At 71.0% G+C, this 51,071-nt stretch carries 52 protein-coding genes and 2 pseudogenes; 28 read left to right on the forward strand and 26 right to left on the reverse strand.

Going from position 1 to position 51,071, the window contains the following annotated elements:
- From ABZ297_RS24430 to ABZ297_RS24450, 5 genes are all read right to left on the reverse strand, one after another.
- Positions 1-1,993, reverse strand: a 1,993-nt coding sequence (locus tag ABZ297_RS24430; RefSeq protein ID WP_355350345.1) for an amino acid adenylation domain-containing protein, incomplete at its 3' end; no start/stop codon positions are given.
- A 356-nt stretch (positions 1,994-2,349) separates the two neighbouring features.
- The gene (locus ABZ297_RS24435; RefSeq protein ID WP_355350348.1) at positions 2,350-3,582 is read right to left on the reverse strand and encodes a cytochrome P450; all 1,233 of its coding nucleotides are present in this window, start codon (positions 3,580-3,582) and stop codon (positions 2,350-2,352) included.
- A 15-nt stretch (positions 3,583-3,597) separates the two neighbouring features.
- A complete protein-coding gene (locus ABZ297_RS24440) occupies positions 3,598-4,983 on the reverse strand; it encodes an FAD-dependent oxidoreductase (protein WP_355350351.1) in 1,386 nt (461 codons plus the stop codon).
- Positions 4,973-5,206, reverse strand: a complete 234-nt coding sequence (locus tag ABZ297_RS24445) for a ferredoxin (RefSeq protein ID WP_355350354.1) — start codon at positions 5,204-5,206, stop codon at positions 4,973-4,975. The genes ABZ297_RS24440 and ABZ297_RS24445 overlap by 11 nt, the downstream gene beginning before the upstream one ends.
- Positions 5,207-5,390: 184 nt before the next feature.
- Positions 5,391-5,645, reverse strand: a complete 255-nt coding sequence (locus tag ABZ297_RS24450) for a hypothetical protein (RefSeq protein WP_355350357.1) — start codon at positions 5,643-5,645, stop codon at positions 5,391-5,393.
- Between ABZ297_RS24450 and ABZ297_RS24455 the strand changes: the two genes are divergently transcribed.
- Together ABZ297_RS24455 and ABZ297_RS24460 are read left to right on the forward strand one after the other, a co-directional pair.
- On the forward strand, positions 5,644-6,912 hold the full coding sequence (locus tag ABZ297_RS24455; RefSeq protein ID WP_355350360.1) for a sensor histidine kinase: 1,269 nt from the start codon (positions 5,644-5,646) through the stop codon (positions 6,910-6,912). The two genes, ABZ297_RS24450 and ABZ297_RS24455, sit on opposite strands and share 2 nt — an antisense overlap.
- Complete coding sequence (locus tag ABZ297_RS24460) at positions 6,909-7,544, forward strand: response regulator transcription factor (RefSeq protein WP_355350363.1); 636 nt, start codon at positions 6,909-6,911, stop codon at positions 7,542-7,544. The genes ABZ297_RS24455 and ABZ297_RS24460 overlap by 4 nt, the downstream gene beginning before the upstream one ends.
- Here ABZ297_RS24460 and ABZ297_RS24465 read toward each other — a convergent pair.
- Both ABZ297_RS24465 and ABZ297_RS24470 read right to left on the reverse strand, forming a co-directional pair.
- Positions 7,534-7,815: an ATP-binding protein gene (locus ABZ297_RS24465; protein WP_355350448.1), complete on the reverse strand. Its 282-nt coding sequence runs from the start codon at positions 7,813-7,815 to the stop codon at positions 7,534-7,536. The two genes, ABZ297_RS24460 and ABZ297_RS24465, sit on opposite strands and share 11 nt — an antisense overlap.
- Positions 7,816-7,875: 60 nt before the next feature.
- Positions 7,876-8,445, reverse strand: coding sequence for a hypothetical protein (locus tag ABZ297_RS24470; protein WP_355350365.1), 570 nt, complete (start codon positions 8,443-8,445; stop codon positions 7,876-7,878).
- A 764-nt stretch (positions 8,446-9,209) separates the two neighbouring features.
- On the opposite strand from ABZ297_RS24470, the gene ABZ297_RS24475 reads away from it, so the two are divergent.
- Together ABZ297_RS24475 and ABZ297_RS24480 are read left to right on the forward strand one after the other, a co-directional pair.
- Positions 9,210-10,076 (forward strand): universal stress protein, encoded by an 867-nt coding sequence (locus tag ABZ297_RS24475; RefSeq protein ID WP_355350367.1) that lies wholly within the window; start codon positions 9,210-9,212, stop codon positions 10,074-10,076.
- A complete protein-coding gene (locus ABZ297_RS24480; RefSeq protein ID WP_355350369.1) occupies positions 10,073-10,654 on the forward strand; it encodes a CBS domain-containing protein in 582 nt (193 codons plus the stop codon). Before ABZ297_RS24475 ends, ABZ297_RS24480 begins: the two co-directional genes overlap by 4 nt.
- 71 nt (positions 10,655-10,725) lie before the next feature.
- On the opposite strand, the gene ABZ297_RS24485 is transcribed toward ABZ297_RS24480, so the two are convergent.
- Genes ABZ297_RS24485 through ABZ297_RS24495 form a run of 3 tightly spaced genes read right to left on the reverse strand, consistent with a single transcriptional unit; the run spans position 10,726 to position 14,344 of the window.
- Positions 10,726-11,373, reverse strand: coding sequence for a pyridoxamine 5'-phosphate oxidase family protein (locus ABZ297_RS24485; RefSeq protein ID WP_355350371.1), 648 nt, complete (start codon positions 11,371-11,373; stop codon positions 10,726-10,728).
- Positions 11,370-13,598: a glycosyl hydrolase family 65 protein gene (locus tag ABZ297_RS24490; RefSeq protein ID WP_355350373.1), complete on the reverse strand. Its 2,229-nt coding sequence runs from the start codon at positions 13,596-13,598 to the stop codon at positions 11,370-11,372. The genes ABZ297_RS24485 and ABZ297_RS24490 overlap by 4 nt, the downstream gene beginning before the upstream one ends.
- Complete coding sequence (locus ABZ297_RS24495; protein ID WP_355350375.1) at positions 13,595-14,344, reverse strand: beta-phosphoglucomutase family hydrolase; 750 nt, start codon at positions 14,342-14,344, stop codon at positions 13,595-13,597. Before ABZ297_RS24495 ends, ABZ297_RS24490 begins: the two co-directional genes overlap by 4 nt.
- A gap of 220 nt (positions 14,345-14,564) precedes the next feature.
- Here ABZ297_RS24495 and ABZ297_RS24500 point away from each other — a divergent pair, with 220 nt between their 5' ends.
- Positions 14,565-14,897, forward strand: coding sequence for a putative quinol monooxygenase (locus ABZ297_RS24500; RefSeq protein ID WP_355350377.1), 333 nt, complete (start codon positions 14,565-14,567; stop codon positions 14,895-14,897).
- 4 nt (positions 14,898-14,901) lie between these two features.
- Here ABZ297_RS24500 and ABZ297_RS24505 read toward each other — a convergent pair whose 3' ends face one another.
- Positions 14,902-15,732 carry a class I SAM-dependent methyltransferase gene (locus tag ABZ297_RS24505; protein WP_355350379.1) on the reverse strand — a complete coding sequence of 277 codons (831 nt, stop codon included), beginning with the start codon at positions 15,730-15,732 and terminating at the stop codon, positions 14,902-14,904.
- Between the two features lie 238 nt (positions 15,733-15,970).
- On the opposite strand from ABZ297_RS24505, the pseudogene ABZ297_RS24510 reads away from it, so the two are divergent.
- Positions 15,971-16,750: pseudogene (locus ABZ297_RS24510) on the forward strand (SDR family NAD(P)-dependent oxidoreductase); the annotation flags it as partial.
- Between the two features lie 18 nt (positions 16,751-16,768).
- Here the strand turns inward: ABZ297_RS24510 and ABZ297_RS24515 are convergent.
- Entirely contained in the window at positions 16,769-17,083 is a 315-nt protein-coding gene (locus ABZ297_RS24515; RefSeq protein WP_355350381.1) for a TrkA C-terminal domain-containing protein, read from the reverse strand.
- 104 nt (positions 17,084-17,187) lie between these two features.
- Here ABZ297_RS24515 and ABZ297_RS24520 point away from each other — a divergent pair.
- Positions 17,188-18,122, forward strand: a pseudogene (locus tag ABZ297_RS24520) (aldo/keto reductase).
- 169 nt (positions 18,123-18,291) lie between these two features.
- Here the strand turns inward: ABZ297_RS24520 and ABZ297_RS24525 are convergent.
- Both ABZ297_RS24525 and ABZ297_RS24530 read right to left on the reverse strand, forming a co-directional pair.
- Positions 18,292-18,537, reverse strand: coding sequence for a hypothetical protein (locus tag ABZ297_RS24525; RefSeq protein WP_355350383.1), 246 nt, complete (start codon positions 18,535-18,537; stop codon positions 18,292-18,294).
- 594 nt (positions 18,538-19,131) lie between these two features.
- Complete coding sequence (locus tag ABZ297_RS24530; RefSeq protein ID WP_355350385.1) at positions 19,132-19,632, reverse strand: DUF1269 domain-containing protein; 501 nt, start codon at positions 19,630-19,632, stop codon at positions 19,132-19,134.
- Positions 19,633-19,819: 187 nt separating this feature from the next.
- Here ABZ297_RS24530 and ABZ297_RS24535 point away from each other — a divergent pair, with 187 nt between their 5' ends.
- Positions 19,820-21,085 (forward strand): FAD-dependent oxidoreductase, encoded by a 1,266-nt coding sequence (locus tag ABZ297_RS24535; protein ID WP_355350387.1) that lies wholly within the window; start codon positions 19,820-19,822, stop codon positions 21,083-21,085.
- A 45-nt stretch (positions 21,086-21,130) separates the two neighbouring features.
- Here ABZ297_RS24535 and ABZ297_RS24540 read toward each other — a convergent pair whose 3' ends face one another.
- From ABZ297_RS24540 to ABZ297_RS24550, 3 genes are all read right to left on the reverse strand, one after another.
- Positions 21,131-21,958 carry an SAM-dependent methyltransferase gene (locus tag ABZ297_RS24540; protein ID WP_355350389.1) on the reverse strand — a complete coding sequence of 276 codons (828 nt, stop codon included), beginning with the start codon at positions 21,956-21,958 and terminating at the stop codon, positions 21,131-21,133.
- Between the two features lie 131 nt (positions 21,959-22,089).
- Entirely contained in the window at positions 22,090-23,250 is a 1,161-nt protein-coding gene (locus tag ABZ297_RS24545) for a phosphatidylinositol-specific phospholipase C1-like protein (protein WP_355350391.1), read from the reverse strand.
- A gap of 328 nt (positions 23,251-23,578) precedes the next feature.
- Entirely contained in the window at positions 23,579-24,565 is a 987-nt protein-coding gene (locus ABZ297_RS24550; RefSeq protein ID WP_355350393.1) for a pirin family protein, read from the reverse strand.
- A gap of 343 nt (positions 24,566-24,908) precedes the next feature.
- On the opposite strand from ABZ297_RS24550, the gene ABZ297_RS24555 reads away from it, so the two are divergent.
- The 4 genes from ABZ297_RS24555 (at position 24,909) to ABZ297_RS24570 (ending at position 29,123) form a co-directional block, all read left to right on the forward strand.
- Entirely contained in the window at positions 24,909-25,586 is a 678-nt protein-coding gene (locus ABZ297_RS24555) for a VWA domain-containing protein (protein ID WP_355350395.1), read from the forward strand.
- A gap of 29 nt (positions 25,587-25,615) precedes the next feature.
- Positions 25,616-26,515, forward strand: a complete 900-nt coding sequence (locus tag ABZ297_RS24560; RefSeq protein ID WP_355350397.1) for a protein phosphatase 2C domain-containing protein — start codon at positions 25,616-25,618, stop codon at positions 26,513-26,515.
- A complete protein-coding gene (locus tag ABZ297_RS24565) occupies positions 26,512-28,212 on the forward strand; it encodes a hypothetical protein (RefSeq protein WP_355350399.1) in 1,701 nt (566 codons plus the stop codon). Before ABZ297_RS24560 ends, ABZ297_RS24565 begins: the two co-directional genes overlap by 4 nt.
- 254 nt (positions 28,213-28,466) lie before the next feature.
- Positions 28,467-29,123, forward strand: coding sequence for a CBS domain-containing protein (locus ABZ297_RS24570; protein WP_355350401.1), 657 nt, complete (start codon positions 28,467-28,469; stop codon positions 29,121-29,123).
- A gap of 4 nt (positions 29,124-29,127) precedes the next feature.
- Here the strand turns inward: ABZ297_RS24570 and sulP are convergent, their stop codons facing one another.
- Entirely contained in the window at positions 29,128-30,780 is a 1,653-nt protein-coding gene (gene sulP / locus ABZ297_RS24575; RefSeq protein ID WP_355350403.1) for a sulfate permease, read from the reverse strand.
- 304 nt (positions 30,781-31,084) lie between these two features.
- Between sulP and ABZ297_RS24580 the strand changes: the two genes are divergently transcribed.
- Both ABZ297_RS24580 and ABZ297_RS24585 read left to right on the forward strand, forming a co-directional pair.
- On the forward strand, positions 31,085-32,068 hold the full coding sequence (locus ABZ297_RS24580; protein ID WP_355350405.1) for a hypothetical protein: 984 nt from the start codon (positions 31,085-31,087) through the stop codon (positions 32,066-32,068).
- Between the two features lie 135 nt (positions 32,069-32,203).
- Positions 32,204-33,883, forward strand: coding sequence for a GAF domain-containing protein (locus ABZ297_RS24585; protein WP_355350407.1), 1,680 nt, complete (start codon positions 32,204-32,206; stop codon positions 33,881-33,883).
- On the opposite strand, the gene ABZ297_RS24590 is transcribed toward ABZ297_RS24585, so the two are convergent.
- Positions 33,831-34,280: a pyridoxamine 5'-phosphate oxidase family protein gene (locus ABZ297_RS24590; protein WP_355350409.1), complete on the reverse strand. Its 450-nt coding sequence runs from the start codon at positions 34,278-34,280 to the stop codon at positions 33,831-33,833. The two genes, ABZ297_RS24585 and ABZ297_RS24590, sit on opposite strands and share 53 nt — an antisense overlap.
- A 208-nt stretch (positions 34,281-34,488) precedes the next feature.
- Between ABZ297_RS24590 and ABZ297_RS24595 the strand changes: the two genes are divergently transcribed.
- The 4 genes from ABZ297_RS24595 to ABZ297_RS24610 all read left to right on the forward strand — a co-directional run bounded on the left by ABZ297_RS24595 (position 34,489) and on the right by ABZ297_RS24610 (position 37,825).
- On the forward strand, positions 34,489-35,346 hold the full coding sequence (locus ABZ297_RS24595; RefSeq protein ID WP_355350411.1) for a universal stress protein: 858 nt from the start codon (positions 34,489-34,491) through the stop codon (positions 35,344-35,346).
- Positions 35,347-35,720: 374 nt separating this feature from the next.
- Positions 35,721-35,927 carry a DUF1918 domain-containing protein gene (locus ABZ297_RS24600; RefSeq protein ID WP_350811651.1) on the forward strand — a complete coding sequence of 69 codons (207 nt, stop codon included), beginning with the start codon at positions 35,721-35,723 and terminating at the stop codon, positions 35,925-35,927.
- A gap of 92 nt (positions 35,928-36,019) precedes the next feature.
- Positions 36,020-36,271 carry a dsRBD fold-containing protein gene (locus ABZ297_RS24605; protein WP_350811650.1) on the forward strand — a complete coding sequence of 84 codons (252 nt, stop codon included), beginning with the start codon at positions 36,020-36,022 and terminating at the stop codon, positions 36,269-36,271.
- 60 nt (positions 36,272-36,331) lie between these two features.
- Positions 36,332-37,825: an AAA family ATPase gene (locus ABZ297_RS24610; protein WP_355350414.1), complete on the forward strand. Its 1,494-nt coding sequence runs from the start codon at positions 36,332-36,334 to the stop codon at positions 37,823-37,825.
- Positions 37,826-37,877: 52 nt separating this feature from the next.
- Here the strand turns inward: ABZ297_RS24610 and ABZ297_RS24615 are convergent, their stop codons facing one another.
- The 3 genes from ABZ297_RS24615 to ABZ297_RS24625 form a co-directional block, all read right to left on the reverse strand.
- Positions 37,878-38,744, reverse strand: coding sequence for a universal stress protein (locus tag ABZ297_RS24615; protein WP_355350416.1), 867 nt, complete (start codon positions 38,742-38,744; stop codon positions 37,878-37,880).
- 303 nt (positions 38,745-39,047) lie between these two features.
- The gene (locus ABZ297_RS24620; protein ID WP_355350418.1) at positions 39,048-39,608 is read right to left on the reverse strand and encodes an ATP-binding protein; all 561 of its coding nucleotides are present in this window, start codon (positions 39,606-39,608) and stop codon (positions 39,048-39,050) included.
- Entirely contained in the window at positions 39,605-39,799 is a 195-nt protein-coding gene (locus ABZ297_RS24625; protein ID WP_355350420.1) for a DUF5999 family protein, read from the reverse strand. The genes ABZ297_RS24620 and ABZ297_RS24625 overlap by 4 nt, the downstream gene beginning before the upstream one ends.
- A gap of 135 nt (positions 39,800-39,934) precedes the next feature.
- Between ABZ297_RS24625 and ABZ297_RS24630 the strand changes: the two genes are divergently transcribed.
- On the forward strand, positions 39,935-40,165 hold the full coding sequence (locus ABZ297_RS24630) for a hypothetical protein (RefSeq protein ID WP_355350422.1): 231 nt from the start codon (positions 39,935-39,937) through the stop codon (positions 40,163-40,165).
- Between the two features lie 640 nt (positions 40,166-40,805).
- Here the strand turns inward: ABZ297_RS24630 and ABZ297_RS24635 are convergent.
- Together ABZ297_RS24635 and ABZ297_RS24640 are read right to left on the reverse strand one after the other, a co-directional pair.
- Positions 40,806-41,537 (reverse strand): HAD family hydrolase, encoded by a 732-nt coding sequence (locus tag ABZ297_RS24635; protein ID WP_355350424.1) that lies wholly within the window; start codon positions 41,535-41,537, stop codon positions 40,806-40,808.
- Positions 41,538-41,738: 201 nt separating this feature from the next.
- Positions 41,739-42,413 (reverse strand): TetR/AcrR family transcriptional regulator, encoded by a 675-nt coding sequence (locus ABZ297_RS24640; RefSeq protein ID WP_355350426.1) that lies wholly within the window; start codon positions 42,411-42,413, stop codon positions 41,739-41,741.
- Here ABZ297_RS24640 and ABZ297_RS24645 point away from each other — a divergent pair.
- Entirely contained in the window at positions 42,353-42,742 is a 390-nt protein-coding gene (locus ABZ297_RS24645) for an SDR family oxidoreductase (RefSeq protein WP_355350450.1), read from the forward strand. The two genes, ABZ297_RS24640 and ABZ297_RS24645, sit on opposite strands and share 61 nt — an antisense overlap.
- Positions 42,743-43,954: 1,212 nt before the next feature.
- Here the strand turns inward: ABZ297_RS24645 and ABZ297_RS24650 are convergent.
- Complete coding sequence (locus ABZ297_RS24650; protein WP_355350428.1) at positions 43,955-44,362, reverse strand: MerR family transcriptional regulator; 408 nt, start codon at positions 44,360-44,362, stop codon at positions 43,955-43,957.
- A gap of 49 nt (positions 44,363-44,411) precedes the next feature.
- Here ABZ297_RS24650 and ABZ297_RS24655 point away from each other — a divergent pair, with 49 nt between their 5' ends.
- The 6 genes from ABZ297_RS24655 to ABZ297_RS24680 all read left to right on the forward strand — a co-directional run bounded on the left by ABZ297_RS24655 (position 44,412) and on the right by ABZ297_RS24680 (position 49,636).
- Positions 44,412-45,296, forward strand: coding sequence for an NAD(P)-binding domain-containing protein (locus ABZ297_RS24655; protein WP_355350430.1), 885 nt, complete (start codon positions 44,412-44,414; stop codon positions 45,294-45,296).
- Positions 45,297-45,452: 156 nt separating this feature from the next.
- A complete protein-coding gene (locus ABZ297_RS24660; RefSeq protein WP_355350432.1) occupies positions 45,453-45,845 on the forward strand; it encodes an NUDIX domain-containing protein in 393 nt (130 codons plus the stop codon).
- Between the two features lie 9 nt (positions 45,846-45,854).
- Positions 45,855-46,457: a TetR family transcriptional regulator gene (locus ABZ297_RS24665; protein WP_355350434.1), complete on the forward strand. Its 603-nt coding sequence runs from the start codon at positions 45,855-45,857 to the stop codon at positions 46,455-46,457.
- A gap of 82 nt (positions 46,458-46,539) precedes the next feature.
- Complete coding sequence (locus ABZ297_RS24670; RefSeq protein WP_355350436.1) at positions 46,540-48,036, forward strand: FAD-dependent monooxygenase; 1,497 nt, start codon at positions 46,540-46,542, stop codon at positions 48,034-48,036.
- 509 nt (positions 48,037-48,545) lie between these two features.
- Entirely contained in the window at positions 48,546-49,154 is a 609-nt protein-coding gene (locus tag ABZ297_RS24675) for a hypothetical protein (protein ID WP_355350438.1), read from the forward strand.
- Between the two features lie 86 nt (positions 49,155-49,240).
- Complete coding sequence (locus ABZ297_RS24680; RefSeq protein WP_355350440.1) at positions 49,241-49,636, forward strand: hypothetical protein; 396 nt, start codon at positions 49,241-49,243, stop codon at positions 49,634-49,636.
- Here the strand turns inward: ABZ297_RS24680 and ABZ297_RS24685 are convergent.
- A complete protein-coding gene (locus tag ABZ297_RS24685) occupies positions 49,620-49,751 on the reverse strand; it encodes a hypothetical protein (protein ID WP_355350442.1) in 132 nt (43 codons plus the stop codon). The two genes, ABZ297_RS24680 and ABZ297_RS24685, sit on opposite strands and share 17 nt — an antisense overlap.
- Before the next feature lie 62 nt (positions 49,752-49,813).
- Here ABZ297_RS24685 and ABZ297_RS24690 point away from each other — a divergent pair, with 62 nt between their 5' ends.
- Together ABZ297_RS24690 and ABZ297_RS24695 are read left to right on the forward strand one after the other, a co-directional pair.
- A complete protein-coding gene (locus ABZ297_RS24690) occupies positions 49,814-50,131 on the forward strand; it encodes a hypothetical protein (protein WP_355350444.1) in 318 nt (105 codons plus the stop codon).
- Positions 50,132-50,277: 146 nt separating this feature from the next.
- Positions 50,278-51,071 (forward strand): hypothetical protein (locus ABZ297_RS24695; RefSeq protein ID WP_355350446.1); only part of this gene is annotated, 794 nt, incomplete at its 3' end.

The following is a 51,071-nucleotide window of genomic DNA, read 5'->3' on the forward strand; positions in this document are numbered from 1 at the left end:
TGGCCGCCGCCGCGGACAAGCCCATCCGCCCGGCCGGAGTGACGAACGCCAGCCAGCCCAGCGCCACCCACCACCACGACAGGGTGGGCGTCCACGGCAGGGCGAGCAGGTTGCCGAGGGTGGCGAGCAGCACGAGCCAGCGCATCGCGCCGACGGTCAGCAGCGGCACCATGAGCGCCGACTGCGCCAGGGCGGCCCTGCGGGGCATCGGAGTCACGGCTCGCCGCGTCGTCTCGCCCTCGCCTCTCGCCGACAGCAGCCGGGCGAGCTCCGCCAGGGTCGGGTGCGCGTAGACGTCACCGACCGCCACGTCCGGGAAGTCGGGACGCAGCGCGGAGACCAGCCGGGCCGCGGCGAGACTGGTGCCGCCGTCGGAGAAGAAGTCCGCGCCGGGCCCTTCGGGCGCCACACCGAGAACGCCGGTCCAGCGTTCGGCCAGCAGCTCCTCGACCGGGTCGAACGCGCCGGCGACCGCCTGCGGCTCGGCCAGCGGCCAGGGCAGCGCGTCACGGTCGATCTTTCCGGAGGTCCGGGTGGGGAGGTCGGACACCGGCGCCAGCCGCGGCACCAGGGCCGCGGGCAGCGAGCCGGCCAGCAGCTCGCGAGCCTTCCCGAGGTCGAACCCCGGGCCCGCGACGACGTAGCCGACGAGCACCTGGTGGCCGCCGCCCGCCGTGCGGACCGCGGCGGCGGCGCCCGCGACGCCCGGTAACGACCGCAGCGCGGCGTCCACCTCGCCCAGCTCGATCCGGCGACCGCCCAGCTTCACCTGGTCGTCGGCCCTGCCGACGAAGACCAGCCCCGCCGGGTCGGCCCGCACCAGGTCGCCGCTGCGGTAGGCGCGCTCCCAGCCCAGCGACGGCAGCGGGGCGTACCTCTCGGCGTCCTTCACCGGGTCCAGGTAGCGGGCCAGGCCCACCCCGCCGATGATCAGCTCGCCGGTCTCGCCGATGGCCACGGGGTCGCCCGCGGCGTCCACCACCGCCAGGTCCCAGCCGTCCAGCGGCAGCCCGATGCGGACGGGGTCGTCACCCGTCAGCCGCGCGGCGCACGCGACCACGGTCGCCTCGGTCGGGCCGTAGGTGTTCCAGACCTCCCGGCCCGGGACGGCGAGCCGCTCGGCCAGCTCGGGCGGGCACGCCTCGCCGCCGAAGATGAGCAGCCTGACCGCGTCGAGGCTCTCCACCGGCCAGAGCGCGGCCAGCGTCGGCACCGTCGAGACGACCGTGATGCCCTGCGCCACCAGCCACGGGCCGAGGTCCATCCCGGTACGCACCAGAGCCCTGGGAGCCGGCACCAGACAGGCTCCGTGCCGCCAGGCCAGCCACATCTCCTCGCAGGAGGCGTCGAAGGCCACCGAGAGCCCCGCGAGCACCCGGTCGCCCGGCCACAGCGGCCGGTCGGCGAGGAAGAGCCCCGCCTCGGCGTCGGCGAACGCCGCCGCGGAGCGGTGCGTGACCGCGACGCCCTTCGGCGTGCCGGTCGAGCCGGAGGTGAAGATGATCCAGGCGTCGTCGTCGAGGCCAGGCGGTTCCTCGAGCCGCACGGCCCCGCCGTCCGTGGCGCCGTCTGTGCCCGGCTCGACGGTGATGGCCGGTCCGCCGGTGATGACGGCCGAGACGGCGGCCTCCGCGAAGACGAGCTCCGCCCGCTCCTCCGGGTCGTCGGCGTCGACGGGCACGTACGCGGCCCCGGCGGCGAGCACGCCGAGGATCGCGACGTACAGCTCGGCGGTCCCGGACGGCACTCGCACGCCCACCCTGTCACCGCGGCCGATCCCGGCCCGCCTGAGCTCGCCCGCCATCCGGTCCACCTCCGCGCGCAGCGAGAGGTAGTCCAGCCGCCTGCTTCCGTCGTCGAGCGCGAGCGCGTCCGGGTGGGTGCGCGTGGTCTCGTCGAGGATGTCGAGCAGGGTGCGGGGCGGCGGCGCCAGCAGGCCCGCCGGATAGACCGCGCGCGAGGCCGTCGACGCGAGCACAGGAGACGCGAGCACAGGAGACGCGAGCACAGGAGACGCGGGCACGGGAGACGCGGGCATGGGAGACGCGGGCATGGGAGACGCGGGCATGGGAGACGCGGGCATGGGAGAGGACCCGGACGGATTCGGACGCAAACGCTACTCCCTGAGTCAGGCGGTCGGCAGCGGGCGCCCGCCAGAAGGGGCGAGTACCGCGGCACCCGTTCATCCGCCGCTGTCGTGGCGTTCGCGCCACCCCGGTCCCAACGGCCGCGAATTGGCCCATATTCCGCCGTTTGCGGGATTTCCAGGAAGCGCCAGGTCGCCGCCCACCGCCATCCGGGGGCCCGAACCCGTCCGGACAGCCCGCCCGCGCTCAGCCGCCGCGCGGGCTACCGGGTGAGGCCGCTGAAGGCGAGCGGCAGGTGGCGGGGGCCGCGCAGCACCGGGTTCGACCGGTAGGGCGGCGGGTCCTCGACGAGTTGCGGGTCGCCGAGCCTGCGCGCCAGTTCCGTCAGCGCGAGCTGCGCCTCCAGCCGGGCCAGGGGCGCGCCGAAGCAGTAGTGGACACCGCTGCCGAAGCCGAGATGCTGGTTGTCCAGGCGCTCCGGGGCGAACCGGTCCGGGTCGTGGAAGCGCCTGGGGTCCCGGTTGCCGGAGGCCAGGAACAGCCAGATGGGCGAGCCCTTGGGAATGGTCGTGCCGGCGACGTCGATGTCGGCCAGGCAGGTGCGCTGGGGCAGGAACTGCACCGGCGGCTCGAACCGCAGCAGCTCCTCCACCAGCCGGGGCGCCAGGGCGGGATCGTCGCGCAGCCGCTTGAGCACGTCCGGGTTGCGCAGCAGGGTGAGCATCCCGTTGGTGATGAGGTTGACGGTCGTCTCATGGCCGGCGATGAGGAGCAGCACTCCCGTGACGGTCAGCTCCATCGCCGACAGCTGCCCGTCCGCGCTCCGGTCGGTGACCAGCGCGGAGAACATGTCGTCCCCGGGCAGGCGGCGGCGCTCCTCGATGAGCTCGGCGAGATACCGTCCCAGCTCGACACGGGCCTGCTGCGAGTTGCGCACCCGCTCCTCCGGGTCCTGGTCGGTGCCGAAGTCCAGGCCGGCGACGATCGCCTCGGCCCAGCGGTGGAAGAGCCGCTCGTCCTCGTGCGGCACCCCCAGCACCTTGCAGATCACCATCACGGGGAAGGGGTAGGCGAAGTCCTCGACCAGGTCGATCTGGTCCTTGCCGTCGAAGCCGTCGATCAGGGCGGAGACCATCTGGGCGAGCTCGCCGCGCATGTCGTGGATCCGCCGCGGGCTCACCGGCGGTCCGAACGGCCGCGTCACCATCCGGCGCACCCGGTCGTGCTCGGGCGGGTCGAGCCTGATGAAGCTGGGGGGCAGGTTCGGATCGTCCTCCGCCAGGGGCGGCCCGCCCGCCAGCGGGTCGCGGTTGCGGGCGTCGGAGCTGATCCGCGGATCGTGCAGCAGGCCGAGGATCTCCCAGTACGTGCTGACGGCGTAGACGCCGTCGTGCTGCCGGGCCACCGGCGTCCGGCGGAGCTCGGCATACAAGGGGTAGGGGTCGGCGCGGTTGTCGTAGTCGAGGATCTGCTGCACCAGGGTGTCGGCGGACATGGCGGAAGCCCTTCGTCAGGCGCGAGCCGGCGTGAACGTGACCCGCCGCTCGCTGGGTGAGTAGCCGCTCACGGTGACGCTGGGCCCGTGAGTCGGCAGGGAAGGATCGGGGAAGCAGGCCGGGATCGGCCGCATGCCGTCCAGCCTCCGGTCGACGGTGGCGAAGTCCGGCGGGAACGGCGCCGCCGACTCGATCAGCCCTCGGTAGAACTCCAGCCACTTGGCCTGGTCGAAGCTGACGGCGGCGATGACGCGTCCCTGGTAGCCGTAGGCCGCGACGAACCGGCGCTCCGAGAGCGCCCCCTGCGGCACCACGAGGTCCTCGCCCATCGGCGGGACGCCGATCGACTTGATGTTCACGCCGAACTGCGCCGACCAGAAGGCCGGCACCCACAGGTGCGGCCGCCGCTCGGGCCCGGGGCTGATCATGTTGTGCGCCGCCACCTCGGCCTGCTCGACCGCGTTGCCCCAGTGCTCCAGCGACAGGAACTGGTAGCCGAACAGCGGGTGCGGCGACCGGGCGACGTCGCCGGCGACGAAGATGTCGTCGGTGACGATGCCGTTGACGTCGAAGGCCCGGCACCCGGCGTCGCAGGCGATGCCCCGCGGGCCGGCTGCCAGCCCCGACCCCCGCAGCCACTCGGTGTTGCGCGTCGCGCCCAGCGCGATCACCGCCACGTCGGCGTCCAGCGCGGTGCCGTCCGACAGGTGCGCGCGCCTGAGCCGCCCGGCCTGGTCGCCTTCGAGCGAGGTCACCGTGAGGCCGCAGCGCAGATCGACGCCGTGCTCGCGCTGCAGCTCCGCCGCGACCGCGCCGATGACGCCGCCGAGCGCCCCCACGAGGGGAGCCGCGCCCCGCTCGACGACCGTGACGTCCAGCGACCGTTCCCGGCAGGCCGAGGCGATCTCGGAGCCGGTGAACCCGGCGCCGACGATGAGCACCCTGCGCGGCCCGGCGGCCAACCGCCGGTTCAGCTGGCCCGCGTCGGAGCTGGTACGCAGGACGAAGACGCCGTCCAGCTCCGCCTCCATCTCCCTGACCCACGGCCGCGCCCGGGTACCGGTCGTGATCAGCAGGCGGTCGAACCCGACCTCCTCGCCGTCGGCCAGGCGCACCTTCTTGCCCGCCAGGTCCAGCCCGACGGCCGCCGACCCGAGCCGCCAGCGCACGTCCAGCGGGCAGCGCCAGGGCAGCGAGGTGGCGTCCGCGGGCACCCGTCCGAGCAGGACCTGCTTCGACAGCGGCGGACGGTCGTAGGCGACGCGCGACTCGTCGCCGATCACGGTCACCGCGCCGGTGAAGCCCTCCTCGCGCAGCGTCTCGGCCGCCCGCAGGCCCGCCAGGGAGGCTCCCACGATGACGATGTGACCCTCGCGCCGCCCGGCCCCCTCATCGGCCATGCGGACCAGCCCCCGCCGTGTCGAGCTCGGACTCGGTCCCGTCGGCGAAGATGGCCTGGACCGGGCAGGCCGCGACGGCCCGCATGACCTGCTCGCGCTGCGCCTCGTCGGCGTGGGGGGCGTACATCAGCGCTTCCTCACCGTGCATCGTGAACACGTCCGGCGCCAGGAACGCGCACTGCGCGTAGCCCTGGCAGCGGTTGAGGTCGACGACCAGCCTCATGAGCCCCTGCCCCTTCACCCCGGTTGGGTCACCCTGCTGAACAGGGAAAATGCCCGCATGGCGGCGGACATCGCGGTGTTTGGCGGTACCTTTGCCGACACGGCGGCAAACAGTGGCCGACCGCCCGGATGTCCCGTCGTGCGCGAGAGCACGACTTCGCGCCCGAAGCCACGCTCTCGGCCGGTCAGCGGGTTTCGGCGGGGGCCCGGTCGCGTGGTCCGGCCCGCAGGATGACGAGGCCGGTCAGCGTGAGGGCGCAGGCCATCAGGACGAGCTGGACGCCGAAGGTGACGTCCTGGGTGGGGAGCAGCCTGTAGCCGAGGTGGAAGCCGGTGTGCACCCCGACCGCCATCCAGACGGAGCCGCTACGCGCCCGTGCCGCCGCGCACGCGAAGCCGAGATCACGCCGCGCCGCCGGTGACCTTAGGGTCGAGGGCATGAAGCGTTGGAGCGCGCAGCGCGCGCGGGCCGACGACGCCTGCGACCACCCGCGCGGCCGGTCGGCCGGAGGTGGTGGGGCGGCCGAGGGCGGCCGGTCGCTGGGCGCGCGGTTGGCCGGTGGTTGCCGGTCGGCGGTGCGGCGGCTGGGGGCGTTGCGTGACCCCGAGCGTCCGATGCTGTTCAGCGTGGTGTTCTGGGTCGTGCTGGCCGCCACGGTCTTCGGCCCCGTCGCGGAGGCGTACAGCACGATCGACCTGCTCCTGTTCGGCGTCAACGCCGCGCTGGTCCTGAGCCTGTGGCCGGCGCTGGGATGGACTCCCGGCCACGCGCACCGCGCCGCCGCCCCGGCGTTCCTCGCGGCCACGCTCATGCTCGGGTTCACCGGCTCATACAGCACCCACCTGCTGCTGACCTTGATCGCGGTGGCCAACCTCGCCGTCACCTACGGCATGCGCGCGGGAGTCGCCATCCTGGGCGGCGTGTTCACGGCGGTGTTCGCCGTGACGCTGATGTACGGCCGGACGGTGCTCGACGCCCTCTTCCAGGTCACGGTCATAGCGGTCTTCGCCGCGTTCACGCTCGGCATGACGTCCGTCGTGCTGGAGGCGCGTCGCAGCCGGGAGGAGGCACGGCGGCTCCTTGAGCGGGTCAGGGAGCTGGCCGTGGCCGAGGAGCGCGCCAGGATGGGCGCGGAGATGCACGACTCGATCGGCCACCACCTGACGGTGATCAAGGTGGGGCTGGAGAACGCGGAACGCTTCCGCGACCGCCGTCCCGACGCCGCCTGGGACGAGGTGCGCCAGGCCAAGGAGCTGACCGCCGAGGCGCTGGCCGACGCCCGCCGCTGGGTGCGCGCGCTGCGCCCCCTCGCGCTGGACGGGCACGTCGGCAGCGCGGCGCTGGCCCGCCTGGCGGCGTCGTTCGACGGCACCGGCGTCTCGGTCGCCTTCGAGGTGGTCGGCCGCGAGCGTCCCCTGGAGCCCGACGCGGAACTGGTGCTCTACCGCGCCCTGCAGGAGGGGCTGACCAACGCGCTGCGGCACGCCGAGGCCGGCCACGTGCGCGGCAGGCTGGTCTTCGACGCCGACCAGGTCACGCTCGTGATCGCCGACGACGGCCGGGGGCACTCCCACGACACGGGCGGGTTCGGGCTGACCTCGCTGGCCGAGCGCGCCAGAGCGCTCGACGGCACGCTGTCGGCCGGCGGCGCCCCCGGCGGCGGGTTCGAGCTGCGCGTCGCCCTGCCGGCCGGGGCGCGGGTATGAGGCCGGTCAGGGTGCTGCTGGTCGACGACCAGGTGCTCATGCGGCAGGGCCTGCGCAAGCTCCTGGAGATCGAAGACGGCATCGAGGTCGTGGGCGAGGCCGCCGACGGCGAGGCGGCGCTGCGCGCGGTGCCCGGATGCGGCCCGGACGTCGCGCTGGTCGACGCCCGGATGCCGCGCATGGACGGCGTCGAGCTGATCGCCCGCCTGACGGCGGAGCACCCCCGGGTGGCGGCGATCGTCCTCAGCACCTTCGACGAGGACGAGTACGTCTTCGGGGCGCTGCGCGCGGGGGCCGTCGGCTACCTGATGAAGGACTGCTCGCCGGACGACCTGGTCTCCGCCATCCACCGGGCCGCCCGGGGGGAGACCGTGCTCGCCAGCCCGGTGGCGGCCCGCCTGGTCGCCGAGCTCCGTCACGTCCCGCAGGGCCGGAGCGGGTTCCACGGGGAGGAGCGGCTGTCCTCGCGCGAGGCGGAGGTGGCCAGGCTGGTCGCGGCCGGCGCCTCCAACAGGGAGATCGCCACCAGGCTGTTCATCACGGAGGGCACAGTCAAGAACCACGTGTCCAGCGCGCTGCGCAAGCTCGGCCTCCGCGACCGGACCCAGCTGGCCCTGCACCTCAGGAGCTGACCCCGGCCACCTCGGCCGCGCCGGGCCTCCCGGAGCCCCCGCCGGGGAACAGGACGGTGACGGCGAGCCCGCCCCCGAGGTTGGGGACCGCCGTGATCCGGGCGTCGTGGGCGTGGACGATGGCGGCGACGATCGACAGGCCGAGCCCCGCCGACCCGGCACGGTCGCCGTGCAGGCGGCGGAAGGGCTCGAAGAGCTCGGGGACCTGCTCGGCGGTGACGGGCGAGCCGGTGTTGCCGATCGTCAGCCCGTCGCCGGGCGACAGGCGGATCGTGACGCTGCCGCCGGGATGGTTGTAGCGGGTCGCGGCCGGTGCGGGCGAGCACGATCATCACTGAACAGCGGGAAGGTGGCGCTGCCAGGTCAGGCGCACGGTGATGCGCGACCTGTGAGAACCGTCCCATTTCGTTCGCAGCCCCTGGGCGTTCAACGCGGCCATCACACGTTCTCCCACCTCGACTGCCTTGACTGGATCGGAATCGGACGTGAACGTGCCGTACGACAGCCGCAGCTCGCCGTCGGTCACCGCATTCTCGGTGTCCTGCTGGTGGTAGAACACGAACCCGTCCCGGCTGACTCCATCGGGGACCTCGCCGCCGATCTCCGCAACGCCGCACGTCTGACAGCAGGTGAAGTTCTCCCTGGCCACGATCCCGGCCTTGTTGAGGTAAGCGAACGCTTTCTCCAGCCTTTCGTTGTCGGTGACCTCCGGCCGGCTCTCCTGTTCTTTCTGCCACGCTGCCCACACCTGGTCGACGATGCGCTCGATCTCACCTTCCCCGAGCTCGAAGTCGACCATGATCAGGGCTTCCTCCGCCATCTCGGCCAGGTCTTCGACGATGTCGTCACGACCGCCGAAATCGGACCTCACCAGGTCGTACGCCTCCTCCTCGATCACCACCCTGGCGGCGATCGCCCCGAGCTCGACCGCGGGCACGTTCAGATCAAGGTCCCTGGCACGCTCGACGAGCTCCTCGAACAGGGCCTCGATATCATCGGCTCCGTTGGCGTAACGGGCCCGGGCATGAACTCCCAGGACGGTGCGAGGATCTGGCTGCTGCACGGTGTCTCCGTTCGGCGGGAGCGATCTTGGCATCGCAGATCCTAACCACGCAGATCACACCGTATGGCCTTATTCGGCGAGCAAGGACCCGCGCGACCTGCTCGATATCAGAACAGCCACAACCACAAAAGCCCAGGTCAGGTACTCACCTAGTGGCTCCGCCATTGGCTGCGCTTGGGACCACCCAACACACGCCACAGTGCTGGGAAACGATCTGTGTCCTTCTGGGAAGCGATCTCCCTCGGCCGCGGATGTCGCAGGCCAGACCAACTCGTGAACACCCCTCAGGCGATCTCGGTGCCGCCTGACAGCAGGCTCACCCAGGCGGTGTCGGGACGTCGCGCCAGGGCCGCGGCGATGGCCGTGCCCGCGAGGTGGGGGAGCAGCGCAGGCGGATCGCCCAGGAGACGTAGCCGGCCCGCAGGCCGTCGACGACGCCGACCACCCGGGCAGTCCCGGCCGCAGCCCCAGCCGCGGTCCCGGCCGTCAAGGACGGCACGACTAGGGACCAATGGCACCCGCATGCGGGACTTCGGGCTCAGGCGGGCGGGCACCCGTTCCGTGAAGCTGGTAGTGGGAGCCCGACTCGTGAGGGAGACGCGATGGCTGGACGGATCGTGGTCGGCGTGGACGGTTCCGCGCCCGCGACGGCGGCGGTGGAGTGGGCGGCGGACGACGCCCGGCGCAGTGGGCTGACCCTGCGGGTCGTGCACGTGTGCGAGCCGTGGCCGCACGGCGTCGGCGAACCACGCGGCGACTACTGCGCGGGCGCGCTGGAGGCCGCCGCCGACCTGGCGCGCGGGCTCGCTCCGGACGTCGAGGTGACGACGGCGATGCTGGCGGGGAACGTCATTGAGGCGCTCATCGCCGAGTCGGCGTCGGTGGGCAGCGTGGTGCTGGGCAGCCGGGGGCTCGGCGGGTTCGCCGGGATGGTCCTCGGTTCGGTCGGCATGGCGGTCGCGGGCCACGCGCAGGGCCCGGTCGTGATCGTGCGCGACCCCAGCGCGGCGGGGCTCGGCCCCGAACCGGTCGAGCACGGGCAGATCGCCGTCGGGTTCGACGGGTCCGAGCACTCCGAGGCGGCCATGGAGTACGCGCTCACGCAGGCCCGCGCGCGTGACGCGCGGCTGCGGGTCGTCTACGCGTGGCAGCCGCCGATCTTCTCGCCGTACGCGGCCGGCTACGGCGGGGTGCTGGAGGACGTGTTCCAGCAGGAGGTACGCGCGGCGCGGGAGCGGGTGGCGCCGTGGCGGGAGAAGTACCCCGAGGTCGAGATCACCGAACAGGAGGTGTGCGAGCACCCGGTGAGCGCCCTGATCAAGGCCGCGGCCGCGGTCGACCTGCTCGTGGTGGGGTCGCGGGGGTTGGGGGGCTTCGCCTCGGCGGTGCTCGGGTCGGTGAGCCACGCGGTGCTGCACCACGTGACCTGCCCGGTCGCGGTGGTACGACCACGCGGGGAGGCGTCATGAACACACCGACCGGCGAGCGGCTGGAAAGCTCGGAGACGTCCCGGAGCGCGGCGCGGTCCGCGCGAGCGGGCGGGCCGGAAACCGTTGCTTCGCAGCGAGGTGGGCCGGCGGAGGCGACGGGTGTCGAGTCGCTGACCGCCGAGCACGTGATGAGCCGGATCCTGGTGGCCGTCAAGGCGGACGAGTCGCCGCTGATGGCCTGGGAGCTGATGCGCCGGGCGGGCGTGCACCACCTGCCGGTCGTCGACGGGCGGCACGTGCTGGGAATCCTGTCGCGGGAGGAGCTGGCGGCGTCCTGGTCGGGCGGCCCCGAGGAGCAGTCGAGCCGCCAGGTCCGCACGTTGCTCGGACGCGGGCGCAGGCCGCGGGTCCAGCCTGTCACCCCGCTGGCGCGGGTCGCGGCCGTCATGATCGACGCGGGCTGCGACGCCGTCCCCGTGGTGTCCGAGCACGGGCTGGTCGGCATGATCACCGCGTGGGACGTCATGATGGCGGTGGCCGGCCGGGTCCCGCACGCGGAGCTCACCGGCGAGGTCGTCACCGGCATGTTCCACCTCGAGCCGGTGCTGCCGGGCTGACCGCGTGCCACCCGGCCCGCAGCCGGCTCACAGCCGGCTGAAGCGGGGGCGGCCGGGTGGCGCCCCCCGCGTCAGAGGCCGTGGACGCGGCGGCCGGTGATCTGGTGCGGGACGATCCGGATGTACAGCTCGCGCCGGCCGCCCACCCACGGTGTGACGCCGCACTCGATCACCTTCGGCAGCTCCTCTTCTGAGACGTGGTGGGCGGGCCCCTGGATCATGACGCTCCACCCCTCGTGCCTGGCCTCGTCGATGCTGTCGACCTCGAAGCCGATCTTGATGTCCACGCCTTCCAGGCCGCTGCGCAGGTCCTGGTCCATCGGGCCGCCGTGCGCGGTGCGGAAGACGACGGCGCCCTCGTACAGCTTGTAGTTGACGGGCAGCACGGTCGGCCCGTTCGGACTGGTGAAGGCGACCCGCCCGATGCCGCCCGGGGCGATCAGACGCAGGCACTGGTCGGTGTCGAGCGTCTCCACGGACGGATGGGCCATGGCGGGGCCCCGGCCGGGAGGCTTCTCCGCGCCGCCGCCGAGCAGCTCGTCCACCGTCGTCTCCAGAGCGCCGGCCAGCTGCGACAGCGTGTCGCTGGTCGGCGAGCCCGGCTGTTCCTCCAGGTACTTCAGGTATCCCGCCGACATCTCCGCACGGTCGGCCAGCTGTTCGATGCTCAGGCCGAGCCGCTCGCGGTGATGGGCGATGCGGCGTCCGAGATCGGTCATGATCGGTTCCCCCTGGTGAAGGTGCGGGCCCGCCGGTGGTCGGCGTCGATCTGGATGTGCGCGCCGCGGAACAGGACGGGCATGGACAGGATCTTGAGCTGGTCGGGGAGCAGGGGGTCGAGCCGCAGGCCGTCGGCGTGGATCTCCAGGCCGAGGTAGCAGCGTTGCAGGAGGTCGAGCGTGCCGCCCATGGCTCCGAGGTGGATGCCTTCCGCCGTGGTGCCGTGCTGGACGTCCTCGATGTCGCTGCGCAGCGCCTCGGTGAAGAAGTGCCACGACCGGGCCCGGTCCGATCGGGCCAGCACCCACGCGTGCACGACGGCGCTGAGGGTGGAGCCGTGGCTGGTGCGGTCCAGGTAGTAGTGGATCGTGCGGGGGATGAGACCGGGATCCGCCAGGTAGTTGAGCCCGTCCAGGATGTCGAGGAGTTCGTCGGCGGTCAGCAGGTAGAACAGCATGAGGGTGTCGGCCTGCTTGGACGCCTTGTAGCGGTTGACGTCGTCACCGTCGGCTTCGAGGGCGCGGTCGAGGCGGCGCACGCCGCGGTAGCGCTCCCAGTCCAGGTCCTTGAGGTCGGCGTAGCCGGTGAACTGGCTGATGACGCCGTCGTGGAAGTCGACCCTGACGCGGCGGGTGATGTCCTCCCAGCGCGACAGCTCGTGGGCGGTGGCGGGCAGGCCGGGCAGCAGCCGCATGGTGTCGCGGGCGCGGCGCAGCAGCCAGACCGTCATGATGTTGGTGTAGGCGTTGTTGGCCAGGCCCGGCGACGCGGCGCCCGGGTAGGTCTCGTGGTATTCGTCCGGGCCCATGACGCCGCGGATCTCGTACCGTCCCGACACCGGGTCGAGGACGGCCAGCGACGCGAAGAAGCGGGCGATCTCCAGGAGCAGCTCGGCGCACCACGGCGGCATCGAGCCGGTCGCCAGGTAGTGCTGCCAGACGTTGTAGGCGATGCCGAGGCCGACGTGCCGTTGCAGGCGGGAGTTGTCGGGCAGCCAGCGTCCCGAGACGGGGTTGAGGTGCGTCGTCTGCGTCTCCTCCTGCCCGTCGCTGCCGCTCTGCCAGGGGAACATGGCGCCGTCGAACCCGCTCGCCCGCGCCGCCGCGCGGGCCTCGGGCAGCCGCCGCCACCGGTAGCGCAGCAGGCCGAGCGAGATCTCGGGGAAGCGCAGGTTCAGCCAGGGCAGGACGAACAGCTCGTCCCAGAACACGTGGCCGCGGTAGGCCTCGCCGTGCAGCCCGCGCGCGGGGACCCCGACGTCGAGGTCCGCCGTGTGCGGGGAGAGGGTCTGGAGCAGGTGAAAGATGTGCAGGTGGACGATCTGCGCGATCTCCGGCCCGTCCACGTCGATCCCGGCGCGCTCCCACAGCCCTTCCCAGGCCGCCGCGTGCTGCGCCATCAGCGCGTCGAAGTGCGGCGCGCGCCGGGCGGCGCGGATCGCCGCCGAGCGCGGATCGTGGATGGCGGGATCGCGCGAGGTGGTCAGGGCCACGATCTTGGCGAGCGTCGCAGGCTCGTTCTCGACGAGATCGAGGACGTGGTCGGTGGTGACTCTGTCGGGTTCTTCGGTGACCCGGGGCTCGCCCGAGTCGGTGCGGGCGGCGAGGGCGACGGTGATCCCCGACGAGCGGGTCATGGCGGTGAGCCAGGTCACGCCGTCCAGGGCGCCGGTGGTGTAGCAGGTGAGATGGTCGCCGCGCAGGTCACGGTAGCGAGCAACGCCGCTGTTGGTCACCCGGCCGTCGAGCGCGGCGCGGACGCGGAGCCGGCCCGTCCAGTTCTCCGCGGTGAAGGTGGTCTCCAGGGCGGCCAGCCGCGGGTCGGCCATGGAGACCAGCCGGCGCTGCCGCACCTGCGTGACGCGGTCCTGCCGGTCGCGCCAGCGCAGCTCCCGGAGCAGGACCCCGTGGCGCATGTCGAGCTCCTGACGGTACTCCAGCAGGTCGGCCCGTTCCGGGTGGAACCAGGCCGCGCCGGGCGTGGCGAACGTCAGGGGCAGCCAGTCGGGGAGGTTGACCAGGTCCTCGTTGGTCACCACCCGCCCCTCGACCGTGGACGGCAGGCGGTTGTAGCAGCCGGCGGCGTAGGTGCCCGGCGTCCGCGCCCGTCCGTCGGGTGACGCGCCCCGCGTGGCGAAGCGGCCGTTGCCGAGCGTGCACAGCGCCTCCCGCAGCCCCTCGGAGGCGGGGTCGTAGCCCTCGTAGGACAGGCTCCACGGGTTCATGTCCGGCTCACGGGGACGCGGCCGGTGACGGCGAGTTCGGCCAGGTCGGTCAGGACGGCGTCGGCTCCGGCGTGGCGCATCGCCGCAGCCTGGGACCGTGACCGGTCCACCCCGACGACGAGGGCGAAGCCGCCCCTGCGTCCGGCCTCGACGCCCGGCAGCGCGTCCTCGATGACCGCCGTCTCCTCCGGCGGGGAGTCGAGGCGGCGGGCCGCTTCGAGGAACAGGGCGGGGTCCGGCTTGCCGGGCAGGCCGAGCCGGGCGGCCTCGTCACCGTCCACCAGGACGTCGAACAGGTGGATCAGGCCCGCTGAGGCGATGACGTCGCGGCAGTGCGTGCTGGCGGAGACCACGGCGGTCCGGCAGCCGCGCTGTCGCAGCTCGTGCAGCAGCGCGACGGTCGAGGGGAAGGCGGCCACGCCGTGCTCGCGGATCTGTCGGCGGAAGAGCGCGTCCTTGGCCAGGCCGAGGCCGTGCACGGTGGGCGCGCCCGGCTCGTCCCGCGGGCCGCCCTCGGGCAGGGTGATGCCCCGGGAGGCCAGGAAGGCGCGGACACCGTCGAGCCGCGAGCGCCCGTCGACGTGGCGCAGGTAGTCCTCGCGGACGTCGAACGGGGTCGCGCGGCCGCGCAGGAAGTGGTCGAAGACGTGCTTCCAGGCGGCCGCGTGCACGCGGGCGGTGTCGGTGACGACTCCGTCGGTGTCGAAGACGACCGCGCGGACGGTCGCGAGGTCGATGGCGGCCATATCGGGACGCTACCCACAGCCCGCCCGGCCGCACATGGCCGTTGGACCCCGGCCACCGGGACCTCCGGCCCCGCCTTCCCACCCCGCCTTCGCGCCCGGCCTTCCCGCCCTGCCTTCCCGCCAGGGCGATCCGGCGCCCGCCGCGCCCTGCGCCTCCCTCCTGAGCGGAGGCCTGCCGATAGCCTCGACGCGTACACCGCTGACCGGAGGGATGACACCGATGATCTTCATTACCGCGAAGTTCCGCGTCCTGCCCGAACACGCCGACCGCTGGCCCGAGATCGCCGGGGAGTTCACCCGGGCGACCCGCGCCGAGCCTGGCTGCCTGTGGTTCGACTGGTCGCGCAGCGTGGCGGATCCGACCGAGTACGTTCTGGTCGAAGCGTTCCGTGACGACGAGGCCGGGGCGGCGCACGTCCAGTCGGAGCACTTCAGGCAGGCGCAGCGGACCCTGCCGCCGCACCTCGCCGAGACGCCCCGGATCGTGAACGCGACCGTCCCGCAGGACGACTGGTCACGGCTGGGGGAGCTGGCCGTCCCCGAGCGGGACTGACCGCTCAGAAGCGGTAGCGCAGGATGCGGGCGCCCTGCCGCGACACCGCGGTGCTGAGCGCCATCAGCCGGGCCAGCGCGCGCAGCGGCTGCGGGAACGACGCCACCTCGGGCGCGCGCGTGAGCAGCTGCTCCTCCGCCAGGGTGAGCCCGGCCCGCCAGCCTTCCGGCTCGCGGGGGTCGTCGAAGCCCTCGCCGCCTCTGATGCCGAGGGCCTTCATGGCCGGGTGGTAGCGCATCGACCATCCGGCGAAGCGGGTGTAGCCGTTCAGCGCCAGCTCCCCGGAGGGGAAGTGGGCCGTCAGCGTCCGCGTCAGCGCCTGGAAGGTCTCTTCGGGCAGGAAGGGCATGACGCCGTCCGCCACGATCATGGCGGGCCGGTCGGACGGGATCGCGTCCAGCCAGCCCGCCGCCGTGAGGTCGGCGGCGACCTGGTGGGCGTGCGCCCGCTCCGGCACGACGTCGGCGCGCAGCTTGATGACCTTCGGGTAGTCGATGTCGTACCAGTCGACGCCGTCGGGCGGGTCGCAGCGGAACACCCGGGTGTCGAGGCCGCAGCCCAGGTCGAGGACCACGGCCTGGGGGTTGGCCCGGCAGAACCGCCTGACGATGTCGTCCAGCTTGCCGCCCCGCAGCGCCGTGCCGGACACGACGCTCGCTGACGCCTTGAGCTTGGCGAAGTCGTAGTCGAGCCGCTTCACCACCTCGTCCGACATCATGTCGTGCAGGATCGAGCCTGGCAGCCTGCTGTCGAGCGCGCGGGCGTAGAGGGTGAGGAGCAGGGTCTCCTGGATCGTGGTGAGGGCGGGTACCGGCGTGCGGCGCTGGAGCGCCATGATGTGCCTTCTTTCTGTTTCTGAGGTCGGGACGGTCAGCGGCGCATCTGCTCGACGCTCTCGCGGGTCGGGGTTGTTGCTAGGTGTTTCAACTCTGGCTGAAATCGCTAGCATGGTCAAGTCGTTCAGACTCGTTCATAGGAGTGACCATGGTTGAACTGCGGTTCGACGGCCGGGTGGCGATCGTCACCGGCGCCGCGCGGGGCATCGGGCGCGAGCACGCGCTGCTGCTGGCCAGGAGGGGGCGGCCGTCGTCGTCACCGACCTCGCCGACGAGGCGGACTCGGCGGGCGGCGTGGCGGCCGAGATCGTCCAAGCCGGAGGCACGGCCATCGCCCACCACGCCTCGGTCGCCACCGAACAGGGCGCGAGGTCCATCGTCGAGGCGGCCGTCGCCGCGTTCGGGCGGCTGGATGTCGTCGTCAACAACGCCGGTTTCGCCCGCCCGGCCGCCTTCCCCGACATCCCCGTCGAGCAGTTCCAGCGCTCACTGGACGTGCACTTCCTCGGCACCGTGACGGTCACCGCCGCCGCCTGGCCGCACCTGTGCCGGGCCGGGCACGGACGGGTGGTGAACACCGTCTCAGAAGGCATGCTCGGCACCGACCTGATGACCGCGTACGGCGCGGCCAAGGGCGCGGTCTTCGGCTTCAGCCGCAACCTCGCGGTGGAGGCCGTCGCCCACGACGTGCGGGTGAACTGCGTCGCCCCGCGCGCGGGCACCCGGATGGCCGAGGATATGCTGGCCGCCCTCGACCTGCCCGCCGAGGCGATCGAGCAGCTGAAGGCGAGCATGCCGGCCCACCTGGTCGCCCCCGCGGCCGCCTACCTCGCGCACGAGTCGTGCGAGCTCAACGGCGAGGTGCTCTGCGTCGGCAGCGGCAAGGTCTCCAGGCTGGCCGTCGTCGAGTCGGCCGGCTACACCTCGGCCGACCTGTCTGTCGAGGACGTCGCGGCCCACCTCGCCCAGATCGCCGACCTGGGCAGCGCCCAGCCGCGCGGCCCCCTCGGCGGCTGAACCGAGCGGCCCGATCGGTCAAGGGAGCTCGGCGAAGCGCTCCACCTGCTCGGTCCGGCCGGAGACGATGACGGTGTCGCCGTAGCTCAGCTCGGTCTCGGCGGTGGCGTACGTGAACGCCTCGCCCGGGCTCTTGACCGCGACGATGGTGACGCCGCACTTGCGCCGCAGACCCGACCGTCCCAGAGTGACCCCGCGTACTTCTGGGCGGGCGGGTCTTGGCGAGGGCGTGGGACGCCGGTCGATGGCCAGCACCTGCGGCGGCCAGCAGCAGCGCCGCCCACACGGGATCTTGAGCGCCCAGGTTGACCTGGAGCGCGCTCCAGCGCCCATACTCCTGCTCGATCCCGCCCATGGAGAGGAGCCCCATGAAATACCGCACGATCGGCACGGACCCGAGCACGCGCCGCCAGGTGAGCGTCCTGAGCCTCGGCGCCATGCTGTTCGGCACGGTCACCGACGAGGCGACCTCGTTCGCCATCCTGGACCGCTACGTCGAGGCCGGCGGCACCTTCGTCGACACCGCCAACAACTACGCCTTCTGGGTCAACGGCACCCAGGGCGGGGAGAGCGAGGCGCTGCTCGGCCGCTGGCGCCGCAGCCGCGGCATCGGGGACGAGATCGTCATCGCCACCAAGCTCGGCGGCCGGCCGCTGGCGGCCTCGACCACGCTGTCCCGCGACATCGAGGGCCTGTCGGCCAAGGTGATCAGGGAACAGTCGGAGCGGAGCAGGGAACGGCTCGGCGTGGAACGGCTGGACCTGCTGTACGGGCACGTCGAGATCCTGCGAGCGCCGCTGGAGGAGATCGTCGAGGCCTTCGGCGAGCTGGTCGTCGAAGGCTCCGTCGGGCTGCTGGGGGCCAGCAACCACTGGGCGTGGAGCGTGGAACGGGCCAGGGCCCTCGCTGCGGCGGCCGGGCTGCCCGGCTACGAGGTCCTCCAGTACCACCACTCCTACCTGCGCCAGCGTACCGACCAGCCGACGCTGCGCTCTCCTGACGGCAACCTCGGCGTGCTCAGCGGCGACATGCTCAGCTACCTGCGGGCCGACCCGCACCTCGCGCTGGTGGCGTACTCGCCGCTGCTCGGCGGCGCCTACGTCCGCGAGGACAAGCCGCTGGCTGCCGGCCTCTACCACGCGGACGCGCCCGCCCGCCTCGCGGCGCTGCAGGAGGTGGCCAAGGAGACGGGGCGAGCGTCAACCAGGTGGTGCTCGCCTGGCTGATCGGGGCCGAGGTTCCGGCGATCCCGCTGGTCGGTGCGTCCTCGGTGGCGCAACTGGACGAGAGCCTGGCCGCGGTGGACCTGGAACTGACGCCGGAACAGCGCGCGAAGCTCGAGCTCCGCGAGCTCCACGACCCGGCGAGCTGACGCCTGCCCGTGGCGTCGCGCGCCTCGAACGAGGCGCGCTGACCCGGTTGACGTTCAGGCGCTGCGTCAGAGCGCTCGGCCGGTGTTCAGGTGCCGCGCAAACGTCCGGCTGAGGTTCGCAAACGTCCGGCTGAGGTCAAGGTGCCGCGCCGGAGCGCCTGGGTGACGTTCAAGCGGTGCGCCAGCGGGCACGGTCGCCGTTGTGCGAGCTGCACCGCAGCGACCTGCCCGCCTTGGACCGGCCGAGTGCGCCCTGCGGCGAGCAGAACGCTCCGCGGTGGATGCCGGACTGTACGGCGCGGTTCAGCACCTGCGGGGGCACCGTCGGCGTGGACCTGGGCTTGGGCCCGTGCGCGGTCGCCGTCGGCGTGGGCCGGAGCCTGGACCTGTGCGCTGCCTTGCGAGGCGTCTTCACCGCTGTCGGTGACGGGGAAGAAGACGCGGGCCCCGGCGTCGGTGTGGCCGTTGTCGGAGCCGGGCTCCGGAGATCCTCGGCCGGCCGGCTTGCGGACGGGGTCGCGAACGGCGGAGCCGTGGTGGAGGCCGCCGGGATGGGTTGGGTGGAGCCGCTGGAAGCCGAGCAGCCGCCCGTGAGGACGGCGGCGGCGGCGAGAGCCGCGACTGCCAGCGTGGAACGGTCCATGCGGAGTGAACGCATCGTTGAGCCCTCCATGGGGGAACTGGGACGCAACGTTAGACGACGCAGAGTAGCCAGAAGTTGTCACAGAGTGTTGGCGTCGTTCCTCGGAACCGCCGCGGCGGCCGTCTCCCGCCCGCTGAAGGCCGCCTGGCGGTCGCGTCGAGCGCTCGGCCCAGGAGAGGCCGCCTCTGATGGGACGCTCTCCACTATGCGGCTGAGATGCGCGCACGGGTCCGGCGTGACCCGGCGAGCGGGGTCCGGGTCACGCTGCAGTTGTCGGGACGTCCCGCGGCCGTGGACGGCCGCCCCGCCCGCTGCCGCGGGTGGTCGCTGCCACGACCAGCCCGAGCTCGACGGCGGATGCCGGCGTCAGGACGGGGCGTGTGCGGCGGTCTCGAGCGCCTGGCGCAGCTGGGCCTCCGCCTCGTTGCTGAGCGAGGTCTTCATGATGTGACCGCCGAACTTGGTGACCTCCGGCAGCACCTTGTCCGGCGTGCTCCGCACCACCAGCATGAACAGCGCCGCCGTGCCGGGCGCCAGCTTGGTGCCCAGCTCCCGCATGAAGCTGTCGTCCACGCCGACGTCGGTCATCGCGCCGCCCGCCGCCCCGCCCGCGGCGCCGAGCGCCATGCCGAGCAGCGGCATGAAGAACAGCAGGCCGATCAGCCCGCCCCAGAGCGCGCCGCCGGCCGCGCCCACGCCGACCGTGCTGCGGGTCTGGTGCAGCTTGATCTTCCCGTCAGGGCGGCTCTCGACGACGGCCACGTCCTCGAGCTGGATGAGGTTCTCTTTCTGCAGGCCGAACAGCTTGTCGCGGACCTGGTTGGCGGTGGCGACGTCCGGATAGGCGATGGCGATCAGGTGGCTCACGGCGTGGACCTCCGAGCTGGACGGTGATGACACGACAGGTCTCTCCCGCGACGGCTGTGGACATGGCCAAGGGCTGGTGAAAGTCCTGGCAGCCGCCACCGCCCGCGCCGATCCGGGATGCCGCTTGACCTCGCGGTCCCATCGCGTCATGCTGAATTTATTCAACAGGCGATGAAAAAGGTGGGCCATGACCGAGCACACGACCTGCGTCGTCGTAGGGGGCGGACCTGCCGGAATGGTGCTGGGCCTGCTGCTGGCCCGGGCCGGCGTCGAGGTGACCGTCCTGGAGAAGCACGGCGACTTCCTGCGGGACTTCCGCGGCGACACCGTGCACCCCTCGACCCTCCGGCTCCTGGACGAACTGGGGCTGGGGGAGAGGTTCGCCGCGTTGCCGCAGAGCCGCGTCGAGGAGACGGCCTTCCCGGTCGAGGGCGGCAGCACGCTCGTGCTGGCAGACTTCCGGCTGCTCAAGACCCCGCACCCGTACATCGCGATGGTGCCGCAGTGGGACCTGCTCAACCTGCTCGCCGACGCCGGTCGCGCGGAAGCGCACTTCCACCTGCGGATGGACACCGAGGTCACCGACCTGATCCGGGAGTCGGGACGGGTGGCAGGAGTGCGGTACCGCACGGCCGACGGTGAAACCGGCGAGCTGCGCTCGGAACTGGTCGTGGGCTGCGACGGCCGCTGGTCGGTCGTCCGCGCCGGTGCGCGTCTGCGGCCACGGGAGTTCCCGGTGCCGATCGACGTCTGGTGGTTCCGCCTGCCCCGCCACGCGGACGACGGAGCGACGGCCCTCGTGCCCAGCATGCGCAAGGGCCACTTCGCCGCCGTCATACCGCGCGAGGACTACTTCCAGATCGCCTACCTGGCGCGCAAGGGCCTCGACGCGCGGCTGCGAGCCGAGGGGATCGACCGGTTCCGCGAGCGGATCGTCGCCGCCCTGCCGCGCTTCGCCGACCGGGTCGGCACGCTGCAGTCCATGGACGAGGTGAAGCACCTCGACGTCCGGCTGAACCTGCTGCGGCGCTGGCACGTCGAGGGGGCGCTGTGCATCGGCGACGCGGCGCACGCGATGTCACCGATCGGCGGCGTGGGGATCAACCTCGCGGTACAGGACGCCGTCGCCACCGCACGGCTGCTGGCCGGACCACTGCGGCGCGGACGCGTCACGAGCGGCGACCTGGCGAAGGTGAACCGGCGTCGCCGGCTGCCGACGGTGCTGGTGCAGACGATCCAGCGGGCCATGCACCGGGGCATCGTCCGCCCGGTGATCGAGGGCCGGCGCAGCGGGCCGCCGAAGGCGGTGGTCGCGATCCTGGACCGGATCCCCGGCGTCCGGTTCATCCCTGCCTACCTCATCGGCATCGGCTTCCTCGCGGAACGCGCACCGGCGTTCGCGAGGCGCTCCCCGCGCACACCGATCAGCCGCCCCACCCTCGAACGCCGCTGAGCTCCGAGGCCGGGCAGGCGGTCGGGCGCCCCCTTGCGAGACAGGTCAGCCGGGGACGCGGGCCACGCCGGCCAGGATGCCGGGCTGGTCGTAGTCGACCGGGGAGCCGGGTTCGGCATCCGGGTCCCAGGACGCGACGGGGACGATGCCCGGCGCGAGCAGTTCCAGGCCGGCGAAGTAGCCGGAGATCTGGTCGTACCCGCGACGGGCGATCCCGCCGGACGTCGTCCCGGAGTAGACCTGCTGGCCCGTCTTCGCCATGTCCATGCTGGCGTTGCCCTCGTACACGTGGGACAGCACGAGGTGGCCGCCGGGCCCGAGCCGGTCGCGGACGCGCGCGGCGATCCGGTCGGCCTCGGCGTCGTCCGGGATGAAGTGCAGCACCGCCACCAGCAGGACGGCGAAGGGCTGGGTGAGGTCGAGGTGCTCGCGGACGCGCGGGTCGTCGAGGATGGCGTCGGAGTCCCTGAGGTCGCCGTGCAGGGCGAGGACGTCGGAGTCCCTGGCGAGCAGCGCCCGCGCGTGGGTCAGCACGATGGGGTCGTTGTCCACGTACACCACGCGCGCGCCCGGGGCGTGCCGCTGTGCCACCTGGTGGACGTTGTCCTGGGTCGGCAGCCCGGCGCCGACGTCGATGAACTGGCGCACTCCCGCCTCGGCGAGCAGGCGCACGGCCCTGCCGAGGAAGCGGCGGTTCTCCTGGGCGATCTGCCGGGCGTCGTTCCCCATCTGCCGGCCGAGCTCGATCATCTTCTCGGCCGCCTCGCGGTCGGACGGGAAGTTGTCCTTGCCTCCGAGGTAGTAGTCGTACATGCGAGCGACGCTCGGGATGTGCGGGTTGATCCCCTCAGGCACCTGGCCAAGGTCGCTCACACGACCACCCCTCTCGTTGTGGATCTTCTCGCGCCGATTGTAGGCAAATACCGGGCAAAAGGTGGCGCTCTTACCGCGCGCAACGGCCGATCGCCGGTCATCCGCGAGCGGGATGACCGGCGCCTGCCCGCCTACTGCTCAGCGGATACGGTGACCCCCTTCTCCAGGTTCTGGTCGTGGCAGCCGCGCGGCGCGATCACCGGGTTGCACCGGGCGACGGCCCCGCCGGGTAGCTCGGCCACGTAGTCGCTGCCGTTCCTGGCGGACAGGCCGATCACCGGGAAGTCGGTGCTGATCATCTGCGCCCCGCTGTCGAGCGCGGCGCGCAGCCGGCCGGTGTCGCCCGACCTGGCCTCGGTGAACGGGACGTCCGACCGGGTGCGGACGTAGTAGCCGCGCCGCACCATGTCCTGGATCTGCGCCAGGTTGGCGCCGGTCGGCTCGTTCCAGCCGACGAACGCCGCGTCGGGACGGCCAGGGCGCGAGTTGGTGAACAGCACCCGCCCCTCCAGGCTGGGCTTGCCCGCCAGGTACGGCTGCTGGATCTCCGGCGCCTGGTTGTCCATGAAGAACATCACCTTGCCCCGCGACTCGGACAGCTTGGGCCAGCCGTCCTTGAGCACCGACTGCTCCAGCGTCAGGCCGGGCTTGCGGACGTCGTCCGGCCTGATGAGCCGGTCGTCGGGGAAGACGGAGCGGATCTCCGCGTCCAGCGCGTCCAGCAGCGCCTGGTCCCACTTCGGGCTCTTGGCGCCGCCGAGCGCCTCCTTGGCCGGGTCGGTGCTCTTCAGCTCGGTCAGGATCGTCACCGGCACGTGCCCGGGGTGCGCGTCGGACCACTCGCGCACCTGACGCAGGCAGGTGACCAGGGCCGAGCAGTTGGTGCCGTAGTCATGGTCGGCCCAGTGCAGCACCTTGAAGCCCGGCTTGCGGAGCTCGGGGTCGGTCAGCGGGGGAAGTCCCGCGTCGCGCCGGACGAGGGGGCTGGCGTAGAGGCCGCCCTGCGGGTCGGGGAAGACGTCGAGTTCGATGCCGCGCACCCGCTGCGCGCCGAGCTGGTTCGGCAGCGCGGTGTGCGAGTACTGAAGGTTCCACCAGCCGGAGTCGGTCTTGCGCTGAACGTCCTTCTCGGCGTCGGTCAGCTCTCTGTGGTAGCTGTTGTGGGTGGCCATGGTCTGGATCTGGTTGATCCGGAGGGTGCCGTCGCCCGCCGTGACGGCGTCGGCGGGTACGGCCGCGAGCGCCGCCAGTGCGGTGGCGGCGATCACGAAGGGGAAGCGTCCGAGGCGCATGGGTCTCCTAGTGTTCGAGGTACGAGGACAGACCGTCTTGGGGCGCGGTGAACTCTTGATCACCGAAAACACAAATATGCCGGAAAAATGCGGGAACGTCCCGTAGGAGATCATGGAAGGCCGCCGTCGGAGGAGCTGCCTGTTAGCGTTACTGGATAAACGGGTGAGCACGTGGCGGTGAGATCGCGCGACGGCGGGCCAGGTGCCAGGCCCGCGGTGCTGGGCGACGTGGCCGAGCTCGCGCCGGCCGCGACCGTGACGCCAGAGGATGGCGGTCAGCGGGCGGCCCCGGCGCGGCGCGGGAGCACCGCGCCAGGGGCGCCGTCGTTCAGCCCGACTGCTCCTGCCCGCCGGTGTGCGGCATCCGGGCGGCGGGGACAACGCCCAGGCGGCCGGCCTGGTAGTCCTCCATCGCCTGCAGGATCTCGGCGCGGGTGTTCATCACGAAGGGGCCGTAGTGCGCGACGGGCTCGCGGATCGGCTGCCCGCCGAGCAGGAGCACCTCCAGGTTCGGCTCGGCCTGCGGCTGGCGCGGGTCCGCGGCCAGCGTGAGCGCTCCGCCGGGGCCGAAGGCGGCCAGCTGCCCCTTGCGGATCGGCGTGCGCCCGGTGCCCGCCGAGCCCTGGCCGGCCAGCACGTAGGCCAGCGCGTTGAAGCCGGGGTTCCATGGCACGTCCAGCCTCGCGCCCGGGGTGATGGTGGCGTGCACCATGGTGATCGGGGTGAACGTGATCCCGGGCCCTTGGTGGCCGTCCAGCTCGCCGGCGATCACGCGCAGCAGCGCGCCGCCGTCGGCCGAGGAGAGCAGCCTGGCCTCGCCGCCGCGGATGTCCTGGTAGCGCGGCGGGTGGAACTTGTGCGCCCGCGGCAGGTTGACCCACAGCTGGATCCCGTGGAACAGCCCGCCCGACACCACCAGGTGCTCCGGCGGCTTCTCGATGTGCAGCAGCCCGGAGCCGGCGGTCATCCACTGGGTGTCGCCGTCGGTGATCGTGCCGCCGCCGCCGTTGGAGTCCTGGTGGTCGAAGATCCCGTCGATGATGTAGGTGACGGTCTCGAAGCCGCGGTGCGGATGCCAGGGCGTGCCCTTGGGTTCGCCGGGCGCGTACTCGACCTCACCCATCTGGTCCATGTGGATGAACGGGTCCAGGTCGGCGAAGGAGACCCCGGCGAAGGCGCGCCGTACGGGGAACCCCTCGCCCTCGAAGTCGCTGGGCGCGGTGGTCACCGAGCGGACCGGGCGCTGGACGGCCGCGGCGGGGTCGGGCACGACGACGCGCGGAAGCGTCAGCGTGTCGGCGGTGATGGCGGGCATGGCCCCTCCAAGCTGTTGAAAGTTAAACAGTTGACTTGGGGAACAGCTCAGGCGCGAGAGAAATTCCGGAACCGGTCACGCGAGGATGCGTAGCGGGTTCTCCAGGAGGTCGAGGAAGGCGCGCATCCATTCGCGGCGGAAGGACCGGCTCCTCGCCGGTGACGTGGTCGGTGTTTGCGCTAACAACGCGTCAGGTCGATAAGCCTGGACAACATCTCAGAAACGGGACACCAGCGCGCGCTCCCAGAGGCGACAAATCCTGGTTTTCATGTCTTTGATCTTCAAGGCGGGAACGCTAGGGTCTCCCTGTTAAGGGCAGAGCCGAAGGGGCGGTGGGGGCGCGATGGCCGAGACGAGGGGGGTGCTGCTGCCCGCGTATGTGGTGGCGGACGAGTCGGCGTCGATGGGCCCGTATTACCAGGACCTGTCTGGGGGGCTGGCGGCGCTGTGCAACGGGTTACGCGCGGAGCCGATGATCGCGGCGAAGGTGCGGCTGGCGATCCTCGGGTTCTCCGACGACGTGCAGCTGCGGCAGGGGCTGAGCGATATGCGGATGGTCGAGAGGCTGCCGCAGCTCGCGGTCCGCGGGGCGACGAACTACGGCGCGGCCTTCGCCGACCTGTTGCAGCGCATTCCCCACGACGTGCAGATGCTCAAGAACGACGGCTACAAGGTGCACCGCCCGGTGGCGTTCTTCCTGAGCGACGGCCAGCCCACGGACGGCCGGCACTGGCACGGCCCGCACCAGATGCTCGTCGACCGAAACACGCTGCCGTTCGCGCCCAACATCATCGCCTGCGGGATCGGGTCGGCGCGGGCCGACACGATGCTGCAGGTGGCAACCCGCCAGGAGTTCGCCTTCGTCGCGCTGCCCAGCGCCGACATCGGCAGAGCGATCGCGGAGTTCTTCCACGCGCTGACAGCGAGCCTGGTCGCGTCCGGCCGGGCCATGGCCGACGGCAACCCGCAGCTCATCGTGAACCGGCCGGACCAGTTCCGGCTGGCGATCGACGAGGTCTGACGCCGGCGCGAGCTCAGGAGGTCGGGGACGTGCAGCGCATACGGCGGCAGGCCGATGGGATCCAGGCGTGGCAACGCGTCGTCATCGACATTCCCGGCCCGGAGTTCGAGCCGACACCTCCGCGCGTGCTGGGAGGCACGTGCCCCGACTCCGAATGTGACGGGTGGTCCACCGCGGAGGTGACGCTTCGATCGGCTTCCCTGCGGGGAGAACGGCACCGCTACTACCGCCAGCCCCGGCAGGACGCCACCTGTGCCGTGGTCCACGAGGGGACGGGCACCGTGATGTTCGCCGTGGCCGACGGAGTGTCCAGCGCCACCGCCGCGACGGTCGGCGCGGCCGAGGCGTGCCGCGCAGCGGTCTGGGCCATCCACGCGCAGCTCGACGAGGGCCGTCCAGGCCACGATTTTCCGGCAGCCGTCGGGTACACGGTCGAAACACTGCACCGGCAGGCGGCGGCGATGCTGCAGCAGGAGCCGGACCTGGCACAGGTGGAGGAGCTCGTCGCCACCACTCTCGTGGCGGGTACGGCTCGCCCCGGCGCGGAAGGCATCGAGATCTCCCTGTTCCGGGTCGGTGACTCAGGCGCCTGGGTGCTCGACCTGGCCCGGCCCCGGTTCCATCCCCTGTTCGGCTCGAAGACCGAGGGGGACGTGGTCGCCACCTCGGTCACGGCCCTCCCCAGGGTGCCGCGGAAGCTGGAGCAGTGGTTCGGGAAGCTGGTGCCCGGCCAGGTCCTGCTGGTGGGGACCGACGGGTTCGGCGATCCGCTCGGCGACGGCGACGGCCGGGTCGGCGCGCTGTTCGCCGAGCACCTGGCCGTGCCTCCGTCCCCTCTGTGGCTGGCCCACCTGCTCGACTTCTCCCGGGAGACGTTCGACGACGACAGGACCTTGCTGGCCCTCTGGCCGCGGAGCGAGGCCCGATGAGCCGGACGGACCGCGCCGCTCTCACTCTCGGACGGCGCCTCGGCCAAGGTGGCCAGGGGACGGTCCACGAAGTACTCGGCCGCAAGATCAACGGCCAGTGGGACGTCGCCTACAAGGAGTACGAACCCGACGTCCTGCGCCACCTCGACGTCGCCGCCCTCACCGCCATGACGGACCTGATCGGCCGGCTCCCGGGCTGGGACGCGGCGTGGTTGTGCGACAAGACTGCCTGGCCCGCCGGGCTCGTTGAGTCGGATGGTGCCGTCACCGGTTTCCTGATGCGCTCTGTGCCCCACAGGTTCTCCTTCGACCTGCGGACCCTGTCGGGCACCGTACGGAAACTGACGACGATGGAGTTTCTGCTCAACGATGACGCGTACGTCGGCCAGATCGGCCTGCGGGTCAGCGACCGCGACCGCCTGCTGCTGCTCGCCGACCTGGCCGACACGCTCGCCCGCCTGCACTCGATGGACATCGTCGTGGGCGACCTGTCGCCCAAGAACCTGCTGTTCGCCACGGAGGCCTCTCCGGAGTGCTTCCTCATCGACTGCGACGCGATGCGGCTGGGCGGAGCGGAGGCCCTGCCTCAGGTGGAAACGCCTGACTGGCAGATCCCCGCCGACGAGCAGAAGGGCACACCGCAGAGCGACGCCTACAAGTTCGCGCTGCTGGCCATCCGCGTCTTCGCCCGCGACCAGGCCTCCACAGATCTCGGCCGACTGGCCGCCGTCAGCCCCGCACTGGCCGACCTCGCGGCGGCAGGGCTCCACCAGCCCCCATTCCAGCGGCCCGTTCCCGCGCAGTGGGGCGCGCAGTTGAGGCAGGCCGCCCTGTCAGCCTCCACCACGCCCACCGTCGTACCGCCCCCTCCTCCCAGCCCTCGCCCCCCGGCGCCTTCCGCCGTCCCCTCGTTACCACCGGTTCACAGCCCCACCCGGTCGAAGAAGATCGGCCTCGGTGTCGGCGCGGGACTGATCGGTCTGGTGCTCGCCGCGGTGGCCGTGAACTCCTCGGTCAAGGGCTCGGACGAGGGGAGCTCGGACGTCTCGTCCTCCAGCACGCCGTACGCCGTCGCCCAGCCCTCCTCCACCTACTCCCCTGACCCGGCGCCGTCGGAGGAGCCGTCCTCGGAGCCGTTCGACCCCGCCGACCTCGACGACAAGGACACCGACTCGACCCCGGTCACCGTGGGGGCCCTGCTCCCGGAGTCGTTCACGTCCGCGAAGGGTGTGCGCTACAACCTGAAGGGGAGTGGGGTGGACAAGTGCCCGGGTTCGTACCACGACAGCAATGTCCGCACCGTCCTCCGAAAAGCGCGCTGCAGCAAGATGGTCACGGGTGCCTATGTCAACCCGAACGCGCCGGCAGGCAGGCGGATCATGGTGTCCGTGTGGGTCGTTCCGCTGGAGAATGCGGACAGGGCCGAGACCGCGTCCTCAAGGCTCGACAACGCCCATTCGGAGGACTGGGGCATCGTGTGTCCCAGAAAGGGCCCAGGATCCGGCCTCTGTGACTCGGGCACCTGGACCAGCGCAGAGACGTACGGGTGGACCTGGGCCACGCACCGATATCTGATCACTACCATGGCCATCTACACGAATCGCGCCTCTGCCTCCAGCGCGAAGTCGTGGGTCAAAGACGCCTCCAGGGCGGCAGTCGACGCGGCCGGGCCCATGGTCTATCACGACGGAGACTGACAGCCGTCGCGCGGCTCCGCGTGCTCCGCGGCCAGTTAGGGGCGCACGTCGGCGAGGAGCCCCTGAGAGTAGGTGTCCGGATGTTTCCTTCTGTGACACGACATCTCTGGTGAGGTGCGGCGATGGCCGCCGTTCGTGCCGGGCACGGTGGCGGGCACAGCGGCGGGACCTAAGACTCCCTGACCTGGGACGTTCGCCGCTGCCGGGCCTGCCGCGCACAGGAGAGCGTGATAGCTGGAAGCGAGGTGACATCGATGACGATCGAGGTCAAGGACATCATGGGGCGCGTCGCCATCGCGGTGCTGCAGGAGGCGTCGTTCACGGAGATCGTGGACGCGATGAAGCGCTACGCCGTCGGCGCCGTCACCGTGATCGACGCCGAGCGGCGCCCCGTGGGCGTGGTGTCGGAGGACGACCTGCTGCTCAAGGAGGTGGACACCGCCCGGCACAGCGTCTCGATCTACGAGTCGCGCAAGCAGCGCGAGGAGCACGAGAAGGCGGCGGGCGTGACGGCGGCGCAGCTGATGACCTCCCCGGCGATCACGGTGACCCCGGAGATGGCCGTGCGCGACGCGGCCAGGATGATGCGCGACAAGCACATCAAGCAGCTGCCCGTGGTCGACCCGGTCACCGGGCACGTGATCGGCACCCTGCACCAGCAGGACGTGCTGCGCGTCTTCACCCGCCCGATCGCCGAGATCGAGGCGGAGATCGCCGATCTGGTCGGCGAGCCCGCGGCGTTCTCGATCAAGATCGAAGGCGGCATCGTCACCATCGGCGGCAAGGTCGAGCGCAAGTCGCAGGTCATCGCCCTGGTGGAGCGGATCCGCGCGGTGGAGGGCGTCGTGGACGTCGTCTCCGACCTGACCTACGACAAGGAGGACATCCTCATCGTCCCGCCGCTGCTGTAGGCGGTCACGACGACGCCTTCGACCGCTCGTAGGCGGCCACGGCGGTCGGCAGCGTGGGGAAGAGGAGGTCCTCGCCGATGGCCTCGGTCAGGCCGAACGCGTCGAGCGAGGTGCGCAGGTCCTGCTTGACCCTGGCCATGGCGAACACGATGCCGCGGCGGGCCAGCTCGGCGCGGAGCGACTCGACGGCGTCCAGCGCGGTGATGTCCACTTCCACGTTGGCCTCGGCGTTGAGGACGAACCACGACACCGGCTCTTTCTGCTGGTCGACGGCCGCCAGGGCGCGGCGCAGGAAGTTCTGCGCGTTGGCGAAGAACAGCGGGGAGTCGTAGCGGTAGACGACCAGCCCGGGAACGGTGCGCGCCTGCGGGTAGTCGTCGACGTCGTGCATTCCGGCCAGACCCGGCACGATGCCCAGGATCGCGTCGTGCGGCCTGGCGACCCGGGCCAGCATCTCCACGACGGACAGGCCGACCGCGAGCAGCACCCCGTACAGGATGTCGAAGGCCAGCACCCCGGCGAGCGCGGCCAGCGCGAGCAGCAGCTCGCTGCGCCGGAAGGACGCCAGCCGGCGGAACGCGGTCACGTCGATCAGCTGGATGGCGGCGAAGACGACCAGGGCCCCGAGCGCGGCGGTGGGGAAGTCGGCCAGCAGCGGGCCGGCGAACAGCAGCACCGCCACCACCCCGGCCAGGCAGACCAGGGAGTACAGCTGGGTGCGGGCGCCGGCCGCGTCGGCGAGCGCGGCGCGGCTGCCGCTGCTGCTCACCGGGAACCCCTGGAACAGGCCCGCGCCCACGTTGGCCGCGCCGAGAGCGAGCAGTTCCTGGTTGGCGTCGATGGTCTGGCTGTGCTTGGCGGCGAACGCGCGGGCGGTGAGCATGTTGTCGGTGTAGCCGACCAGGAGCACGCCGAGGGCGGGCAGCAGCAGGTTCCGCAGGTCGGCGAGCGCGGGCAGGGCGGGCGCGGGCAGGCCGCTGGGGACGGGGCCGACCACCTTGATCCCGTACCTCTCCAGCCCGAACAGCGTCACGCAGGCGGTGGCCAGGAGGACGGCGAGCAGCGGGGCGGGGAACCGCGGCAGCCGCCACTGGGCGAGGAACAGCAGTGCCAGCACCGCGGCCGAGAGCAGCACCGTCCACAGGTGGACGCCGGACAGCCCGCGGACGAAGGAGGCCAGCTCGGCGCCGACCCCCTCACCGGACACCGGTACCCCGGTGATCTTGCCGAGCTGACCGACGATCATGATCACGGCCACCCCCGCCAGGTAGCCCACCAGGATGGGCCTCGACAGCAGGTCGGCGACGAAGCCCAGCCTGAGCAGCCGGCAGAGCAGGCAGAGCAGGCCCACGACGACGGCGAGCCCGGCCGCGAGCGCCGCGTACCTGTGCGGGGCGCCCGCCGCGAGCGGCCCGACCACGACCGCGGTCATCAGCGCGGTCGTCGACTCGGGCCCGACGGACAGCTGGCGCGAGGAGCCGAGCACGGGGTACAGCGCCAGCGGCATCAGCACCGCCCACAGGCCCGTCACCGGCGGCAGCCCCGCCACCGTGGCGTACGCCATGACCTGCGGAACCAGGTAGGCCGCCACGGTGAGGCCGGCGAGCACGTCACCGCGCAGCCAGGCCCGCCGGTATCGGGTCAGGTGCTGGACCATGCCGTAAGTCTCTCAGCACGCCCCGGTCCGGCGCCGGTCCGGCCTTCTCCCGCCGACGCCGTCCGCGGGCCGCCGGGCGGCCTCTGGCCGTTGGGCCCGCGTCGTCGGGACGTCCGGCCTTCTCCGGCTCGGCGAGGCGCGCGCCGACGACGCCCGGTGCTCACCTCACAGCTCGGCGGGTATGGACCGGTGTAGTGCCGAACGTTCGCCGGATGAGGGCCGACGCCCTGTCAGGTCGGGACCTTCGACTCTCGCCCGCGCCCCTCCGCCGTGATGCGCTGGCCTCATCAGCAGGAGGGAAGCCATGACCACCGGTGGGACGCAGGACGCGGAGCATGCGATCAAGGCGTCGCTGGAGGCCGCCCGCTGGGCGCCGTCCGTCCACAACAGCCAGCCCTGGTCGTTCGCGGTGTCCGGCGAGGAGATCAGCCTGCGCGCCGATCCCGACAGGAAGCTACGGGTGAGCGACAGCGCGGGCAGGGAGTTGCTGATCAGCTGCGGGGCGGCGCTGTTCAACATCCGGACGGCACTGCGCAGCGAGGGGTACGAGCCGGTGGTGCGCGTCCTGCCGGACCCGGACCGGCCGTCGCTGCTGGCCACGGTCAGGCTCGCGCCCGCTCCGGCGGTCGACGACCAGGCGCGGGTGCTGGCCAGGGAGTTCGAGCGCAGGCGCACCCACCGGGCGGGTTTCGCGAACCTGCCCGTTCCCGCGGCCCTGATCGCGTCGCTGGCCAGGCACGCCGCCGAGGAGGGGGCCGAGCTGACCGTGATCGCCTCGTCGGAGGCGGTGCGGGTGCTGGCGGCGCTGACCCAGGCGGCGCAGGTGGTGCAGTCCCAGGACCGGCGCTTCTCGCTGGACGTGATCCGGTGGGCGCGCCCACCGGGCAGCACGCGTGCGGACGGCGTGCCGGCGGGCGCCTACCCGCGTAAGGAGGCGGCGGGCGATCCCGAGTTCCCGCAGCGTGACTACGCCTGGCGGCACGACTGGGGCGGCCCGGCGCAGGGCGGGCCGACCACCACGGGGCTGGTGGCGTTGCTGACCACGGGCGGTGACGAGCGGGCGGAGTGGATCGCGGCCGGGCAGGCGTTGCAGAGCGTGCTGTTGCGCGCCGCCGCGCACGGTGTCAGCGCGGCCTTCCACACTCAGGCGCTGGAGATGTTCCACCTGCGGGAGTTCCTGCGCCAGGAGCTGTGCTCGGGCCGCTACCCGCAGATGATCATGCGGTTGGGCGTCGCCCTGGACGACAAGGAAGCCGTGCGCAGGCCGCTGGGAGACATGCTTGAGTGAACGGCGCATCTCCTGCGAATTCCCCCAAAATCACCACAATCCCGGCAAACACTTACATAAGTAAAGAATTCCCTCCCCTGCCTCGTGTGTCCGTAGCACTGCTCCGGTGGGAGACTGACTCGTATGACGCAAGGCATGCAGCGTGCGTTGATGCCGCAGATGCGGCTTGACGAGTTGCTGGCGGAGCTGCAGGTCAGGCTGAACGCCGTCCTGGCCACCCGCGACCGCGTGCACGCCCTGCTGGAGGCCGTGGTCCTGGTCGGCAGCGACCTCGACCTCGAGACCGTGCTGCGCCGCATCGTGGAGACGGCGACCAAGCTGGTCGACGCCAGCTACGGCGCCCTCGGCGTCGTCGGGCATGAGCAGACGCTGATCCAGTTCATCCCGGTCGGGCTGACCGAGGAGGAGATCGCCGGGATCGAGCACTGGCCGCACGGGCTGGGCCTGCTGGGCCTGCTGATCAAGGACGCCCGGCCGCTGCGGCTGGGCCGCATCTGCGACCATCCGGAGTCGTACGGCTTCCCGCCCGGGCATCCGCCGATGCGCACCTTCCTCGGAGTGCCGGTACGCGTGCGTGACGAGGTGTTCGGCAACCTGTACCTGACGGAGAAGCGCGGCGGCGGCGAGTTCGACGAGGAGGACGAGGCGATCGTCATCGCGCTGGCCGCGGCCGCGGGCGTCGCCGTGGAGAACGCCCGCCTGTACGAGGAGACCCGGCGGCGCGAGACCTGGCTGCAGGCGTCGTCCGAGGTGACCACCAGCCTGCTGTCGGGGGCCGACCCCCGCGAGGTGCTGACCATGCTGGCGACCCGCGCCCGGCAGATGAGCGACGCCGACCTGGTCAAGATCCTGCTACCGGACGAGTCCGGGCGGTCCCTGGCCGTGCAGTACGTCGACGGCGAGCACGCCGAGCAGGTGGCGGACATCACCTTCGACCTGGAGGCCACCCCGGCCGGCCAGGTGTTCACCGAGGGGCGGACCCAGGCCTCGGGCGGCCTGCTCGACGACGTCAACTCGCCGCTGCGCGACCTGGGCTTCGGCCCCGAGCTGCTGATGCCCCTGGGCGTGGGGAAGGCCGTGCGCGGGGTGGTCGCGCTGGCCAAGCGGTCGGGGCGGCTGCCGTTCAGCGCGGCCGACCTGCGGATGCTGGAGGCGTTCGCCGGCCAGGCCGCGATCGCGCTGGAGCTGGCCGAGGCCCGCCGCGACGCCGAGCGGCTGAGCCTGCTGGAAGATCGAGACCGCATCGCCAAGGACCTGCACGACGTGGTCATCCAGCGGCTGTTCGCCATCGCCATGACGCTGATGAGCACGGTACGGCTGGTGGACCGCCCGGAGGGGGCGGGCAGGCTGCAGCACGCCATCGACGAGCTGGACGAGACCATCCGGCAGATCCGCTCGACCATCTTCGCCTTGCAGAGCGCGCACGAGGCCGGCGGTCCCACCCTGCGCGCGCGGATCGTGGAGCTGGTCGAGGCCGCCCGCGGCCATCTGGGGTTCATGCCGGGGCTGCGGATGGAGGGCCAGGTCGACCACCGGGTGCCCGAGCCGGTCGCCGAGCACGTGCTGGCGGTGCTGCGCGAGGCGCTGTCGAACGTGGTCCGCCACGCCAGGGCGTCCAGGGCCGACGTGTCGGTGGAGGTGGCGGGCGACCAGCTCACGCTGACCGTGCGCGACAACGGCGTCGGGATGCCGGCCGAGGGCCGCCGCAGCGGGCTGCGCAACCTGGAGGAACGCGCGGTGGGGCTGGGCGGCTCGTTCGAGCTCACGACTCCGGGAGGGGGTGGCACTCTGCTGAGCTGGAAGGTTCCCTTGTGATCCTGCGGCCGGTGACCTGCTCGGTCTCGACCGTGATGTAGTGGGCGCGCGCGCCGGGCGCCCATGGAGTCAACGGCAGCGAGTTCAGCCGGGCGATCTCGTGGGGTTCGTGCACGGCCCTGGCGCGTCCGACGGCGGTGACCGACCAGCCGGTGCGCGTGTCGAGGTCGAAGCTGTCGGCTTCGAAGGCCACCACGGCGTGCCGGGTGGCGGCCGCCAGCTTGGAGCCCGTCGCAGTACGGATCACGATCGTCTCCCCGTCGAGGCAGAAGGTGACCGGCTGCACCGCGGGCAGCGCGTGGTCGGTGAAGACGATCCGCCCTATGGGGGTGGCGGACAGCAGGCCAAGGCACTCCTGCCGGGAGAGCACCTGAAGTCCTGACGAATCGAGTTGCATACCGTCCAGGATCAGCGGCGGACGCCGCCGGGCATTAGAGGCGAAGGTCCTCTGATTCCCGCCGATCTGCCCGCGCTCCCGGCGGCCGGACGACCCGGCCGGGCCCGCGCGGCACACCAGAGGCGGAGGTCCTTGCAGTGCGGGACCTTCGTCGCTAGGCCGCCGCTCGCGCCCGGAGCTGTGATGAAGGAGAGACCGGGGAGGAAACATGATCACCGTTGGTGTCGACGGCTCGCGAGCCGGGCTGGAAGCCGTGGGCTGGGCCGCCAGGGAGGCGGTGCTGCGCGAGGTCCCGCTGACCATCGTGCACGCCATGCCGCGCTGGGCCTGCCAGAGCGAGAGCGAGGGCGGCCACTACGCCGAGGTGGGCCGGTGGATCCGCGACGGCGGCCGGACGGTGCTGGCCGCGGCCGAGGAGCGGGCACACCGCGAGCAGCCGAAGATCGAGGTGACGACCGCGTTCCTGCCCGGCGATCCCCGCACCGCGCTGATCAGCGCCGCCGAGGACGCCGAACTGCTCGTCATAGGCAGCCACGGCCTGGGCTGCGTGCGCGGGCTGCTCGTCGGGTCGGTGGCGTACGGGGTGGCGGGGCACGCGGCCTGCGACGTCGTCCTGGTGCGGGAGCTGCCCTCGTTGCCCCGGGGTGAGGTGGTGGTCGGCGTCGACGGGTCTCCGGCGTCCCGCCGGGTGCTGGACTTCGCCTTCGCCGAGGCGGAGCTGCGCGGCGCCGACCTGCGCGCCGCGCACGCCTGGGCCTGGCCGCAGCTGGGCGGGTTCGAGCCGGCGGATCCCGACAGTGAGCGCAACGAGCTGCTTGTGCTGAAGGAGACGCTGGCAGGCCACCGCGAGCGCCACCCGGACGTCACGGTGGTGGAGGAGGTCGTGCACGGGCACCCGGTCGAGGTGCTGAGGCAGGCCGCCACCGGGGCCGACCTGCTCGTGGTCGGCTCGCACGGGCACGGCACCTTCGCCGGCCTGGTCATCGGCTCGGTCAGCCAGGCCATGCTGCACCAGTCCCCGTGCCCGCTCGCCGTGGTCCGCCGCAGGCAGGACAGCGAGGCGTGAACCGGCTTCGCCGGGATCTCCTGCCCCGGATGTGACGTCCGACGGGCCGGCCATCTCGCCGCCCGGCCGTACCTGAGGCCCGGCGAGGAAGCAGACGACGACCATCCGCTGATCCTCCACCGTGTCCGCGTGCCCCGAGTACAAGGTCACCGCCGTGCGACCGACCGCGGACCCAGGGTGACAGGACTCGGACCAGATTGGACAATGGAGATGACGGGGTGATCGACCGATCACATTGAGTACCGCCAGAACGGGTACCACCAGAACCGACATAACGCGAAGCGCCCGCCGCCCGCCCGCGACGGTGGCAGGGGCCCGTGGTGACCATCACGGGCCCGCCGTTCGCCGGGCCGCCGGGCAGCTCAGGGGGATCCATGAAGGCAGAAGTCGGAGACACGATCATCGTTGAGCGCGTGCATCTGGGCGAGCCACGCCGGGTCGGCGTCATCGTCGAGTTGCGCAACGCGGACGGCTCGCCGCCCTACGTCGTGCGCTGGCACGACGAGGGGCACGAGACGCTGGTGTTCCCGGGGCCCGACGCCCACGTCGAGCACCATCACGCCACACCCGAATGGCGGTGACGCGCCGGGAGGCGCGGCATCACGGGGGGCGTGGCTCGCGCGTCCGGCGGGAGGGCCGGACGCGCCGCACCCATTCGAGGGGAGGCTCCGTGATGGAGACCAAGCGATGGAGCATACAGATCGACATCACCGAAGACCGCGACGTCACCTCGGCCCGCGCGGTCCTGTCCACCGGGGGAATCGACGACCACATGGCCGGCATCGGCCGGGCCCGCCGCAACCCGATCGACCGGCCCGTACCCGACATCGGTGACGAGCTCGCGGTCGCCAGGGCACTGGCCGACCTGGCCGACCGGTTGCACGACGCGACCACCCAGGACATCGCCGAGTGCCTGGGCCGCTGACCGGCGCGGACGGGGGCGACACCCGGCGGCCGTCGAGCGCGGGGAACGGAGGCGGCGCCGATGACGCCCTGGACGCAGATCAAGGAGACACACGCCGCCGTCGTGGTGTTCCTCGGCGATCACGTCGTCAAGCTCAAGAAGCCGGTGAGCCTCGGCTTCCTGGACTTCGCCGCCCGTGAGGCCCGCGAGGCCGCCTGCCACGAGGAGGTGAAGCTGAACCGGCGGCTGGCGCCCGACGTGTACGAGGGCGTGGCCGACGTGCTCGGCCCCGACGGCAGGCCGTGCGAGCACCTCGTCGTGATGCGGCGCATGCCCGAGGAGCGCCGGCTCGCCACGATGGTCCGGGCCGGCGAGGCGGTGGAGGAGCACCTGCGCCGGATCGCCCGGCTGGTCGCGAGCCTGCACGCCCGCGCCCGGCGCGGCCCGCTGATCGACCGGCAGGGCGGGCGGGAGGCGCTGCGGTCGCGGTGGAGCGCGAGCTTCGAGCACGTCCGAGCCCTGCTGGCAGCGCCGATCGACGCCCGGACGGAGGCCGAGATCGAACGGCTGACATGGCGCTTCCTCGACGGCCGCCAGGCCCTCTTCGAGGCCCGCGTCGAGGAGGGCCGCATCGTCGACGGCCACGGGGACCTGCTCGCCGACGACATCTTCTGCCTGGACGACGGCCCGCGCATCCTCGACTGCCTGGAGTTCGACGAGCGGCTCCGCTTCCTCGACGGCCTCGACGACGCCGCCTTCCTGGCGATGGACCTGGAACGGCTGGGCGCCCCGAGGCTGTCCGAGCTGTTCCTGCACTGGTACGCCGAGTTCTCCGGCGACCCGTCCCCGCCCTCGCTGTGGCATCACTACGTCGCCTACCGGGCGTTCGTCCGGGCCAAGGTCGCCTGCGTCCGGCACGGGCAGGGCGACTCCCACGCGGCGGCGCAGGCCCGCGACCTCGCCGACCTGGCGCTGCGGCACCTGCAGGCCGGTGCGGTCACGCTGATCCTCGTCGGCGGCACGCCGGGAACCGGGAAGTCCACCCTGGCCGCCGCCCTCGCCGACCGGTTCGGGTACACGCTGCTGAGCAGCGACCACGTGCGCAAGGAGCTCGCCGGCACCGCCGCCCTCCAACCGGCGCCCGCCCCGTACGGTGAGGGGATCTACACCGAGGAGTGGACCGAGCGCACCTACGCCGAGCTGCTGTCGAGAGCCGGGAGGCTGCTCCAGTACGGGGAGCCCGTCATCCTCGACGCGTCCTGGATCCACGCCGCGCACCGGGCGGACGCCGAGCGGGTCGCCGAGCGGACCTGCAGCGACCTGCTGGCGCTGCGCTGCACCACGCTGCCGCAGGTGGCCGCCGCCCGCATCGCCGGCCGCACCGGCGGGGCCTCGGACGCGGACAAGGCGATCGCCACGACGATGGCGGAGGTGATGGCGCCCTGGCCGGAGGCCACCGAGATCGACACCAGCGCGTCGGCCGAGCAGGCGCTCGACCGGGCGCTGAAGGCGATCAGCGCCCGCGCGTTCACCGTCCCGTGGCGCTTCCGGCAGCCCCTTATGGAGCCCGACTGACGGGCCTTGCCGACGGGTTTCGGCTGATGGGCCCGGTTGATGGGGCTCTGCGTCACTGCCGTTGCGGTTTCGGCACCACGGCGACCGGGCAGTGCGCGTGGTGCAGCACGCCGCGGCTGACGGACCCGAGCGCGGTGGCACCGAGCCCTCCCAGGTCGCGCGAGCCGACCACCACCAGGTCCGCCTGCGTCGAGGCGTCGCAGATCGCCGCGACCGGGTGATCACAGACCGCCGTGATGATCGTCGGCACGTGGGGGTAGCGATCGTTCCAGGCCCGCAGCCGCTCCTCGACCGCGCGCTTCCCGGTCGCGAAGAGGTCGTCGAAGTACGCGCAGTACCCGCTGGCGTACGGCGACAGGATGGCGGCCTGCCAGGCGTACACCACCTGCAGCCGCGCTGTTCGCCGCTCGGCCTCCGCGAAGGCGTACTCGAGGGCGCCTTCGGAGTGCGCGGCGCCGTCGAAGCCGACGACGATCTGCCCCTGAACGGTGTCCTGGCCCCCGCGGACCACCACGACGGGGCAGGCCACGTGCCCGGCGAGCCCGATGCTCACCGAGCCCATCAGCATGCCGGCGAACCCGCCCACGCCCCGGCTGCCGACGACGATCTGGAGCGCGTCGTCGGACTCCTTGATGAGGATGCCGATGATCCGTCCCGACAGCAGGACCGTCGTCACCTCGGTCGCGGGCGCCTGGGCGCGGGCGACCTCGGCGGCGGCGTCCAGGATGCCCTCGCTGTAGCGCGCGATCCCCTCAGGAGCCTCGGGGACGGGCTGGTAGGGGAGGTCGTGGCCCCACGGCTCGAACACGTGGACGATGCGCAGCGCGGCTCCCCGGCGGGTGGCGTCCTCGGCGGCCCATTTGACCGCGATCGTCGCCGGGCGCGAGCCGTCCGTGCCTACGGTGACGTGTTCAGACATCTGAGATCCCCCCAACCTAGGTTCCGCCTGTCCGTGGACCGGCCCCAGGGGGTTCACTACCCACGGGTGCGCGCCCTGTACGTCCGGGTTCTGTCCGCGAGCCGGCCGTGGGGGGCCGAGGGGGGCGCCGTCGGCCGTCGCGTGTGGTGGCCGCGACGGCTCCGGCGCCCCCCGGGGGACGTGGGGGAGCTCAGAACGGCAGCGGCCGGCCTGACGGGCTTCGCAGGTCCAGGTCGCCGCCTGTGGTCGCGTGCCGGCGTTTGCGGATCCGGATCTGGCGCATCGTCGATGGCTCCTGCCGGCTCAGCAGTGGGTGTGCTGGTGGTCGCTGTCGGTGGGGAGCTCGAACCAGACGGTCTTCCCGTCGCGCCTGCGGTCGCAACCCCAGCAGCAGGCCAGCAGGTCGAGCATGGCCAGCCCACGGCCGTGCTCGTCGTCGTTGGTGGCGTGGCACAGGTGGGGCAGCGTGGGGTCGGAGTCCTCGACCTCGCAGCGCAGCAGGCCGTCGGAGGCGAACAGGGTGAGCCGGTACGGTTCGTGCGCGTGGCACAACGCGTTGGTGACCAGCTCGCTGACCAGCAGTTCGACGACGTCGCCCGACTCGTCGAGCCCCCAGGACGACAGCCTGGCCCTGGCGAGGTGCCGGGCCCGGGGCACCGACGACATCCTGGCCGGAAGCGACCAGGAGGCGGCCTGCACGTCCGGCTTCCGGGTGATGCCGGTGGCGAGGTCCTTCAGATGCTGGACGCCGGCCTTGACCAGGTCCAGGAGGCATCGGCCGTGCCCTGGTGCGGCGGAGTCCCGCCAGTCGCCCTGGCGGGGTGCGAGGTAGTCCATGGCGATGGAACCAGGGTACGGGTTCATGCTGCACGTCCGAGATGGGTGCGATGGGCGGGAACAGTGCGCCCATCGGGCAGAAGCCCACCGGTGTCCTCGAAGATCACCACGCCGTTGCAGAGCAGGCCCCATCCCTGTTCCGGGTGGAAGGTCACCAGGCAGGCCGCGTCGTGGTCGGAGGCGTATGCGGACGGGCACTGAGGCTGGTGCCGGCACATGGTTCGCTCCTCTGTCTTCGCTGGTCACGACGTTTCTTGCGACGTCTTCCAGCATCGCCGGGGGAGGAGCGTCGGGGGACGGGATAAACGCCCGCATAGGTACCCGTTCCTACCTACGTAGGTAATTTCCCGGCGTTGTTAATCTACAACGTAAAGGCGCTCGTACGAATCGAGCGGTGGCTGTCGGCCCTGATGCTGGACGCCTCCAACGGCGATCCCGAGCAGATCTCGTGGACGAACTACGGCAACGACCTCGCCGAATACTCCGGCGATCTCACCGACGCCGCCGACGGCGCGACGGAGTTCATCAACATCCGCCCCGCCCAGGGGACCCGGTCGATCATGATCCCGCAGGTCAACTATTGATCTTGGGGTTGGGGTGGGTGCGCAGCCTCCAGACCTCGCTCACCTCAATCTCCTGTCAACCGGCTGTCAATTCGAGCGGGCCACAGTCAGGGCCATGAAGACGATTCTCGCCGCCCTCCTGCGAGTTACCGGTCTCGGCGCCACCGGCTGCGCCGGCTCGCCCCTGGGCTGCTTCCAGCAGCAGGGCCGCTAATGGGGCCACTCGAACGCCCTCTGGCCAGGCCGTAGCAGGTAGCAGCCCACCGGTGGCCAACGCCCCCAACCCCGCCAGCAGAGGTTGGGGGTGCGGACGCCGTGGACCTCAGCCCACGGGCTGACTGACGATCTCGGACGGCAACGGCTCCCAGCGCGCTGCGGGGAGCCGTTGCCGTGTCAATAAGCGATACCGCAGCTCAACGGCGTGACGTCGGCGCCGAGCTCGTTGCCAGAGAGGCCTCCGCAGCCGCCATGGTGCAGAGCTCCGCCGCAGGTCAACGCAGTGGCGCGCCCGCGGAGACGCGCGGGTCCGCTATTGACAGCCCTCAACAATGCGATCGGGAACAGATCAGCCGACTCCACCAGGCCGAGAGAGGTATCTCCAAAGGCCATCGAGGAGAAGACCGAACTCCTCGCCCTCGAACGAGAGGTTCGTGAGAGCCGGTCAGGCGTTCGTGTGTGATAGGTGGTCGGGGAGGTCGATGAGCCGTTCGATGCGGAGTACCGCCTCGTTTGCCGTCGGCGATGGTCCACCGGTGATGAAGTCGATGCCGCGGTCCAGCCAGATGCCGGTGAGCCCGGCGAGGGCGGCCGCGTTCACGTCGCTTTCCAGCATGTCGCCCACGTTGACCGCCTGCGCGGGGTCCGTCCGCATCCACCGGCAGGCGGTGGCGTAGGCCACGGGCTTGGCCGCACCGAGCTCGGTCGGGGTCAGGACGGCTTCGAAGTATTCCAGGAGGCCGAAGCGGGCGAGCTTGGCGCGCTGCTGCTCGGGGTCCCCGTTGGTGAGAACGGCCAGACGCGGTCCTCGGGGAAGCCGTTTCAGGTTCTCCAGGCAGGGCTGGACATCGGGATAGCACCGCCAGGACTCCTCGAACACGGTGAGGTAGCGCTCGGCGATCCAGGCGTCCAGAAGGTCGGGACTTTCCGGAACCGGCTCGCCGAGCATGGGCAGGAAGGAGCGGAGCCTGCGTCGGTGGTGTTCAGCGAAGGAGCACTGACCGGCCAGGTATTCCCGCATGTGGCGCCCCTCCAGCGTCCACCACAACGTCACCAGCTCCTCCGGTGGTGCCGTCGCGTTCGGCGCGGCCTGAACGATCTGGCCGATCGCTTCCCAGACCGCGCTTCGATGATCGACCAGGGTGCCGTCCAGATCGAAGAAAACCGTATCCGCCATAGGCGGATCATCTCGCGGCGCCTGTCCCTGACGCACGAGGGATCGCAGTACCTTGGCGCCCGGCCTGGCGGACCACGCCACCTGAGGTGCTCAGTCACAGCCCGCGCTGGGAGGGTGTCGGGATGAGTACTCCGAATGATCACGCAGTGGCTGTCGCCATGTGACCTCGATCCCTCAAGATCGCCAAGTGTCACCGGAGCATTAGCCGAGCAGCTTCTCGAGTCCGCCCAGCAGGCAACGCAGCCCGAACTCCAAGGGCTCGTCCGCCGCCTTGGCATATCCGCCCCCCTGGATGGCCGCGACCACCGCCGGAAAGCGATCAGCGTGCCGGCTCAGCCGTTCTCCGACGGCGGCCGACCACTCGTCGACCCGTAGCTTGTCCGCGCCCGCGGTGTACTGTGCGACGCTGCGAACGTGCCCCACGACGAGCAGGAACGCGTCGTGCTGCTCCACCGGGGTGAAACCGGCCGCCGCCAGGACCGTGAGCGCTGCGTCCATCCATCCGAGCTCGTTCGGACCCATGACACGGTGCCCGCTCGTCGCCTCCAGGAGCCAGGGACGCCGTGTGAAGATCCGCAGGCACTGCCGAGACCATTCAGCCAGCCGGTCACGCCATCCGCCCGGCAGCGCATCCAGATCGGGCCGCTCGCCGATGGCCATGTCCACCATGAGGGCGACCAGCTCGGCTTTGCCCGGCACGTACCGGTACAGCGACATGGTGGTGAAGCCGAACGTCGCCGCGATGCGCTGCATGGACACGGCCCCAAGGCCCTCGGCGTCGGCGATCTCGACGGCCGTCCGGGTGATCTGGTCGACTGACAGGCTGGGTTTCGGACCGCGGCTGGGCCTGTCCGCCGTGCCCCACAAGAGATCCATGCTGCGGACGAGGTCGCCAAGAACTCGCCTACTCGATGGCCAAGGGCGCCATCAACGTGCTTTGCAGGACGCTGGCCCACACGGTCGGCGCGCGGGGCATCACGGTCAACGCCGTGGCGCCCGGCGTCACCGACACTGATGCCAACGTCTGGATCCACTCCAGCCCGGAGATGGAAGCCCTCACGGCGACCGCCTCCGCCCTGAACCGCATCGGCCAGCCGTCCGACATCGCCGACATCGTGGCCTTCCTCGCCTCCGACGACGCCCGCTGGATCACCGGCGACGTGATCGACGCCACCGGCGGCACCTTCCTCGGCCCTCGCATCTAATCTTCCAGTGACATTCTTTCCGGCGGTGCCGGTGCACTGGCGCTGCACCCGGCATAGCCGCCATCGTTCTTGATGAACCCCGGTCTCGTCCGGCCCGTGATCCGGCTCATCAGCTTGTTGAAGGGGGACGCCAGCCGTCAGGGGCAACGGTTTGGCTCGCGGCCATCACGCGATCTTCAGATGTCTTCACAAACTCCGCATGATCACGTGGTGGCCATCTTCATGTGCCCTGGGCCGGGAAGATCGCGAAGTCTCACTGGAGTATTAGACGCTTTCCCGACAGGCCGCTCACCGGGCCCCCTCAAGGCCGTCGACGCTGCTCACCGACGTGCTTCGCGCGGCTGGCCCCGGTGACCATCGGGTTCGCGGTGCAGGGCGTGGCCCGCGCCCGGCGGTGGGCCGGGCGCCGTACCGAAGGGCAGCGCTGGCGGCTGATGCCGCCTCCGTTGCCGCTCGCTGACGCGTTCGCCCAGCGGGCTGATGCGGCGTGGCGAGTAGTTGGTCGCAGTTGACGCAACGGCCGACGTGAGGCGGGCCGACGAAGGTCGTGTCGGTTACGGGAGGCCGCGGGATCCCATCGAGGGGCGTGGCAGTCACTGCGGAATCCTTTCGCTGTGATGGGCGGGGGCGTGCGGGCGAGGGGGGCGGGCGAGGAATCGCCGCCGGCGCCGACTGGTCGCAGCTGCTCGCCAGCAGGCTCCGGCCGGTGATGGCGAGCAGCGCGACCAGGATGGTCTGGGCGACGCGGCGGTGGGCGAGCCGGTTCTTCGGGGCACCAAGGTCGAGGTCGTGGCCCTTGAGACGGCCGTTCAGCCCTTCCGTCATGGCCCCGGCGGTGGAGTATGTCCCTCGCCAGGAGGAGCTGAGGTAGGGCAGGTCCTGGCGGAACTTGTCGAGGTCGCCGGGGGTGCAGGGTGATGGTGTGCTGGTGGCAGATCTTCGGCAGTTCGCCGGAGGCAGCCAGGGCGCTCAGAAGCCGAGCATTCGGGCTGCGCCCCACCCACTCCGGAGTTTGGAAAGGTTTGTCGACCAGTGAGAATGCTTCTACCACTGGTTGCATCTGCATTGGGAGATCCCCGTCCGGGTGGCACATTCACGCCATGCAGCCCTGCGACTCCGCACTGTAAACGGCAAAGCACTGGCAGTCACTACCGCCTGGAAGATCCTTGCGAACGAGTCCCTGGGTTACTGGCCGAAGTCCCAACGGATGGCTCAGGCGGGGACCGACTCCTGGTCAGCATCGTCAAAGGGGGGATAGCTCTCGCTGGCCATTCGTTCGGCCGCATCAATGTAGTCGGCAAGGGCGTCGCGGGATTGGGCGAGCCTATCTATCTGATCGTCCAGTCGCTGCAGCCGTGACCGCATCGCGGCCAGCAACTCGGGACACCCAAGCAGCTCCGGGGTCTCTCCGACCGCACAGGGCAGCAGGTACGCGATGTCCTCAGAGGACAATCCGGCACCAAGCAGGTGCCGGATCTGCTTCACCCGCAGCACGGCCTTCTCGTCGTACTCGCGGTAGCCGTTCGCGCCGCGTTCAGCCTCCAGCAGGCCCTGAGCTTCGTAGTAGCGCAACTGATGGGCGTTCACACCCGTCCGACGACTCAATTCCCCGATCAGCATCGAAACCTCACTTGACCTTCACACCGGTATCAACGTTGACGATGCTGCCATGAACAGCAAAACCGATACACCCGTGACAGTCATCGGCCTCGGACTGATGGGTCGGGCACTCACCGGCGCGTTCCTGAAAGCCGGGCATCCCACAACCGTGTGGAATCGCACGACCTCCAAGGCCGACCAGCTGGTGGCCGAGGGCGCACGGCTGGCGCCAACGGTTGGCGACGCGCTCAAGGCAGGTTCCCTGACGATCATCTGCGTCACCGATTACCAGGCCATGCACGAGCTGCTCGGCGCGAACGAGAGCGAGCTGGACGGCAAGATGTTGATCAACCTGACTTCGGGCGACTCGGCCCAGGCCCGGGAAGCCGCCCAATGGGCCGAGCAGCGCGGCGCCCATTACCTGGACGGCGCCATCATGGCCATCCCATCGGCGATCGGAACCGCCGAGGCGGTAATTCTGCACAGCGGGCCGCAGTCGGACTTCGAGGCGCACGAGTCAACGCTCAACGCGCTCGGCACCGTCACCTACCTAGGTGCGGACCATGGGCTAGCGTCCCTGTACGACGTGGCCGGCCTCGCCATGATGTGGAGCATCCTGAACGCCTGGCTCCAGGGCACGGCCCTGCTCAGGACGGCCGGTGTTGACGCCGCAACGTATGCGCCGTTTGCGCAGCAGATCGCTGCCGGTGTGGCCGAATGGCTGCCTGGGTATGCCAAGCAGATCGACAGCGGCTCCTTCCCGGCCGAGGTGTCGGCCCTGGAGACCGATGCGCGGGCGATGGCACACCTGATCGAGGAGAGCGAGGCGGTGGGTGTCAACGCCGAACTGCCGAAGCTGATCAAGGCGATGGCCGACCGCTCGATCGCCGCTGGACACGGTGGGGAGCAGTATCCCGTGCTGATCGAAGAATTCAGCAAACCCCGCAACGACTGACCGATCCCGATACCGGGATCTAAGCGGCCTCTGGGAAGTCGACTCCGTGCAGGATTCCTGGGAAACGATCATCTCCATCCTGGGAAGCGACCTTCTAGGTCTCCGACCCGCCCCACCACTCGTGAACACCCCTGGCAAGATCTAAATCTTGCCGTGATGCAAGTCCGTGACGATGGCGCCATCGTCGTCCCCGTTCTTCCCGTGCCGGAGCTGTTCTGGATCCTGCCGGGAGGCGGTGTTGGACCCGGCGAGACGTTCCTCCAAACCGCACGTCGGGAGCTGTTCGACGAAGCCGGCCTGACCGAACGTCGACTGCGGCCCTGTCTATGGACCCGCAACGTGGACGTCCGCTGGTCAGGGGAGCCCGTCCACATGCCAGTGACCAGATCGGTGAGGAAGTCATCGAGGTGCCGGGCGGGCGAGTGCGCGCGGGCCGAGCCGCTCGATTTGGTGGCGCGAGGAAGAGATATCGAGCAAGGCCGCCGCATACATGCGAGCCGCGCATCTTTGCGTGGCTCGCATATTTGCGTGGCTCGCAAATTTGTGTAGAGTATTCGCATGGGGCTGAGAGAGCGCAAGAAGGAAGAAACCCGGATCGCGCTGAGCTGGGCGGCGATCAAGCTGACCGTCGAGCGTGGCTTCGACAACGTCAAGGTGGAGGACATCGCCGCCGAGGCGGGTGTCTCGCACCGCACATTCAACAACTATTTCTCCAGCAAGGGCGAGGCGATCGCGGCCAGGCACTTCGACCGAGCGGTGCAGATCGCCGACGAGCTGAGGTCCAGGCCGGACGGCGAACCCCTGTGGGAGGCCATCGCTAACGCCGTGTTCGCCCGGTTCGCGCTTGGCATGCAAGAGGCCGAGCGTCCGGCCGACGGGCGCTGGATCGCTGGTGTCAAGCTGATGAGCCAGCATCCGGAGCACCGGGGCGAGTTCCTCAAGGCCCACACGGCCGCGCAGGATGCGCTGGCCGCGGCGGTCGCCGAGCGCACCGGCACCAATGCCGATCGAGATCTGTATCCGCACCTGGTCGCCGGGACGGTCGGCGCCGCCATACTCGCGGCCATCCATCTGTGGCTCCACGGCGATGCGCCGGCACCGTTCGAGGAACTGCTGCGCGACGCCCTCGGTCAGGTCGCCGCCGGCCTGCCCACGCCCTGACCCTTCCAGACCTCTCTCATCTTCCCAATCGAAGATTAACCGGCCTGCCGCCGGTCGATCCGTCATGCCCGGAAGGACCACCATGATCGCCGATATCGTCATAGCCGGAGCCGGGCCCAACGGCCTGATGCTGGCCTGCGAGCTCAGCCTGGCCGGAATCCACCCCCTGGTCCTGGAGCGCCTGCCGGAGCGCACCCAGGACAACCGCGCCAACGGCCTGGTCGGCCAGGTGGTACGGATGCTAGACCGGCGAGGCCTGTACGAGCGGCTCGCTGGTAACCAGGTCCCACCGCGGCCCACTCCCGGATTCGTCTTCGGCGGGCTGCCCATCGACCTGAGTGTGCTGGACGACAACCCCTTCTACATCCTCCAGGTTCCGCAGCGCAGGATCGAGCAGATGCTGGAGGAACGGGCCGTCGAACTCGCCGTCGAGATCCGGCGCGGCCACGAGCTCACCGGATTCAGCCAGGACACGGATGGCGTGACCCTCCAGGTCAGCGGGCCGGCCGGGCCTTACACGATCGAAACGCGCTACCTGATCGGTGCCGACGGCGGGCACAGCATCGTACGCAAGCTGGCCGGCATCGCCTTCCCCGGCGTGACGACCGACGACACGATCGCGCGCACCGCACACGCCGTCGTGCCGGCCGAGTTCGTCGATCCGGCCACCGGCGGCCTCGACATTCCCGGGTACGGACCCATCCCGCCGTTCCTGCACCACCGGACCGAGCGCGGGTTGTTCGTGTACGCGCCCCTGCCGGGCACCCCCGCACCGTTGATCTCCACTATGGAGTGGAACGGACAGGACGCCGAGGGGCCGCTCACGCTCGCGGAACTGCAGGCCAGCGCCCACCGCGTGCTCGGTGTGAACATCGCTTTCGGCCCGCCCGACGGCCAAGGGCCGCACTTGATGCGCAAGCTCAACGGCGGCAACACCCGCCTGGCTGAGCGTTTCCGAGACGGCCGGGTGCTGCTGGTCGGCGATGCCGCTCACGTTCACTCGGCGATCGGCGGGCCCGGGCTCAACCTTGGCCTCCAGGACGCGGTCAACCTTGGCTGGAAGCTCGCGGTCGACGTGCGCGGCACGGCCCCCGCCGGTCTCCTCGACACCTACGAGTCCGAACGACGCCCGGTCGCTGAGCGGGTGGTGATGTCCTCGCGCGCCCAATCCGCACTGATCGCCCCTGGCAGCGAGGTCACCGGCCTGCGCGCGCTGTTCACCGAACTGCTCGGCGACCCGCGCAACGTCCGCCGTATCGCCGACCTGATGTCGGGTGCCGACATCCGCTACGAGGTGGGCAGCGACCATCCGCTGGCCGGTCGGTGGGCTCCCGACCTGGACCTCAAAGACGGGGTCCGGCTCGCCGAGCTGACCAGGGACGGCCGCCCGCACCTGATCGACTTCACTGGCGGGGACTGGGGATACCCCGCAACCGCGGGGCTGCCCGGCTCCGCCGTGCCGTGTACGGCGTTGCTGCTGCGGCCCGACGGATACGTGGCATGGGCCACCGACGTCCCGCAGCCGGACGCGGCGTCCCGCGCATCGCTCCGGGCGGCGATCCAACGCTGGCTGGGGTGACTGGATAGGTGCACCTCGTCCTAGCGAGCACCTGAGCTGGGCTTTTGCGGTCCTGATTGTTTGATCGGAAAGGTGTCCGGAATGCGGCACGTCGGTTGCGGCCTGGCCTGCGGCGGCCCGGGCGAAACCCTCATGCAGGACCCGCCGATGACACCCGGCCGTATCCGACAGCTCGACGCTGACCAGCAGCGGTCCCACTCGCATCCCGTTTCTACCCGTTGGCGTTCCTAGCAAGATCGTTCTCATCGGTAACGGTTGTCCGGCGGTTCCTCAGCCCCAAGGTTGACCCGGTTGCGGGCGATGGCCCTCAGAGGCCCGTACCTGGCGGCCGGCACCTCGCCGTCAGGGAGGTCGGCCCGCCAAAGCCGTTCGTTGACAAGACCCCCGCTGATGGGCAGCTTGCTGGTGGCTCGTACGGGCCGTTGCTGCTGCCAGGACCTCACAGCAACGTGGGCCGAGGCCGACTGCCCAGACAAATAAAGATATTGATCGCGAGAGGAGATGGCGTGATGGAACCCGGCTACGTCGTTGCCGGCTATCGAGTCGCTACACGCGCTGATCGGCAAGAGTGGCAGGACGTGGGCCTTCCTAGTCTTGGTCTGGTGTCGATGAGCGACTGCGTGGTGGACCTGGTGCCAGCAGATCCCAATGGCTGGGACGACTGGTTCGCCAGCCCTCAGGAGGCCGAGATCGCGCGCGAGCACGCTGGCAAGCCGGGCTTGCACGTGCTCAGAGTCGGATTCGCCACTGCCGATGTTCCCGGGCTGCTGGCCGATATCGCCGATGGAGGCTGGGACACATCGGCCGGGAGCCTCCCGGAACGGCTGGCCCGGCGTGAGAGGTTCCCCTACCCGGGCGGCCGGCGGTTGGGGTTCGAACTGGTCGGCTTCGACAGCGGGTGCTGGCACACCTGGACCTGCTTGGGAGGCCTCGTTGCCGACGTCTACCAGGCTACTGGCGTCCAGCCGGGACGCTGGGGGCTGATCCAGGACGAGCAGGACGCGCGCCGGGCCGCTCAATGGCTCACCGACTCAGGTCTCGGTGACCCCAAGGTATTCCTCTGGGCGGCCGCACTGCTCACGGACGTTGCACGAGCGACCCCCCAGACCGAGGAGTAGTGCACGATTGGAATAACTTCCTTCCACCAGTAGTCCTGGCACTGCGCCGCGGCTGCTGCACCCGCCAGGACCGGGCCGGGGGCACTGTGCGCTACGAGGTGATCAGCCAGCACTTCAAGGGCGTGCTGTACGAGGACGGCAACGCGATCTCCGAGGGCGAACTGCGCGCGGACCCTTGGGTCGTGCTGGTGCCCGTTGCCCGGGCCATTGCCGTCGCCGATGAACTCGAACGCCAGCGATCTGGTCGCCCTCGGCGGTCGGCAGTACTCGGTCGGCTATCAGGTCGCCGGCCGCCGGCTGACCGTCCGCATCGACGGTGCCGTGTTGCACCTGGCCGACGGGCACACGCTGCTGCGCACCCTGTCGGCATCGGCCACGCCGGCCAGGTCATCGCCGAGGTTGCCCGCTCCACCACCAAGCCGATCGCCCGGTTCAAAGTCCGCAAGCCCCAGCACCAACGGAAGGTCACATCGGGCGGGTAGAACTGCGTTCATGGATCCGGTGAAGCTGCAACAGGCCCTGGATGAGGTCTTCGATCAAGCCCTGCTCCATCACGGCTTCGTGGATTACATGCGCGACTATCAGCTCGTGATCCACGCGATGGCCGATCCCAGAGCCGGGATCGCGCCAGCGACGCTGCGCTACCTGTTCGCCACTGCGTGCAGGCCAACTGCGCCACAACCGTGCCGGCCGGCATCTGGCGCGAGTCTCTCGATGACCGGCTTATCACCTACGAAACCGGCGTCGACCTCAACGGATACGTCTGGGGCGTCAACTGGCAGATGCTCTACCCGGGGGCCACGCTCATCGCCGACTCACCAACCGCCCGGAGCTGGGCCGCAGCCATCGGCATCGACTTCCACGAAGTCCGGATCCAAACCAACGCGCACGACCTCACCCTGATCTTCTCCGACCTGCGGATCGAAGAACTCCCGCCTGAATCACAGGGACCAGACCACAAATTCCCGATTCAATAGGCTCAAGAGAACGACAGATCATCTAGCCGGAGTGTCACCCACCTCCCGAGCCGGATCTGTCACACGGGTCCTGAGACCTGACACTCGGAGCTGCTGCTGTAGATCATGCGCTGGGATCGCGTGGAGCGGCGATGTATCGTCGGCGCATGTCGCGATCGTCCCGGGGGATCCGGGCGCCTCACGGGCCGGCCAAACGGGGCTGGCGCAAGGTGTGGGCGGCGATAGCCGCAGTGTTCCTGGCCGCGGTGACGGCTGCGCTGACCCAGTGGACCACAGGCATCTTCGGCGCCACTGGGGATCGATTACTCGGGCTGGTCACCGGAGATGATCCGCTGACCGTGGCGGGCAGGCGAGTGGCGCCTCTTGCGCCGCTGGCTGGAGGCAAACGCGCCGGCGGCCAACAGCGCGCGGGGGTCTGGACGTTCGACACCCCGAACTTCGTGATCGTGCCGAGCGGGCGTGCCATCGAGCAGGGGTGCATCGTGACCACGATGGTTCCCCGGCCGCGTTCGGAGATCCAGCCACCGCAGTGGAGCAGTGACTGGAAACGCAACCAGGCGGCGTTGACGGCATGGGCGGTGGCCAACCGGGCCGGGGATCCGAACACCACCAGGATCCGGCTGACCGTCAGCGGCAAGCCGGGCAAGACGGTTGTCCTGGAAGGCGCGCGGACGGTCTTCGTGGCGCGAGCGCCGAAGCCGCCGGCGGGCACCTTGGTGCAGTTCCAGATCGGTGATGCATGTGGCGCTGGTGTGGATGTGCGCTCGTTCAGGACCAACCTCGATGACGCATCCGGCAGATGGCGGCCGACCAAGGACGAGAAGACGGATTTCCCTTACACCGTTAAAAGCGACGAGCCAGAGATCCTCGAACTGACCGCGCACACCAGCTCCTGCGACTGCGCGTGGCAGGTGCAACTCGACTGGACCGACGGCAAGAA

Source organism: Nonomuraea sp. NPDC005983 (assembly GCF_040614375.1).
GTDB lineage: Bacteria > Actinomycetota > Actinomycetes > Streptosporangiales > Streptosporangiaceae > Nonomuraea.

Coding starts and splice junctions, on each gene's coding strand:
- ABZ297_RS24665 (WP_355350434.1), top strand. CDS start 45,855: ATGGGGCTGAGAGAGCGCAAGAAGGAAGAAACCCGGATCGCGCTGAGC.
- ABZ297_RS24625 (WP_355350420.1), bottom strand. CDS start 39,799: ATGTGCCGGCACCAGCCTCAGTGCCCGTCCGCATACGCCTCCGACCAC.
- ABZ297_RS24615 (WP_355350416.1), bottom strand. CDS start 38,744: ATGTCTGAACACGTCACCGTAGGCACGGACGGCTCGCGCCCGGCGACG.
- ABZ297_RS24505 (WP_355350379.1), bottom strand. CDS start 15,732: ATGGCGCTCCAGCGCCGCACGCCGGTACCCGCCCTCACCACGATCCAG.
- ABZ297_RS24555 (WP_355350395.1), top strand. CDS start 24,909: ATGGCCGAGACGAGGGGGGTGCTGCTGCCCGCGTATGTGGTGGCGGAC.
- ABZ297_RS24650 (WP_355350428.1), bottom strand. CDS start 44,362: ATGCTGATCGGGGAATTGAGTCGTCGGACGGGTGTGAACGCCCATCAG.
- ABZ297_RS24660 (WP_355350432.1), top strand. CDS start 45,453: ATGCAAGTCCGTGACGATGGCGCCATCGTCGTCCCCGTTCTTCCCGTG.
- ABZ297_RS24490 (WP_355350373.1), bottom strand. CDS start 13,598: ATGAACCCGTGGAGCCTGTCCTACGAGGGCTACGACCCCGCCTCCGAG.
- ABZ297_RS24445 (WP_355350354.1), bottom strand. CDS start 5,206: ATGAGGCTGGTCGTCGACCTCAACCGCTGCCAGGGCTACGCGCAGTGC.
- ABZ297_RS24635 (WP_355350424.1), bottom strand. CDS start 41,537: ATGGCGGATACGGTTTTCTTCGATCTGGACGGCACCCTGGTCGATCAT.
- ABZ297_RS24585 (WP_355350407.1), top strand. CDS start 32,204: ATGCAGCGTGCGTTGATGCCGCAGATGCGGCTTGACGAGTTGCTGGCG.
- ABZ297_RS24565 (WP_355350399.1), top strand. CDS start 26,512: ATGAGCCGGACGGACCGCGCCGCTCTCACTCTCGGACGGCGCCTCGGC.
- ABZ297_RS24655 (WP_355350430.1), top strand. CDS start 44,412: ATGAACAGCAAAACCGATACACCCGTGACAGTCATCGGCCTCGGACTG.
- ABZ297_RS24640 (WP_355350426.1), bottom strand. CDS start 42,413: ATGGATCTCTTGTGGGGCACGGCGGACAGGCCCAGCCGCGGTCCGAAA.
- ABZ297_RS24550 (WP_355350393.1), bottom strand. CDS start 24,565: ATGCCCGCCATCACCGCCGACACGCTGACGCTTCCGCGCGTCGTCGTG.
- ABZ297_RS24475 (WP_355350367.1), top strand. CDS start 9,210: ATGGCTGGACGGATCGTGGTCGGCGTGGACGGTTCCGCGCCCGCGACG.
- ABZ297_RS24600 (WP_350811651.1), top strand. CDS start 35,721: ATGAAGGCAGAAGTCGGAGACACGATCATCGTTGAGCGCGTGCATCTG.
- ABZ297_RS24590 (WP_355350409.1), bottom strand. CDS start 34,280: ATGCAACTCGATTCGTCAGGACTTCAGGTGCTCTCCCGGCAGGAGTGC.
- ABZ297_RS24570 (WP_355350401.1), top strand. CDS start 28,467: ATGACGATCGAGGTCAAGGACATCATGGGGCGCGTCGCCATCGCGGTG.
- ABZ297_RS24675 (WP_355350438.1), top strand. CDS start 48,546: ATGGAACCCGGCTACGTCGTTGCCGGCTATCGAGTCGCTACACGCGCT.
- ABZ297_RS24480 (WP_355350369.1), top strand. CDS start 10,073: ATGAACACACCGACCGGCGAGCGGCTGGAAAGCTCGGAGACGTCCCGG.
- ABZ297_RS24545 (WP_355350391.1), bottom strand. CDS start 23,250: ATGCGCCTCGGACGCTTCCCCTTCGTGATCGCCGCCACCGCACTGGCG.
- ABZ297_RS24460 (WP_355350363.1), top strand. CDS start 6,909: ATGAGGCCGGTCAGGGTGCTGCTGGTCGACGACCAGGTGCTCATGCGG.
- sulP (WP_355350403.1), bottom strand. CDS start 30,780: ATGGTCCAGCACCTGACCCGATACCGGCGGGCCTGGCTGCGCGGTGAC.
- ABZ297_RS24620 (WP_355350418.1), bottom strand. CDS start 39,608: ATGAACCCGTACCCTGGTTCCATCGCCATGGACTACCTCGCACCCCGC.
- ABZ297_RS24610 (WP_355350414.1), top strand. CDS start 36,332: ATGACGCCCTGGACGCAGATCAAGGAGACACACGCCGCCGTCGTGGTG.
- ABZ297_RS24595 (WP_355350411.1), top strand. CDS start 34,489: ATGATCACCGTTGGTGTCGACGGCTCGCGAGCCGGGCTGGAAGCCGTG.
- ABZ297_RS24670 (WP_355350436.1), top strand. CDS start 46,540: ATGATCGCCGATATCGTCATAGCCGGAGCCGGGCCCAACGGCCTGATG.
- ABZ297_RS24495 (WP_355350375.1), bottom strand. CDS start 14,344: ATGGCCGCCATCGACCTCGCGACCGTCCGCGCGGTCGTCTTCGACACC.
- ABZ297_RS24500 (WP_355350377.1), top strand. CDS start 14,565: ATGATCTTCATTACCGCGAAGTTCCGCGTCCTGCCCGAACACGCCGAC.
- ABZ297_RS24450 (WP_355350357.1), bottom strand. CDS start 5,645: ATGCCCTCGACCCTAAGGTCACCGGCGGCGCGGCGTGATCTCGGCTTC.
- ABZ297_RS24515 (WP_355350381.1), bottom strand. CDS start 17,083: ATGGGCGCTGGAGCGCGCTCCAGGTCAACCTGGGCGCTCAAGATCCCG.
- ABZ297_RS24435 (WP_355350348.1), bottom strand. CDS start 3,582: ATGTCCGCCGACACCCTGGTGCAGCAGATCCTCGACTACGACAACCGC.
- ABZ297_RS24580 (WP_355350405.1), top strand. CDS start 31,085: ATGACCACCGGTGGGACGCAGGACGCGGAGCATGCGATCAAGGCGTCG.
- ABZ297_RS24440 (WP_355350351.1), bottom strand. CDS start 4,983: ATGGCCGATGAGGGGGCCGGGCGGCGCGAGGGTCACATCGTCATCGTG.
- ABZ297_RS24455 (WP_355350360.1), top strand. CDS start 5,644: ATGAAGCGTTGGAGCGCGCAGCGCGCGCGGGCCGACGACGCCTGCGAC.
- ABZ297_RS24535 (WP_355350387.1), top strand. CDS start 19,820: ATGACCGAGCACACGACCTGCGTCGTCGTAGGGGGCGGACCTGCCGGA.
- ABZ297_RS24485 (WP_355350371.1), bottom strand. CDS start 11,373: ATGACCGATCTCGGACGCCGCATCGCCCATCACCGCGAGCGGCTCGGC.
- ABZ297_RS24605 (WP_350811650.1), top strand. CDS start 36,020: ATGGAGACCAAGCGATGGAGCATACAGATCGACATCACCGAAGACCGC.